Source organism: Mesorhizobium sp. B2-3-15, from assembly GCF_006442875.1.
Lineage (GTDB): Bacteria > Pseudomonadota > Alphaproteobacteria > Rhizobiales > Rhizobiaceae > Mesorhizobium > Mesorhizobium australicum.
Genome location: NZ_VFVO01000001.1, coordinates 57,230 through 113,913 on the forward strand (window position 1 = coordinate 57,230; position 56,684 = coordinate 113,913).

55 protein-coding genes (2 of these 55 running past the window's edge) are annotated in these 56,684 nt (G+C 63.6%); 26 read left to right on the top strand and 29 right to left on the bottom strand.

The window, feature by feature from the left end; translation table 11 throughout:
* Positions 1–631: the 3' portion of a hypothetical protein gene (locus tag FJ954_RS00265; protein WP_140660051.1), read on the top strand. It extends 1,238 nt beyond the left edge of the window; the window shows 631 of its 1,869 coding nt (coding positions 1,239–1,869); its start codon lies beyond the left edge, outside the window; the stop codon is at positions 629–631.
* Here FJ954_RS00265 and FJ954_RS00270 read toward each other — a convergent pair.
* From FJ954_RS00270 to FJ954_RS00285, 4 genes are all read right to left on the bottom strand, one after another.
* Positions 616–1,323, bottom strand: coding sequence for an SDR family NAD(P)-dependent oxidoreductase (locus FJ954_RS00270; protein ID WP_140614983.1), 708 nt, complete (start codon positions 1,321–1,323; stop codon positions 616–618). The two genes, FJ954_RS00265 and FJ954_RS00270, sit on opposite strands and share 16 nt — an antisense overlap.
* A 232-nt stretch (positions 1,324–1,555) precedes the next feature.
* The gene (locus FJ954_RS00275; RefSeq protein WP_140614985.1) at positions 1,556–3,136 is read right to left on the bottom strand and encodes a 5-guanidino-2-oxopentanoate decarboxylase; all 1,581 of its coding nucleotides are present in this window, start codon (positions 3,134–3,136) and stop codon (positions 1,556–1,558) included.
* A gap of 80 nt (positions 3,137–3,216) precedes the next feature.
* Positions 3,217–3,888 carry a TetR family transcriptional regulator C-terminal domain-containing protein gene (locus tag FJ954_RS00280; protein WP_015314263.1) on the bottom strand — a complete coding sequence of 224 codons (672 nt, stop codon included), beginning with the start codon at positions 3,886–3,888 and terminating at the stop codon, positions 3,217–3,219.
* The gene (locus tag FJ954_RS00285; protein WP_140660052.1) at positions 3,858–4,730 is read right to left on the bottom strand and encodes a dimethylarginine dimethylaminohydrolase family protein; all 873 of its coding nucleotides are present in this window, start codon (positions 4,728–4,730) and stop codon (positions 3,858–3,860) included. The genes FJ954_RS00280 and FJ954_RS00285 overlap by 31 nt, the downstream gene beginning before the upstream one ends.
* Before the next feature lie 213 nt (positions 4,731–4,943).
* Between FJ954_RS00285 and FJ954_RS00290 the strand changes: the two genes are divergently transcribed.
* The 5 genes from FJ954_RS00290 to FJ954_RS00310 all read left to right on the top strand — a co-directional run bounded on the left by FJ954_RS00290 (position 4,944) and on the right by FJ954_RS00310 (position 9,400).
* Positions 4,944–5,759 (top strand): ABC transporter ATP-binding protein, encoded by an 816-nt coding sequence (locus FJ954_RS00290; RefSeq protein WP_015314265.1) that lies wholly within the window; start codon positions 4,944–4,946, stop codon positions 5,757–5,759.
* Between the two features lie 55 nt (positions 5,760–5,814).
* On the top strand, positions 5,815–6,612 hold the full coding sequence (locus FJ954_RS00295) for a transporter substrate-binding domain-containing protein (RefSeq protein ID WP_015314266.1): 798 nt from the start codon (positions 5,815–5,817) through the stop codon (positions 6,610–6,612).
* A 204-nt stretch (positions 6,613–6,816) separates the two neighbouring features.
* On the top strand, positions 6,817–7,482 hold the full coding sequence (locus FJ954_RS00300) for an ABC transporter permease (protein ID WP_041163582.1): 666 nt from the start codon (positions 6,817–6,819) through the stop codon (positions 7,480–7,482).
* A complete protein-coding gene (locus tag FJ954_RS00305; RefSeq protein WP_015314268.1) occupies positions 7,482–8,291 on the top strand; it encodes an ABC transporter permease in 810 nt (269 codons plus the stop codon). Before FJ954_RS00300 ends, FJ954_RS00305 begins: the two co-directional genes overlap by 1 nt.
* Before the next feature lie 107 nt (positions 8,292–8,398).
* Complete coding sequence (locus FJ954_RS00310; protein ID WP_015314269.1) at positions 8,399–9,400, top strand: Ldh family oxidoreductase; 1,002 nt, start codon at positions 8,399–8,401, stop codon at positions 9,398–9,400.
* Between the two features lie 25 nt (positions 9,401–9,425).
* Here FJ954_RS00310 and FJ954_RS00315 read toward each other — a convergent pair whose 3' ends face one another.
* Positions 9,426–9,647, bottom strand: a complete 222-nt coding sequence (locus FJ954_RS00315) for a hypothetical protein (protein ID WP_140660053.1) — start codon at positions 9,645–9,647, stop codon at positions 9,426–9,428.
* On the opposite strand from FJ954_RS00315, the gene FJ954_RS00320 reads away from it, so the two are divergent.
* Together FJ954_RS00320 and FJ954_RS00325 are read left to right on the top strand one after the other, a co-directional pair.
* On the top strand, positions 9,646–9,927 hold the full coding sequence (locus tag FJ954_RS00320; protein WP_015314270.1) for a hypothetical protein: 282 nt from the start codon (positions 9,646–9,648) through the stop codon (positions 9,925–9,927). The genes FJ954_RS00315 and FJ954_RS00320 overlap by 2 nt on opposite strands.
* 268 nt (positions 9,928–10,195) lie before the next feature.
* On the top strand, positions 10,196–11,173 hold the full coding sequence (locus tag FJ954_RS00325) for a complex I NDUFA9 subunit family protein (RefSeq protein ID WP_140660054.1): 978 nt from the start codon (positions 10,196–10,198) through the stop codon (positions 11,171–11,173).
* Between the two features lie 13 nt (positions 11,174–11,186).
* On the opposite strand, the gene FJ954_RS00330 is transcribed toward FJ954_RS00325, so the two are convergent.
* Positions 11,187–12,560, bottom strand: a complete 1,374-nt coding sequence (locus FJ954_RS00330; RefSeq protein WP_140660055.1) for a cytochrome P450 — start codon at positions 12,558–12,560, stop codon at positions 11,187–11,189.
* A 211-nt stretch (positions 12,561–12,771) separates the two neighbouring features.
* On the opposite strand from FJ954_RS00330, the gene FJ954_RS00335 reads away from it, so the two are divergent.
* From FJ954_RS00335 to FJ954_RS00345, 3 genes are all read left to right on the top strand, one after another.
* A complete protein-coding gene (locus tag FJ954_RS00335) occupies positions 12,772–13,341 on the top strand; it encodes an NADPH-dependent FMN reductase (protein ID WP_140660056.1) in 570 nt (189 codons plus the stop codon).
* A 496-nt stretch (positions 13,342–13,837) separates the two neighbouring features.
* Complete coding sequence (gene gyrB, locus FJ954_RS00340; protein ID WP_140615003.1) at positions 13,838–16,309, top strand: DNA topoisomerase (ATP-hydrolyzing) subunit B; 2,472 nt, start codon at positions 13,838–13,840, stop codon at positions 16,307–16,309.
* Positions 16,310–16,525: 216 nt separating this feature from the next.
* A complete protein-coding gene (locus tag FJ954_RS00345; protein WP_015314275.1) occupies positions 16,526–17,443 on the top strand; it encodes a membrane protein in 918 nt (305 codons plus the stop codon).
* 74 nt (positions 17,444–17,517) lie between these two features.
* On the opposite strand, the gene FJ954_RS00350 is transcribed toward FJ954_RS00345, so the two are convergent.
* From FJ954_RS00350 to FJ954_RS00395, 10 genes are all read right to left on the bottom strand, one after another.
* Positions 17,518–18,915 carry an NAD(P)(+) transhydrogenase (Re/Si-specific) subunit beta gene (locus FJ954_RS00350; protein WP_015314276.1) on the bottom strand — a complete coding sequence of 466 codons (1,398 nt, stop codon included), beginning with the start codon at positions 18,913–18,915 and terminating at the stop codon, positions 17,518–17,520.
* A 1-nt stretch (position 18,916) separates the two neighbouring features.
* Positions 18,917–19,345, bottom strand: coding sequence for a proton-translocating transhydrogenase family protein (locus FJ954_RS00355; RefSeq protein WP_172220550.1), 429 nt, complete (start codon positions 19,343–19,345; stop codon positions 18,917–18,919).
* Positions 19,342–20,616, bottom strand: coding sequence for a Re/Si-specific NAD(P)(+) transhydrogenase subunit alpha (locus tag FJ954_RS00360; RefSeq protein ID WP_140660058.1), 1,275 nt, complete (start codon positions 20,614–20,616; stop codon positions 19,342–19,344). The genes FJ954_RS00355 and FJ954_RS00360 overlap by 4 nt, the downstream gene beginning before the upstream one ends.
* A gap of 87 nt (positions 20,617–20,703) precedes the next feature.
* Complete coding sequence (locus tag FJ954_RS00365) at positions 20,704–20,928, bottom strand: aa3-type cytochrome c oxidase subunit IV (protein ID WP_015314279.1); 225 nt, start codon at positions 20,926–20,928, stop codon at positions 20,704–20,706.
* 162 nt (positions 20,929–21,090) lie between these two features.
* The gene (locus tag FJ954_RS00370) at positions 21,091–21,240 is read right to left on the bottom strand and encodes a DUF3096 domain-containing protein (protein ID WP_015314280.1); all 150 of its coding nucleotides are present in this window, start codon (positions 21,238–21,240) and stop codon (positions 21,091–21,093) included.
* A 143-nt stretch (positions 21,241–21,383) separates the two neighbouring features.
* On the bottom strand, positions 21,384–22,073 hold the full coding sequence (locus FJ954_RS00375) for an acyl-homoserine-lactone synthase (protein ID WP_246681003.1): 690 nt from the start codon (positions 22,071–22,073) through the stop codon (positions 21,384–21,386).
* 454 nt (positions 22,074–22,527) lie between these two features.
* Positions 22,528–24,843 carry an EAL domain-containing protein gene (locus FJ954_RS00380; protein WP_015314282.1) on the bottom strand — a complete coding sequence of 772 codons (2,316 nt, stop codon included), beginning with the start codon at positions 24,841–24,843 and terminating at the stop codon, positions 22,528–22,530.
* A 138-nt stretch (positions 24,844–24,981) separates the two neighbouring features.
* Complete coding sequence (locus tag FJ954_RS00385; RefSeq protein ID WP_140660060.1) at positions 24,982–28,476, bottom strand: indolepyruvate ferredoxin oxidoreductase family protein; 3,495 nt, start codon at positions 28,474–28,476, stop codon at positions 24,982–24,984.
* A 217-nt stretch (positions 28,477–28,693) separates the two neighbouring features.
* Positions 28,694–29,227, bottom strand: a complete 534-nt coding sequence (locus tag FJ954_RS00390; RefSeq protein WP_224682979.1) for a hypothetical protein — start codon at positions 29,225–29,227, stop codon at positions 28,694–28,696.
* Positions 29,220–29,828, bottom strand: coding sequence for a CGNR zinc finger domain-containing protein (locus FJ954_RS00395; RefSeq protein ID WP_140660061.1), 609 nt, complete (start codon positions 29,826–29,828; stop codon positions 29,220–29,222). The genes FJ954_RS00390 and FJ954_RS00395 overlap by 8 nt, the downstream gene beginning before the upstream one ends.
* Before the next feature lie 142 nt (positions 29,829–29,970).
* Here FJ954_RS00395 and FJ954_RS00400 point away from each other — a divergent pair, with 142 nt between their 5' ends.
* The 4 genes from FJ954_RS00400 (at position 29,971) to FJ954_RS00415 (ending at position 34,471) form a co-directional block, all read left to right on the top strand.
* Positions 29,971–30,876 carry a branched-chain amino acid ABC transporter permease gene (locus FJ954_RS00400; protein ID WP_140660062.1) on the top strand — a complete coding sequence of 302 codons (906 nt, stop codon included), beginning with the start codon at positions 29,971–29,973 and terminating at the stop codon, positions 30,874–30,876.
* Between the two features lie 181 nt (positions 30,877–31,057).
* Positions 31,058–31,642, top strand: coding sequence for a TRAP transporter small permease subunit (locus FJ954_RS00405; RefSeq protein WP_015314287.1), 585 nt, complete (start codon positions 31,058–31,060; stop codon positions 31,640–31,642).
* A complete protein-coding gene (locus FJ954_RS00410) occupies positions 31,642–33,429 on the top strand; it encodes a TRAP transporter large permease subunit (RefSeq protein WP_140660492.1) in 1,788 nt (595 codons plus the stop codon). The genes FJ954_RS00405 and FJ954_RS00410 overlap by 1 nt, the downstream gene beginning before the upstream one ends.
* Positions 33,430–33,442: 13 nt before the next feature.
* Entirely contained in the window at positions 33,443–34,471 is a 1,029-nt protein-coding gene (locus FJ954_RS00415; protein WP_140660063.1) for a zinc-dependent alcohol dehydrogenase family protein, read from the top strand.
* A gap of 104 nt (positions 34,472–34,575) precedes the next feature.
* Here the strand turns inward: FJ954_RS00415 and FJ954_RS00420 are convergent, their stop codons facing one another.
* A complete protein-coding gene (locus FJ954_RS00420) occupies positions 34,576–35,685 on the bottom strand; it encodes a TRAP transporter substrate-binding protein (RefSeq protein WP_027142806.1) in 1,110 nt (369 codons plus the stop codon).
* 262 nt (positions 35,686–35,947) lie between these two features.
* On the opposite strand from FJ954_RS00420, the gene FJ954_RS00425 reads away from it, so the two are divergent.
* Positions 35,948–36,721, top strand: a complete 774-nt coding sequence (locus tag FJ954_RS00425; protein ID WP_041163249.1) for a gamma-glutamyl-gamma-aminobutyrate hydrolase family protein — start codon at positions 35,948–35,950, stop codon at positions 36,719–36,721.
* Here FJ954_RS00425 and FJ954_RS00430 read toward each other — a convergent pair whose 3' ends face one another.
* The 5 genes from FJ954_RS00430 to FJ954_RS00450 all read right to left on the bottom strand — a co-directional run bounded on the left by FJ954_RS00430 (position 36,722) and on the right by FJ954_RS00450 (position 40,761).
* Entirely contained in the window at positions 36,722–37,126 is a 405-nt protein-coding gene (locus FJ954_RS00430) for a hypothetical protein (RefSeq protein ID WP_181177725.1), read from the bottom strand.
* A gap of 79 nt (positions 37,127–37,205) precedes the next feature.
* On the bottom strand, positions 37,206–38,189 hold the full coding sequence (locus tag FJ954_RS00435) for a 2-hydroxyacid dehydrogenase (RefSeq protein ID WP_140660065.1): 984 nt from the start codon (positions 38,187–38,189) through the stop codon (positions 37,206–37,208).
* Entirely contained in the window at positions 38,186–39,208 is a 1,023-nt protein-coding gene (locus FJ954_RS00440) for a LacI family DNA-binding transcriptional regulator (RefSeq protein WP_023772401.1), read from the bottom strand. The genes FJ954_RS00435 and FJ954_RS00440 overlap by 4 nt, the downstream gene beginning before the upstream one ends.
* Positions 39,209–39,274: 66 nt before the next feature.
* Entirely contained in the window at positions 39,275–40,159 is an 885-nt protein-coding gene (locus tag FJ954_RS00445; protein WP_041163585.1) for a DMT family transporter, read from the bottom strand.
* Positions 40,160–40,353: 194 nt separating this feature from the next.
* A complete protein-coding gene (locus FJ954_RS00450) occupies positions 40,354–40,761 on the bottom strand; it encodes a DUF2000 family protein (RefSeq protein ID WP_140660066.1) in 408 nt (135 codons plus the stop codon).
* Positions 40,762–40,815: 54 nt separating this feature from the next.
* Between FJ954_RS00450 and FJ954_RS00455 the strand changes: the two genes are divergently transcribed.
* The gene (locus FJ954_RS00455; RefSeq protein ID WP_140660067.1) at positions 40,816–41,685 is read left to right on the top strand and encodes an AraC family transcriptional regulator; all 870 of its coding nucleotides are present in this window, start codon (positions 40,816–40,818) and stop codon (positions 41,683–41,685) included.
* Positions 41,686–41,697: 12 nt separating this feature from the next.
* Here the strand turns inward: FJ954_RS00455 and FJ954_RS00460 are convergent, their stop codons facing one another.
* Both FJ954_RS00460 and FJ954_RS00465 read right to left on the bottom strand, forming a co-directional pair.
* A complete protein-coding gene (locus FJ954_RS00460; protein WP_015314298.1) occupies positions 41,698–42,168 on the bottom strand; it encodes a MarR family transcriptional regulator in 471 nt (156 codons plus the stop codon).
* 2 nt (positions 42,169–42,170) lie between these two features.
* Positions 42,171–42,455 (bottom strand): hypothetical protein, encoded by a 285-nt coding sequence (locus FJ954_RS00465; RefSeq protein WP_140660068.1) that lies wholly within the window; start codon positions 42,453–42,455, stop codon positions 42,171–42,173.
* A gap of 135 nt (positions 42,456–42,590) precedes the next feature.
* Between FJ954_RS00465 and FJ954_RS00470 the strand changes: the two genes are divergently transcribed.
* The 4 genes from FJ954_RS00470 to FJ954_RS00485 all read left to right on the top strand — a co-directional run bounded on the left by FJ954_RS00470 (position 42,591) and on the right by FJ954_RS00485 (position 45,606).
* On the top strand, positions 42,591–43,649 hold the full coding sequence (locus FJ954_RS00470) for a GTP-binding protein (RefSeq protein ID WP_140660069.1): 1,059 nt from the start codon (positions 42,591–42,593) through the stop codon (positions 43,647–43,649).
* A 78-nt stretch (positions 43,650–43,727) separates the two neighbouring features.
* On the top strand, positions 43,728–44,006 hold the full coding sequence (locus FJ954_RS00475; protein WP_015314300.1) for a DUF1778 domain-containing protein: 279 nt from the start codon (positions 43,728–43,730) through the stop codon (positions 44,004–44,006).
* On the top strand, positions 44,003–44,530 hold the full coding sequence (locus FJ954_RS00480) for a GNAT family N-acetyltransferase (RefSeq protein ID WP_140660070.1): 528 nt from the start codon (positions 44,003–44,005) through the stop codon (positions 44,528–44,530). Before FJ954_RS00475 ends, FJ954_RS00480 begins: the two co-directional genes overlap by 4 nt.
* Positions 44,531–44,631: 101 nt before the next feature.
* Positions 44,632–45,606, top strand: a complete 975-nt coding sequence (locus tag FJ954_RS00485) for a WD40 repeat domain-containing protein (protein ID WP_015314302.1) — start codon at positions 44,632–44,634, stop codon at positions 45,604–45,606.
* 13 nt (positions 45,607–45,619) lie between these two features.
* Here the strand turns inward: FJ954_RS00485 and FJ954_RS00490 are convergent, their stop codons facing one another.
* Positions 45,620–46,072 (bottom strand): hypothetical protein, encoded by a 453-nt coding sequence (locus tag FJ954_RS00490; protein ID WP_140615032.1) that lies wholly within the window; start codon positions 46,070–46,072, stop codon positions 45,620–45,622.
* A gap of 158 nt (positions 46,073–46,230) precedes the next feature.
* Here FJ954_RS00490 and FJ954_RS00495 point away from each other — a divergent pair, with 158 nt between their 5' ends.
* From FJ954_RS00495 to FJ954_RS00510, 4 genes are all read left to right on the top strand, one after another.
* Positions 46,231–47,610: an aspartate aminotransferase family protein gene (locus FJ954_RS00495; protein WP_140660071.1), complete on the top strand. Its 1,380-nt coding sequence runs from the start codon at positions 46,231–46,233 to the stop codon at positions 47,608–47,610.
* A 32-nt stretch (positions 47,611–47,642) separates the two neighbouring features.
* Positions 47,643–49,028 (top strand): glutamine synthetase family protein, encoded by a 1,386-nt coding sequence (locus FJ954_RS00500; protein ID WP_140660072.1) that lies wholly within the window; start codon positions 47,643–47,645, stop codon positions 49,026–49,028.
* Between the two features lie 84 nt (positions 49,029–49,112).
* Positions 49,113–50,348, top strand: a complete 1,236-nt coding sequence (locus FJ954_RS00505) for a putative DNA modification/repair radical SAM protein (RefSeq protein ID WP_140660073.1) — start codon at positions 49,113–49,115, stop codon at positions 50,346–50,348.
* A gap of 2 nt (positions 50,349–50,350) precedes the next feature.
* Positions 50,351–51,820 carry a UdgX family uracil-DNA binding protein gene (locus tag FJ954_RS00510; protein ID WP_140660074.1) on the top strand — a complete coding sequence of 490 codons (1,470 nt, stop codon included), beginning with the start codon at positions 50,351–50,353 and terminating at the stop codon, positions 51,818–51,820.
* 9 nt (positions 51,821–51,829) lie between these two features.
* Here FJ954_RS00510 and FJ954_RS00515 read toward each other — a convergent pair whose 3' ends face one another.
* From FJ954_RS00515 to FJ954_RS00530, 4 genes are all read right to left on the bottom strand, one after another.
* Positions 51,830–53,095 carry a glycerate kinase gene (locus FJ954_RS00515; RefSeq protein WP_140660075.1) on the bottom strand — a complete coding sequence of 422 codons (1,266 nt, stop codon included), beginning with the start codon at positions 53,093–53,095 and terminating at the stop codon, positions 51,830–51,832.
* 175 nt (positions 53,096–53,270) lie between these two features.
* Complete coding sequence (locus FJ954_RS00520) at positions 53,271–53,777, bottom strand: heme-degrading domain-containing protein (RefSeq protein WP_015314309.1); 507 nt, start codon at positions 53,775–53,777, stop codon at positions 53,271–53,273.
* 76 nt (positions 53,778–53,853) lie between these two features.
* Positions 53,854–55,167, bottom strand: a complete 1,314-nt coding sequence (gene guaD, locus FJ954_RS00525) for a guanine deaminase (protein ID WP_140660076.1) — start codon at positions 55,165–55,167, stop codon at positions 53,854–53,856.
* A 2-nt stretch (positions 55,168–55,169) separates the two neighbouring features.
* Entirely contained in the window at positions 55,170–56,387 is a 1,218-nt protein-coding gene (locus FJ954_RS00530) for a urate hydroxylase PuuD (protein ID WP_015314311.1), read from the bottom strand.
* 132 nt (positions 56,388–56,519) lie between these two features.
* On the opposite strand from FJ954_RS00530, the gene FJ954_RS00535 reads away from it, so the two are divergent.
* Positions 56,520–56,684 carry the 5' portion of a LysR family transcriptional regulator gene (locus FJ954_RS00535; RefSeq protein WP_140615052.1) on the top strand. The gene runs 756 nt beyond the window's last position, so only the first 165 of its 921 coding nucleotides appear in the window; it begins with the start codon at positions 56,520–56,522; its stop codon lies off the right edge, out of view.

Consider the following 56,684-nt stretch of genomic DNA (forward strand, 5'->3'; position numbering starts at 1 on the left):
CCTGATCTTCGTGCTGGAGAGCCTGCTGCCGCAAGGTTCGGGGTTGCGGCGCTACTTGAAATCTCCCGTGCCGGCGCCATCGCGCAAATACGCATTGATCCTGCCCGGTCTGGTTTTGTCCGGGGCCATGGCGCTGTACCATCTGGGGGTCAGACCCTCCCAAGCGGCGATACCCGCCGCCGAATTCGCCGACAGTTGCGACCTCGATCATTTCGGAGCGCAACGGGGTTGGCCGTCGGGCGCCATCGTCTTTTCGCCACCGCTCATCGGATCGCATTTCGTCGCGCTGGCCGACGGCCCCAAGGTGGTGACGATCCCAAACCACCCTTCGGCCAAAGGCATCGAACGGAGCTACCGCTTTCTCGACCCCATGACCGCCGACCCGCGTGCGATTCTCGACGCGTCGAAGGCGACACATGTCGCGATCTGTGCCTGGCGAGGCGCGCCGTCGCCAGGTCTCGAAGCCGCCTACCCTTTCGCGGCGGCCCTGATGGAAGGCAAGCCGCCGGCTTGGTTGAGGGAGTGTCCCACGGACGCTTCATCGCCGCTGCGTATCTACAGCTACCGCAACGCCGATGGATCCGACGCCGGCTGCCCGGCTTCGACGCTCTCCGCTCAGGCCCTGCCGTAGAGCGGCACCAGCGTTCCGCTCATTGCCTGATTGGCCGGCGAGGCGAGATAGGCGATTGCCTCGGCCGCTGCTTCGAGGCTGACCCATTTGGTGAAATCGGCATCCGGCATGTCGGCGCGGTTGGCCGGCGTGTCGAGCGTCGATGGGGCCACCGCGTTGACCAGGATGCCCTGGGCCTTCAATTCTTCCGCCATCGCCACCGTCATGGCCGCGACTGCCGCCTTGCTGGCCGTATAGGCGACCATGCCGGCGCCGCGGCGCGGGTCGAGCCCGGCGCGTGCCGTGACATTGACGATGCGACCGGCGGTATCCGACGCCAGCATCGAGCGGATGGCGGCGCGGCTGCACAGGAAGGCGGTGCGGGCGTTGGTGTCCATCATCTCGGCAAACGACGCCGATTCGATCTTCTCCACCGGCGCCATGGCAAAGCCGCCGGCCAGATGGATCGATCCCCACAAGGCAGGAACCTGGCTATAGAACGCCTCGACCTTGGCGGGGTCCGAGAGATCGACATTGTGCGCCAGTTTGACATTATCGTGCGTGGTGAAGGGGAAGTGCTGAGGTGCCGCGGCATGCGCGTTCGGCACGTGGCAGATCGCGCCCTGTTCCAGCAGTCTGCCGACCACCGCCCCACCGAGCGCGCCGGTTCCACCGGTCACAACGATGTGCCTGCCTTCAAGTGTTTCCGTCATCCTGGACCGCTCCTGTCATTTTTATGACTTTTGTCGTTGGTTTGCCGCGCCGACGCGAAGCGTCGCCCCTTTCAGTCGATCACTCAACCGATATCTCGACATGGCAGCCGTCACGTCTTTGCATGCGTCAGGGCATCGCCGAATAACGAAGCCGCCCGGAAGCGGATCAGGTCTTGCAAAAACCAAGCCGGCAAATGGTCCACTTCCTGTCGGCAAGGACGGCCCGGATGTTTCAGACGACCGTGACTTCGATGACGCGCGGCAGCCCCGTTGCCCGGGCGTGCCTGAGCGCCTGTGGCAAGGCGTCGATGTCGGCCAGCCTTTCGGCACCAATGCCATAGGCTTCGGCAAGCTTGCAGAAATCCGGCGGCGCCGGCGACACGCCGACAGGTTCCACGCCGACATCGAGCATCGAGGTCTCGATCTCGCGATAGCCTCTGTTGTTCCAGACCACGAAGATGACGGGCGCTCCAGAATCGAGCGCCACCGCTATCTCCGGCAAGGTGAACTGGAAGCCCCCGTCGCCGGTCAGGCAGACAACCGGCGCATCGGGCACGGCAAGTGCCGCACCGATCGCCGCCGGCGGACCGTAGCCAAGCGCGCCAAAGCCGGTCGCGGCATTGAACCAGCCGCCGGGCCGGTCGTGGTCGTAATAGAGGTTGGCGGCGTAAATCGGCTGGGTCGAGTCGCCAACGATGATGGCACCGGGCAAAGCGTCGCGGATCATTTCCACGGCACGCACCTGCGCCGCATAGGCCGGGCTCAACTCGGCAAAAGCGGCCTTTCGCGCCGCCGCGGCGCGGCCATGGCCATCTTCGCCAGCGCTGTGGGCGGGATCGATCGCCGCAAGCAGCGCCTCGATCGCCTCGGCGCAATCGGCCTGGATGGCGACCGTCACCGGACGCCGCGCAAGCTGGTCGGCGCCGATGTCGATACGGATCAGGTTCGAAGGCAGTACGAAGCCACCGTCGCCATAGCCGTCATAGTCGGTCGGGCCGAATTCGGTACCGGCGGCGATCACCAGATCGGCCCCGGCCATGAGCGCGCGAACCGCCTTGAGGCTTGGGCTTGCCGGCACGCAAAGCGGATGGCCATGCATGAGACCGCGCGCGTTGGTGGTCTCGACAACCGGCGCGCCCAGCCTTTCGGCAAGGCGCCGCAGCGCCGCATCGGCTTTCTTGGCGCCGCCGCCTGCAAGGATGAGCGGGCGGCGTGCGGTGGCGACGAGTTCGGCAGCCCTGGCAATGGCGGCACGCTCTGGCGCCGGCGGCCCGGCATTGCTCAAGGCTGCCGACAATCCGTCCGCCGGCTTGACCATGATATCGGTCGGGATCTCTATATGCACAGGGCCGGGCCGAGACGAGGAAAACAGGGCGAAAGCCCGCGCCAGCGCACCGGGCAATTCGCTGGCCCCGGTCACGTGTAGCGACAACAGCGCTACCTTCTCCATCATGCCGCGCTGATCGGGCAATTCGTGCAGGAAGCCAAGCCCCTTGCCGAGCGTGTCGGTGGCGTTGACGCCGGAGATCACCAGCATCGGCACCGAATCGGCGCGCGCCTGGCCCATGGCGGTGATGGTGTTGGTCAGCCCCGGCCCGGTGATGACGAAGGCGACGCCCGGCCTGCCGCCGGCGCGCGCATAGCCGTCGGCCATGAAGCCGGCGCCCTGTTCGTGGCGCGGCGTGATGTGGCGAATCTTCGAGCGCGCAAGACCGCGATAGAGTTCGACCGTGTGGACGCCGGGAATGCCGAACACGGTGTCGACGCCATGCGCCTCGAGCAGCGAAATGAGCGCTTCGCCCACAGTGGTCATTGGTTTTCTCCCCTATCTCTTTGTTTCTACGCAATTCCCAAGGGGGAAGCGCTGCGCGCTTTTCCCGGGAAAACCGCTTCTCATTTTTCCAGGAATTGCTCCAGCGGCGCGAGGCCGAGTTCGGACTCGACAGCCTTGATGCCAATCGCCGCCAATTCGCCGGGCGAGAACATCTCGCCGGCCAGGCAGCCTTCGATCCAGAGCCCGTCGATGATCGCATTGATCGCGATGGCATGGTGGCGCAACTGGGTTGCGTCCGGCTTGTGCTGTTCGGCGGCGAGCACGTCGGCCACAACTGCTTCCACCTCGTTGCGAAAGCCAAGGTAGCCTTCGCGGTGGGCACGGGCCAGGGCGGGATCCGCACTGGCGCGGCCGATGAAGGTTGCCCAGAGCGAAAACACCCGCGCGTCGATGATCGGCGCATTGAGATTGGCGGTGATGAAAGCCGCAAGACGCTGGCGCGGCGAGGCATCATCCATGACCAATGCCGCCTTCGCCTGCTCGGTCATGCGGTCGACCAGCGCCGTATAGGCTTCCTGCAGCAATTCTTCCTTGCCCGGGAAATAATGCCGGATCAGCCCGGCGGTGACGCCGGCACGCAATGCGATGGTGCGCAGGCTGGCGCCTTGAAGGCCATATTCCGCCACGCTGTCCAGAGTCGCCTCTATCAGATCCTGCCGCCGCCGCTCCTCGCCCTCGCGACGGAACTTACGGCGCCCATTCATTGGCGCAGGATCGGTCGCGTCAGGCATGTCGGCCCGCCTTCGCAGGCGATGCAGAGCGCGTCCGCCTCGAAGATCTCAACCGTGCATCCGGCGGCTTCCATGGCGGCCTTGGTCCTGGGAAAGCCCGCAACGGCAATGACCTTGAGCGGGCTGGTCGGCAGTACGTTGAGACTGAGGCCGTTGGAAGCCGCGAACTCCTCGGCGTCGCCTTCGACCAGCCGGATGCCGCGTGCCTTCAGCGTCTGATAGAAAGGGGCCGGTAAAAGCGGTGAATAGACCAGCGCCAGGTCGTCGGCCAGCGGGCTGATAACCGACATCAGATGCAGGCACGCCTCTTCGCCCTGCCACAGCGGCAGATCGAAGCCGTAGACGGAAATCCCCAGCGGCGACAGCAGGTTGGAAACCTGCTGGATGCCTTCCTGGTTGGAACGGATACCGCGCCCGATCGCCAGCGTGCGGGCATCCACCCATACACAGTCGCCACCTTCGACCTGGCCAGGAGCCTCGACGCGACCAAGGATCGGAATGCCCAGCCTTCTGTAGGTTTCTTCATGCAGCGAAGGCTCCCTGGCGCGCAGCGGCTTGCCCATGGACAGGATCAGCGCACCGCGGTCGGTCATCAGCGAAGGGTCGTGCGTGAACACCGAATCCGAAAGTCCGTCGGCCTTGTCCTCGATCCATTCGATCTCGGCGCCGGAAGCCGCCACCAGTTCAGCCAGGGCTGCGTGCTGCGAGGCAGCTTTCGCCGGGTTGAATCCCGGACCATAGTGCCAGGCAGCCCGGTCGGCGTCGCGCATGGCGTTGGCGGCCGACCGCATCAGCACGCGCCGCAGCGGCGCCGCCATGGACTGAGATCCGAAAGCGCTCATCGATGCCCTTTTTAAGCTGAAAAAAACCGAGAAAATTTCATGAGAGGTTATTTATACACTTGCACAACAAGGCCGCAAGTGCCGTAATGAGCGGGATTGACGGGCTCGCTCTGTTGGGTCCATGCTTGAGGTCTGGAGCGAGGCAGTACAGCGTATGTTGATTAGCCGGATAGACGTTCGACGAACCGCCGGCGGCGATATGGAGGTCATTTGGTGAGCGCTGTGGCAGCTGCCAAAGTCCCATCCGGCGAGGCGCAGGACGGCGCCGCAGAAGCCATCCATGTCGAGAACCTGCACAAGAAATTCGGTCAACTGCATGTGCTGAAGGGCGTATCGCTGTCGGCGCGCGACGGCGAGGTCATCGCCATCATCGGCGGCTCGGGCTCGGGCAAATCGACGCTGCTGCGCTGCATCAACTGCCTGGAAAACCCGACCAGCGGCATCATCCGGGTCAATGGCGAGGAGATCAAGCTCAAGGCGGACAGCCATGGCCATACGATTCCGGCCGACCGCAGGCAGATCGAACGCATCCGCTCCAAGCTCGGCATGGTGTTCCAGAACTTCAACCTGTGGAGCCATATGACTCTGATCGAAAACGTCATCGAGGTTCCCGTTCATGTGCTGGGCGTCAAGCGCGACCAGGCTGTCGCCCAGGCCGAAAAGCTGCTGGTGCGCGTCGGTCTGGCCGAGAAGCGCGACGTCTATCCTGCGTATCTCTCCGGCGGCCAGCAGCAGCGCGCCGCGATCGCTCGCGCCTTGGCCATCAATCCGCGCGTCATGCTGTTCGACGAACCGACCTCGGCGCTCGATCCCGAACTGGTCGGCGAAGTGCTGAAGGTGATTGGCGATCTGGCCCGTGAAGGCCGCACCATGGTGCTGGTCACCCACGAAATGAAATTCGCCCGCGAGGTCGCGACCCACGTCGTCTACCTCTACAACGGGTTGGTCGAGGAGGAAGGCCCGCCGGAGCAGATCTTCGGCGCGCCCAAGTCCGAAAGGCTAAAGCAGTTCATCCGCAACATCGGCTAGGGACAGGCCGGGACGGAAGAAAACCGGGAACCAACAACAAACTGGGAGTTCTGAAATGAAGACTGTTCTGAAGACATTCGCCACGGCGCTGCTGCTCGGCGTCGCCGCCATGGGCGTGGCCAAGGCCGATCCGGTCAAGATCGGCGTCGCCGCCGAACCCTACGCGCCCTTCACCTCGCCAGATGCTTCGGGCAAATGGGTCGGCTGGGAGATCGACTTCATCGACGCCGTCTGCGCCGAAGAGAAGCTCGACTGCGTCATCACCCCTGTCGCCTGGGACGGCATCATCCCGGCACTGACTACCAAGAAGATCGACCTCATTGTCTCGTCGATGTCGATCACCGACGAACGCAAGAAGACCATCGACTTCTCCGACAAGTACTATAACACCCCGACCGCGATCATCGGCCCCAAGGACCAGAAGTTCGGCGCCACGCCCGACGATCTCAAGGGCAAGGTCCTCGGCGTCCAGGTGTCGACGGTGCATGCCGTCTACGCCAAGAAGCATTTCGGCCCCACCGCATCCGAGATCAAGGAATATCAGACGCAGGACGAAGCCAACAACGACCTCGCCGCGGGCCGCCTCGACGCGGTGCAGGCCGATTCCATCGCGCTCAAGGAGTTCCTCAAGACCGACCAAGGCAAGGCCTGCTGCGATCTCAAGGGCATGGTGGCCCCTGACGACGAGGTGCTCGGACCGGGCGTCGGCGCCGGCGTGCGCAAGGAAGACACCGCCCTGAAAGAGAAGATCAACGCCGGCATCAAGGCGATCCGCGCCAACGGCAAATATGACGAGATCTCGAAGAAATATTTCGATTTCGACATTTACGGCGGCGCCACGCAGTCGAACTGAGACCCTCGCATCGGCTGGAGGACAGGGCGCTGACGCCCTCGTCCTCCAGCCGGCCTGTCCACGCATGCTTGCCGCCGGCTGCTGGTGCCGGCGGACAGAGCCAGCAATCCGGGGGCGAAGCTGATCGAATCCTTTCTTCCGGCCTCCGCGGCCGGCATCGTCGAACTGCTCTCGCCGGCTCCCGTCGGCTGGGGCGGGACGCTCTTGCTCGGGCTCCTGCATTCGCTTGAGATCGCCGTCGGCGCCACCATCGTCGGCCTGCTGATTGGAACCTGCGGTGCCTATGGCAAGCTTTACGGCGGACCCGTGGTGCGCGACCTGTTCGCGGTCTACACCACCGTGGTGCGCGCCGTGCCGGAACTGGTGCTGATCCTGCTGCTCTACTATGCCGGCACCGACCTGATAAACCAGGTGCTGACGGCGATGGGTTACCAGCGTGTCGACATCAGCGGGCTGGTGGCCGGCATCGCCGTGCTCGGCTTCGTCCAGGGCGCCTATTCGACGGAAGTCATCCGCGGCGCGATCCTCGCTATCCCGCAGGGCCAGATCGAAGCCGCCCGCGCCTTCGGCATGTCTCCCGGCCTTCTGTTGCGGCGCATCACGCTGCCGGCGATGCTGCCTTTCGCCATTCCGGGCCTCGCCAATCTGTGGTTGATCGCCACCAAGGACACCGCGCTGCTGGCTGTCGTCGGCTTCTTCGAACTGACGCTGGCGACACGACAGGCGGCGGGTGTCACCAAGGCCTATCTGGTTTTCTTCCTCGCCGCCGGCGTGCTCTATCTCTGCGTGACGCTGGTTTCGAACCTCCTGCTCGGCCGCGCGGAGAAATGGGCGCGGCGCGGCATGCCTTCGATCAAGGAGGCACGCTGATGACCAGCGAAACGGTCATCATCGACACGGCGGCGCGCGCATCGCTCTGGCTGCAGCCGCATCGCATCGTGCTGATCCTGATCGCGCTGGGGCTGGTGGCGTCAGCCGCCTTCTTCATGCGCTGGGACTGGCTGCCGCAATATTGGGAAATGGGCCTGATGGGGATCTGGCGTGCCCTGTGGATCCTGGCCGTCACCTGTACGCTCGGCTTCATGATCGCCGTGCCCGTCGGGCTGGCGCAGGCGGCCGGCTCGATCTGGGTCGCGGCACCTGCGAAAGTCTTCTGCACCATCATCCGCGGCACGCCGCTGCTTCTGCAGCTATGGCTGCTCTATTACGGGCTGGGCTCGCTTTTCCCGCAATATCCATGGATCCGCGAATCCTGGATGTGGCCCTATCTCAGGCAGGCCTGGCCGTACGGCGTGCTGGCGCTGACCTTGTCCTTCGCCGGCTACGAGGGCGAAGTGATGCGCGGCGCCTTTGCCGGCGTGCCCAAGGGGCAGCTGGAAGCCGCCCGCGCCTTCGGCATGAGCCGATGGAAGATCTTCCGCCGGATCTGGCTGCCGCAAGCCTTCTACCGGGCGCTGCCGACGCTGACCGGCGAGACCGTGCTGCAGCTGAAATCGACGCCGCTGGTGGCAACCATCAGCGTGATCGACATCTTCGCCGTCTCGTCCAAGGTGCGGCAGGACACCTATCTCACCTACGAGCCCTTGCTGCTCCTGGCGTTGATCTATATGGCGATCACCGGCATTCTGGTCTTCGCCTTCAGCCGGATCGAGGCACGAATCCCGGTCAAGATCGGTTAGGTCCAAGTGGGTGGTGGGTAGGGATTGGTAAGTAGGAAGTGGCTGCCGCGCACTCCACAACTCACCACTCACCAACCCCTACTCACTACTCACTAAGGGCAATCGCCATGCAACTCAGTCTCGACCAGGCAAAAGGGCTGTGCCGGATGGCGGCACTTGGCGCCGGCGCCAACGAGGAAGCAGCGCAATCGCTCACCGCCTCGATCATCGCGGCCGAGGCAGAGGGACTTGCAGCCGTCGGGCTCACACATTTCATCGACTACCTCGAAGCGCTCGAGGCCGGACGCATCGACGGCAATGCCGATCCGGTGATCACCCGGCCGGCGCTGGCCATCTATCTCTCGGACGCACGCGGCGGGCTGGCGCATACCGGCTTCGACCGCACCATCGACGACCTCGCCAAGGCGGCAAGACTGTTCGGCGTCGCCATCTTCTCGCAGAAGAACGCCTACACCTGCGGGGCGCTCGGCTACTTCACCGGCCGGCTGGCCGCGCAGGGGCTGGTGTCCTTCGCCGCAACCAACGGTCCGGCCGTCCTGGCCGGCTCAGGCTCGGTCAAGCCGGTCTTTTGCACCAACCCGATGTCTTTCGCCGCCCCCGCCGCCGACGGCGCGCCGCTGGTCATCGACCAGTCGTCGAGCGCCACCGCCTTCGTCAACATCCGCAAGGCCGCCGAGGACGGCAAGAAGATCCCCGAAGGCTGGGCGCTGGACGCCAGCGGCAACCCGACCACCGATCCGGCGGCGGCCATGAAGGGCGCCATGCTCGCCTTCGGCGGCCAGCGCGGCGCCAACATCGCGCTGATGGTCGAAGTGCTGGCGGCCGGCCTGTCGGGCGCCAACTGGTCACTCGACGCGCCATGGTTCAGCGGCGGCCCGGACAGCCCCGGGACGGGCCTGTTCGTGCTTGCCGTCGAGCCCAAGCTGCTCGACCCGGGCTTCGAGCAGCGCATGAAAGACCAGCTTGACCGGCTGCGGCGGCGCTTCGGCGTTCACGTGCCAGGCCGCGCCCGCGCCGAAGCGGCCGAAAAGGCGCAGGCGCGCGGCATCACCGCGCCCAAGGCAGTGATCCAGCGCATCTCAGAATTCGCCGAACGCTACTCGGCCTGATTTCTTCTCCTTTCTTTGCAGACGATTACTTGGCCGCCCCCGCCTGACGCGCGGTTGTGCGCGTTTTTTTTCGCGCGCGTCCTGAACCTTTTTGAGCGCCCGGGCGACCAACGTTTGTCCAGGGCAAGGTGAGCTTGCCCGATCCAGACCGGGGAACAGCAAAATCAAAATCGAAAGTCTGCTTCGCGTGAAAGGCATCGCCCCCCGCGTCCCGGAAACCCAACCTCAAATCAAAGGAAATCATCATGACCAACACCAAGACCACCATGCTGACCGCCGTCCTCCTGCTCGGTTCCTTCATGGGCGCCACGCAGGCTGCCAATTTGAAGGCCGCACCGGTCAAGCCGGCCAACCCGGGCGTCATTACCGCGCCGGGTGGCGGCGCCACCGAGGACCACTACTGCAAGAACGGCCATGCGAAATTCGCCAACTGCAGCGCCGATTTCGTCGCCGCATGCAAGAAGGTTGGTGGCACCATGTCGGATGTTCAGGGCTGGGGTGGGCGTACTTGCTTCACGCCCTCCTGATACCGTCTCAGGTCAGGCCGCTCGTCGGCCCCTGACACCTCATGGATGTCATCCGGGAAACCCCGCTTCGGCGGGGTTTTCTGCGTTTGTCGCTCGCAGGGCCAAGATATGATTCGTGCGCTTGTCGCAGGAAAACCGCGTCTTACTTTTTCTTTGATTTGCGCGAAAAACAAGGATGACGCGACGACGCGTCGCCCTTTGCCTTTGGCGCAAAACGGACTATGAAACGGCTCAGCCAAGCCATCTGGAACGCGCGCCGGAGCCCGCCATGACCGAAATCCTGCAGACCCCAAAGCTCGTCGTCGTCTTTGGCGGGTCAGGCTTTGTCGGCCGTCATGTCGTGCGGGCGCTGGCCAAGCGCGGTTATCGCATCAGGGTCGCCTGCCGGCGGCCCGACCTTGCCGGCCATTTGCAGCCGCTCGGCAATGTCGGCCAGATCCAGCCGGTGCAGGCCAATGTGCGCGTGCGCTGGTCGGTCGACCGCGCCGTGCAAGGTGCCGACCATGTCGTCAATCTCGTCGCCATCCTGCATGAGAGCGGCCGGCAGAAATTCTCCGCCGTGCACGAATTCGGTGCTCGCGCCATCGCCGAGGCGGCGCGCTCCGTCGGCGCCGGGCTCACCCATATTTCGGCGCTCGGCGCCGATCCGGATTCCGAATCGGATTATGCGCGCACCAAGGCGCTCGGTGAAAAGGCCGTGCTGGACACGATCGCCGATGCCGTGATCTTGCGGCCGTCGATCAATTTCGGGCCGGAGGACAGCTTCTTCAACCGGTTCGCGAATATGGCGCGTTATTCGCCGGTGCTGCCGCTGATCGGCGGCGGCCAGACCAAGTTCCAGCCGGTCTATGTCGGTGACGTGGCGGAGGCTGTCGCGCGTTCGGTCGACGGCAAGATCGATGGCGGCCAGGTTTACGAGCTCGGCGGCCCCAACGTGCTCACCTTCAAGGAGTGCATGCAGGAACTGCTCACGGTTATCGAGCGCAAGCGCCTGCTGGTGCCGGTGCCGTGGTGGATGGCAAACATCCAGGCCTCGATCCTCGGCCTGTTGCCCAATCCGCTGCTGACCAAGGACCAGGTGATGCAGTTGCGCGAGCACAACATCGTTTCGGACGAAGCCGCCAAGGCCAACCGGACACTGGCGGGGCTCGGCATCCAGCCGCAATCGATCGCGACGATCCTGCCGAGCTACCTCTGGCGCTTCCGCGCCGCCGGCCAGTTCCAGCAGCGTAAGCCCGCGGTATAAGAAGCGTCGGCCCTCAGCGAGGGCGAGGCGTGACCCGCATCGGCAGACCGCCTTGCGGCTGCGTGGTCAATTTCTGCACCGGCCAGGGTTTTGTTTCAGCGGTCGCGTCGAAGCGGAAGCGTGACAAGAGGATGGCGAGCGCGATGATCGCCTCCTGCATGGCGAAGCTGGCGCCGATGCAGACGCGCGGGCCGGCGCCGAAGGGCAGATATTGGAAGCGGTCGATCTTTTCACGGTTTCCCGGATGGAAGCGTTCGGGCAGGAAGGCGTCGGGCCGGTCCCACAGCTTCCTGTGGCGATGAACCACCCATGGCATCACCAGCACGGCGGCGTGCTTGGGGATATAAAGATCCTTCCACATTTCCGGTACGATCGGCTCGCGATTGATCGATGGTGCCGGCGGGTAGAGCCGAAGCGCCTCGTCGAAAGCGGCGCGTGTCAGCGGCATGGCGTCGAGCCACTTCGCCGGATCGGGCTCGCGCGCCAGCACCCGGTCGATCTCCTGTTCGACCCGGTCGCGCTCCCAGGGCGATTCGGCCAGGCAATAGAGCGTCCAGCCGAGCGCGCGCGCCGTGGTCTCGTGGCCGGCGCCGATGAAGGTGATGATGTTGTCCTCGACTTCCGGGCGCGTCAGTCCGTCGGGGCCTTCGGCCTTGAGCAGCAGCGTCAGGAAATCCTGCGGCACGGCATCGGGGTCGCGCCTGAACTTCTCTTCGCGCATCTTGACCGTGTCGGTCACGATCTTGCGGAAATAGGCCATGGTCTTGCGGCCGCGGATACGGGTCAGCCGCGGCAGCCAGTCGGGCGCGCGCAGCAGGTCGAGCGGATCCACGCGGCCCATGGTTTCGAACAGGCGGTCGATCTCGTTGGCGAAACTGCCGGGCTCGCCCGCGATCTCGCCGGAAAACAGCGTCTCGGCCAGGATGTCATAGGTGAGCAGCGTCATGTCATGGGCGATATCGGACGTGCCGCCGGCCTCGTAACGGGTGACGAACTCCAGCGTCCGTTTCAGCATCGGCTGGGCGAAGCCGAAAATGTGGCGTGGCGTGAACACCGGCGCCATTGCCTTGCGCGACCGCTTCCACACCTCGCCCTCGGCCGTCAGCAGGCCGTCGCGCAGGATCGGCCTCAGTATCTTCTGGCGCACCGTCGCCATCTTGTAGTTCTTGGCGTTGTCGACCAGCACATGGCGGATCAGGCCCGGATCATTGGCGATGACCAGCGGCCCACCAGCGCCCTTGGCAGAAATCCAGGGTTCGTTGTAGGTCGGCTCGCCCCAGAGTTCGAGCGGGTTGCGATAGACGATGCGGATCATTTCCAGCGTCGAAGGCGGCGACGTGCGCGGCTTCGGGGCGGGAGGAACGAATGGGGCGGGCTGCGTGTCCATGAAGTGCTCCGCTGTTCCCATCAATGTAGTGGCTGCCACCTCGGGCGTCCATGTCACCGAACGGCAACCGGACCCATGACGGCGGGAACGCCAGGGCGGACGGTCTGTTCATCCGATCGTGACCGTTCCTTCAGGGATCCAACCTTGCCTGCTGGAACGCTCTGCCGTAGTGGCAGTCACCAACAGATACTGCCTGACAAAGGAGCCTGCCTTGAAGCACCAGTTGAACATCATCATCGGCAGCACGCGGCCCGGCCGCGCTGGCCCGGTTTTCGCCGAATGGCTGGAGACGTTCGTACGCGAACACGGAAAATTCGAGCCAGTGCTGACCGACATAGCCGCGTTCAACCTGCCGGTCCTGGATGAACCGCATCATCCAAGGCTCGGCAATTATCAGAACGACCACACCAAGGCCTGGTCGAAGGCGATGGATGCCGCTGACGCCTTCGTGTTCGTGGCGCCGGAATACAATTACTTCGCCGCACCCGCGATCATCAACGCGATCGACTATCTCGCCCGCGAATGGAAATACAAGCCCGCTGCGATCTTCAGTTATGGGGGTGTCTCCGGCGGCCTGCGCGCGGCACAGGCGCTGAAGCCGCTGCTGACCTCGGTCGGGATCATGCCTATCCCGGAAGGTGTCGCGCTGCCGCTGTACCAGAAACTGCTCGACGAGAACGGCGCCTTCGATGCCAGCGAGCAAGTGCGGAGCGGGACCAAGACCATGCTGGACGAACTGTTGCGCTGGAGCGAGGCGTTGAAACCGATGCGCGTCGCCTGAGAGAGCCGCCTCAGCGCGGCTTGCTTGCGCCATAAAGAGGTGGAATGGTCGGCAAACGACTGAGCCGGGGGGCGGTTCGACTGCGTTTGCTGTTGCCATGCTGCTGATGCTTGCGACCACCGCTATCGCGGCGGCCGAGCGGCACGTGGCCATTGGTCATGGCCAATGACGACTACCGGCTGGTCCGGCCAATTGCCAACCCCGCCCAAGGCGGCGAAGCGATGGAAGCGGCGCTGAGGAAACTTGGTTTCGCTGGAGCTCGACCAGACGGGCCGGCTGGCGCCCAGGGACAAATCCACGGTCAAATATTTGCGCGGCCTCCTGGCTAAATTCAACGCCCGAAAAAAATAGCCGGCTGCCGGCTCGGCATTCGCGCCGGAAATGCCTGCAAACCTTGGAAAAACCGCCTTTAGCGCCTATATTTACCCCATACCAGAAGCGCGATTCGGGGCCGATTTTTCGCGCTGTAAAAGCGGCATCTAGACAACAGGTTTTCATGAGCGACCAGACCGAGAACACAAACGGCGCTGAAGCCGAATACGGCGCCGATTCCATCAAGGTTTTGAAGGGGTTGGACGCCGTCCGCAAGCGGCCGGGCATGTATATCGGCGATACCGATGACGGCTCGGGCCTGCATCACATGGTCTACGAAGTGGTCGACAACGCCATCGACGAGGCGCTGGCCGGCCATGCCGACCTGGTTTCGGTGACGCTCAATCCCGACGGTTCGGTGACGGTTATCGACAATGGCCGTGGCATTCCAACCGACATTCACCCCAGCGAAGGCATTTCGGCGGCCGAAGTGATCATGACGCAGCTGCATGCCGGCGGAAAGTTCGACCAGAACTCCTACAAGGTGTCTGGCGGTCTGCATGGCGTCGGCGTCTCGGTGGTCAACGCGCTGTCGGCCTGGCTGAAGCTCAAGATCCGCCGCAACGGCCAGGTCTTCGAGATGAGCTTTACCCACGGCAATGCCGATGCGCCGCTGAAGGCGATCGGCAGCTACGAGCAGGACAAGCGCCCAGGCACCAATGAGGGCCGCAGCGGCACCGAGGTCACCTTCTTTCCGTCGTCCGAGACCTTTACCATGGTCGAATTCGATTTCGGCACGCTGGAGCACCGGCTGCGCGAACTCGCCTTCCTGAACTCCGGCGTGCGCATCGTTCTGACAGACGCCCGTCATGCCGACGTCGTGAAGCATGAACTGCACTATGATGGTGGCCTGGAAGAGTTCGTCAAATATCTCGACCGGGTCAAGAAACCGCTGATCGGAAAGCCCATCTCCATCAGGGCCGAGCGTGACGGCATCACCGTGGAAGTGGCGATGTGGTGGAACGACAGTTACCACGAGAATGTGCTGGCCTTCACCAATAACATCCCGCAGCGCGATGGCGGCACCCATCTGGCCGGTTTTCGCGGCGCACTGACCCGCCAGATCACCGGCTATGGCGAATCTTCGGGGCTGACCAAGAAGGAAAAGGTCTCGCTGATCGGCGACGATTGCCGCGAGGGCCTGACGGCGGTGCTGTCGGTTAAGGTTCCCGATCCGAAATTCTCGTCGCAGACCAAGGACAAGCTGGTTTCGTCGGAGGTTCGTCCCGTGGTCGAGGGACTGGTCAACGAAGCGCTCGGCACGTGGCTCGAAGAGCATCCGACTGAGGGCAAGGTGGTCGTCGACAAGGTGATCCAGGCCGCGGCGGCGCGTGAAGCGGCGCGCAAGGCTCGCGACATCACCCGCAAGACCTCGCTGGGCGTCACCTCGCTGCCCGGCAAGCTGGCCGATTGCCAGGAACGCGATCCGGCGAAGTCCGAAATCTTCATCGTCGAGGGTGACTCGGCCGGCGGCTCCGCGAAGGGCGGCCGTTCGCGCCAAAACCAGGCAATCCTTCCCCTGCGCGGCAAGATCCTCAATGTCGAGCGGGCCCGCTTCGACCGCATGCTCTCGTCCGACATGATCGGCACGCTGATCACCGCGCTCGGCACCTCGATCGGCAAGGACGAATTCAACGCCGACAAGCTGCGCTACCACAAGATCATCCTGATGACCGACGCGGACGTCGACGGCGCCCATATCAGGACCTTGCTGCTCACTTTCTTCTTCCGGCAGATGCCGGAGCTGATCGAGCGCGGCCACCTCTACATTGCCCAGCCGCCGCTCTACAAGGTGACGCGCGGCAAGAGCTCGCAATACATCAAGAATGAGAGCGCCTTCGAAGAATTCCTGATCGATTCGGGGTTGGAGGAAGCGTCCCTTACGCTCGGCTCAGGGGAAGTGCGGACCGGGCAGGATCTGCACGGCGCCGTCGCCGATGCGCTTGCCGTGCGCCAGCTCATCAACGGCTTGCACACGCGCTATAACCGCGACGTCGTCGAGCAGGCGGCGATCGCCGGCGGGCTCAATCCCGAAATCTTCGCCGATCTTGGCCGCGCCAACGCGATGGCGGAGCGGATCGCGCAACGCCTTGACATCATTGCCGAGGACACCGAGCGCGGCTGGACCGGCCGCATGTCGACCTCGAACGAGGGCATCGGCGGCTATGTCTTCGAACGCACCGTGCGCAGCGTCAAGGAATACGCCCATCTCGACATGGCGTTGATCAATTCCGCCGACGCACGCCAGCTCGATCGCTACGCGCAGCGCCTCAGCGAAGTCTACGGGGCGCCGCCGGTGCTGCGCCGCAAGGAGGTGTCCGAAACAGTCTCGGGACCGCTGGCGCTGCTCAACGCGGTCTTTGCGACCGGCCGCAAGGGGCTGACCATGCAGCGCTACAAGGGTCTCGGCGAAATGAATGCCGAGCAGCTCTGGGAAACCACGCTTGACCCGAACGTGCGTTCGCTGCTGCAGGTCAAGGTCAACGATGCGACCGATGCCGACAGCCTGTTCTCGCGGCTGATGGGTGACGAGGTGGAGCCTCGGCGCGAGTTCATCCAGGACAACGCACTGTCGGTCGCCAACCTGGATATTTGAGGTTTCGCACAGCCTTTTTGACAGATTGGCATAGCTCGTGCCCGCGCCAATAATGAGGATGCGCCGGAACAGAAGGCCTTCGAAGACATTGTGACAGTGTCCATCACAATTTCTTGCAGGAGGCTTTTCATGGGACGCGGCATTCTACTCTGGTTGCTCGGCATTCCGATTCCGATCATCATCCTCATCATGCTGTTCGTACGGTAGGGGGCGTCGATGCAGTCCACCCTATCGGCTGTCGACGTATCCGCTTCCACGGAATCGTCCTCCACCGCCGTCAGCTGGGGACCGATCATCGCCGGCGCTTTCGCGGCCTCGACGTTGACGTTCATCCTCATGCTGCTCGGCTCAGGCCTTGGGCTCAGCATGGTTTCACCATGGTCGGGCTCTGGCGCGTCAATCACCACCTTCGCGGTTTCCACCGCCGTCTGGCTGGTGATCGTGCAGTGGCTGTCCGCCGGTGTAGGCGGCTACCTTGCGGGCCGGTTGCGGACCAAATGGGTCGGCATCCACACCGACGAAGTCTATTTCCGTGACACTGCGCACGGCTTTCTCGCCTGGGCGCTGGCCACCTTGCTGGTCGCCGGCGTGCTTGGCTCGGCACTTTCCGCCGCGATTGGTTCAGGTGTGCAGGCCGCGTCCACCGTGGCCTCGGGAGCCGCCATGGGTGCGTCGGCCGGCGCCTCGGCGAATGCCAGCGGTGCATCGACCGACAATGCGACCTCCTATCTGGTGGATTCGCTGTTCCGCCCTGCCGATCCGGCCAAGCTCGCCACCGCCAATCCTGCCGACGAAGCCGCCGCGGCCGGGCAGGCCTCGCGGATCCTGATTGCCGGCGCCGTCGCCGGCGAGGTTTCGGCGGAAGACAAGACCTATCTTGCGCAATTGGTCGCCGCGCGCACCGGCCTTTCCGAGGCTGATGCCAAGACGCGTGTCGACACGGTGCTGGCGAAGGCGCAGGACGCAAAGGTCAAGGCGAAGCAGGCGGCCGACACGGCAAGGAAAGCAAGCGCCACTTTCGCGCTTCTCGGCGCCTTGTCGCTGGTCATCGGCGCCTTCATCGCCAGTGCGGCCGCAGCGCTCGGCGGCAGGCAGCGCGATGAAGAGGAAGCGGTGTTCCTGACCAACGGCTGAAGGCAGCATCACGCCAAAATTACAGAGCCCGGCATCGACCGGGCTCTTTCTATTCGACGATCAAGACCGACCGGTCAGTGATCCATCGCCTTGACGATTTCCTCGGTCATCTTCTTGGCGTCGCCGAGCAGCATCATGGTGCCGTCCTTGTAGAACAGCGTGTTGTCGATGCCGGCATAGCCGGACCCGAGCGAGCGCTTGACGAACAGGCAGGTGCGGGCCTTGTCGACGTCGAGGATCGGCATGCCGTAGATGGGCGACGACTTGTCGTCGCGCGCGGACGGGTTGGTGACGTCGTTGGCGCCGATGACGTAGGCGACGTCGGCCTGGGCAAACTCCGAGTTGATGTCCTCGAGCTCGAATACTTCGTCGTACGGCACGTTGGCTTCGGCGAGCAGCACATTCATGTGGCCGGGCATGCGGCCGGCGACGGGGTGGATGGCATATTTGACGTCGACGCCGTTGGCCTTGAGCTTGTCGGCCATTTCACGCAGCGCATGCTGCGCCTGGGCGACCGCCATGCCGTAACCCGGCACGATGATGACCTTCTGCGCGTTCATCATGAGGTAGGCGGCATCGTCGGCCGAACCCTGCTTGACGGTGCGCTCGATGCCGTCATCGGCCGCAGCGGCGGTCTCGCCGCCGAAGCCGCCGAGGATGACCGAGATGAAGCTTCGGTTCATGCCCTTGCACATGATGTAGGACAGGATCGCGCCCGACGAGCCGACCAGCGCGCCGGTGATGATCAGCGCCAGATTGCCGAGCGTGAAGCCAAGGGCGGCGGCCGCCCAGCCGGAATAGGAATTCAGCATCGATACGACCACCGGCATGTCGGCGCCACCGATCGGGATGATCAGGAGCACGCCGAGCACCAGCGAGGCGGCAACGATCAGCCAGAACACCAGTTTCGATTCCGTGGTGACCAGCAGCACGATCAGCACGATCAGGGCCACGCCAAGGGCAGCGTTGATGACGTGACGGCCGCCGATCATGATCGGCTTGCCCGACATGCGGCCGTCGAGCTTCAGGAAGGCAATGACTGACCCGGTGAAGGTGATGGCGCCGATGGCGACGCCAAGGCTCATCTCGACCAGCGCCTGGGCATGGATGTCGCCATCCGTGCCGATGCCGAAGCTTTCCGGCGCATAGATGGCCGCGGCGGCCACCATGACGGCGGCAAGGCCGACGAGCGAGTGGAAGGCGGCGACCAGTTGCGGCATCGAGGTCATGGCGATGCGGCGCGCGGTGACGGCGCCGACGCCACCGCCAATGGCGAGGCCAAGCACGATCAGGCCGAAGCGACCGGCGGACGGGGTTGCCAGCGCCAGCGTGGTGGCAATGGCGATGCCCATGCCGATCATGCCGTAGAGATTGCCCTGCCGGCTGGTGGTCGGATGCGAGAGGCCGCGCAACGCCATGATGAACAGGACGCCGGATACCAGATAGAGGAAGGAGGCGAGATTGACGGTCACGTCACTTGTCCTTCTTCTTGTACATGGCCAGCATGCGCTGGGTGACGAGAAAGCCGCCGAAGATGTTGACCGAGACCAGCATCAGCGCGACGAAACCGAAGCCGGCGGCGACGCCGGAGGCCGCGATGCCGACGGCGAGCAGCGCACCGACGACGATGACGGACGAGATGGCGTTGGTGACGGCCATCAGCGGCGTGTGCAGTGCCGGGGTCACCGACCAGACGACGTAATAGCCGACGAAGATCGCCAGGATGAAGATGGCGAAACGGAAGACGAAGGGATCGATGGCCCCGCCCGAGAGCGCATGCGCGGCATCACCGGCCGCGTCGGCACCGCCTGGGGCATTGGCCAGGTTCTGCACCGCGAGCCGAACGGCAGCGCTTGCCTGGTCGAGCTGATCCAGGGCTTTCTGCAAGGTCTGGTCCATCACGCGGTCCCTTTCGGCTTCGGCGAGGGTGACTTGGATGCGGCGGGCTTCCCGGGCGCGGCCTTCCTGGGCGCGGCCGTGGCATCGGCGACCATGGTCGTGGCCGGGATCGCGGCCGGCTCGACATAAGGCTGCTGGTCGGCCTTGGCGAAGGCCGGATGAACGACCTTGCCGCCGTCGGTCAGCATGGTTGCCTTGACCAGATCGTCGTCGCGATTGATGGCAAGCGTCTTGGTCGTCTTGTCGACGAGCGTCTCGACGAAGGCGAACAGGTTCCTGGCATAAAGCAGCGAGGCGGATGCCGCGATGCGACCTGGCACGTTGAGATGACCGACGATCTTCACATTGTTGACCGTGGTGACGATCTTGCCGGCCTCGGCGCCCTCGACATTGCCGCCACGCTCGACGGCGAGGTCGATGATCACCGAGCCCGGCTTCATCGAGGCGACCATCGCCGCCGACACCAGCTTCGGCGCAGGCCGGCCGGGGATCAGCGCCGTGGTGATGACGATGTCCTGCTTGGCGATGTGTTCGGCGGTCAGCGCCGCCTGCTTGGCCTGGTACTCCTTCGACATTTCCTTGGCGTAGCCGCCGGCCGTCTCGGCGGCCTTGAACTCCTCGTCCTCGACTGCGAGGAACTTCGCGCCGAGCGAGGCGACTTGTTCCTTGGCGGCGGGCCGAACGTCGGTGGCGGTGACGACGGCACCGAGACGGCGCGCGGTGGCGATCGCCTGCAGGCCGGCAACGCCGACGCCCATGATGAAGACCTTGGCCGCCGGCACCGTGCCAGCCGCCGTCATCATCATCGGCAGCGCCCGGTCGTATTCGGCGGCTCCGTCGATCACCGCCTGGTAGCCGGCAAGATTGGCCTGGCTGGACAGGACGTCCATCGATTGCGCGCGGGTGATGCGCGGCATGAACTCCATCGAGAAGGCGGTGACGCCGGCTTTGGCCAAGGCCGCGACAGCCGCATCGTTGCCGTAGGGATCCATGATGGCGATCACCGCGGCGCCGGATTTGTAACTCTTCAGCTCGGCATCCGTTGGCCGGCGAACCTTCAGCACGACATCGGCATTGGCGACATCCGAGGCCTTGCCGATGACAGCACCCGTCTTGGCAAACTCTTCGTCGGGGATACGCGAGCGGGTGCCGGCTCCGGCTTCGACGATCACGTCGAAACCCAGGGCCGTCAGCCGCTTCACCGTATCGGGCGAAGCCGCGACACGCGGCTCGTTCGCGTCGAGCTCACGAGGGATGAAAACCGTCTGTCCCACCGCATGATCCTTTCGGCCGGAACCTGTCTGCGCGAAGTGTCGACCGGGATATCCGGCGACGTCAACCGCAAGAGCGTTTTGGAAGGTCTATCGCAGAATGAAGGCGCCGACTGCCAGAATAAGCACGAACAGGATCAGCGCAGAGAAGAAGCCGCCCGCGAAGAAGCCGAAAGCCATCGCCAGGAGAAGCGCGCCGCAGAAGAGCGAGCCATATTTGGCCAGCGCCAGGAAGCCCGCATAGGTGCGGTCATGCTCGGCATAGTCCATCTTCGCGCCCAGTTCTACAGGACCGCTCGGCGTGTGCTCAGCCATAGGAATACCCCTTCGAAGACATCTTTCAGGCACATACCGAAAAGCTGGGCGCAGGGCAATGGCGCTATTGCCGCATCGCAGCCGACAACTCCCTCAAGGGAAAATTGAAACTGGCGGCCGATGCCCGCGGGGATGGCTTTTGCGCGAGCCCTGCCCAGCGTCTCAGCCAGCAAGGTGAGGAAAAAGCCCGAGCAGCCCAACGACAATCAGATAGAGCGCGACGATGTAGTTCAGGAGCCGCGGCATGATCAGGATCAGCACGCCGGCGATCAGCGAGATAAGCGGTGTGAGCGCGAGCGAGTGGATGGTCATGACCGTATTCCTTCCCACGAACAATGCGACAGGAGCCCGGGGCGAAATGCCCGTTGGGCAGGATCGCGGCGACACTCGATGGCGATGCCGCTACCTATAACGGCGAAGCCGCGGGAAGGTTCAGATGCAAGGACGACGCCCGTTCAGGCAGCATCGCGGTAGTATTTCGCCGTCGGCACTATGGACAGCGGCGTCAGCCGGTTGATGGCCGGATTGGCGAACATCATCCGCTGTTCCACGGCTGTCGACTTAAAGAACGGAAACCGTTCGAGTGTCTGGCGCAAGTTTTCGCCGCACGGGATTTCGAACAGAGCGATCGGCGCAAGGACTCCCGGGAACACCTTGCCCTCTGTCCTCTGAACGGCATGAAAGATACGAGCATAGTAAGCGGAGTGCTCGATCTTGACCGGCGTTAGCACTGCGGTAAGCCCAAAGTAAGAAGCGGCCACCATGCCAAGCCTGAGCGTGAGAAAAGGCAGAACTCCGGGCGCGGGCGCACTGTCGGCATCGGTTGCGAAACGAGTCCCGTCGATGAACGTCTCTCCGCGGGCAAGCCGCTCGGCCAATATTTCCGGATAGGCATCGACGGACGGCGAATGAGGGTGCTCTCTGGAAATGTAGTGAAGCCGTAACGTGCTGACCAGGTGTCCATCGAAATAGACGCCGAACCGATAGGAATTCGGCAGATTGTCCCAGCGATCCTCGAACATCCCGCTGGCGATCGGGCCGCACATGCCCGATTGCAGGTAGGATTGATAGCGAAGGCGGTAGATCGCCTCCAGATCCTCGCCTCCAGTGATGAGACGGTAGTCGACATGCTCCAGCAATTGCATGATCGACTGGTTCAGCGCCGACCCAGCATTGGAGCTGGCGCCAGCCCGCGCATCGTTTCTCGCAGCATCCATTCTCAAGTCCTCGTATCCGCCGTGAACAGGCTATTCGAGTTAAAATGAGACACAAGCCGAAAATTGGATCCCGTTGGTTTACCACTTGTTAACCTTAACAGCCGGAGGTCCTTGGCTGCGGAGTGGTTGCTGAAGGGGCAGCTTGGATGTTCTAGTCCAAGGCTTCATTCTCACGAAGGGCGCGCTGCAGACTCGGGCGCGAAAAGCACTGGAGCGTTCCGCTTCGACAGATGCGTCGATCCGGTCAAATCTTTCGCTTCTTCAAATTCGGCCAAAACTACTGCACGCTTTGCTTAGGTTTTTTCGCGATCAACCGAATATTGTGGTTCGTAGCTGCCGCACGATCCAAGCAACGCGTAATATCAACTCGGCGAGGACGAAGTTAGCCGACTGTGCGCTTTGCGGCGAGACGCAGATCCGCGGCAAACGGCCAGGTGACGTTCGACATCGTCTCGATGCCCGACGCGCTGAGCGCCGCTCCGAACAGAAAGCCCTGGACAAGATCCGGCTTCACCGAATGCATGAGGACCTTAAGCTGCTCGAATGTTTCCACGCCTTCGATGGTGACGGTGAGCCCCAGGACACGGGTCAGGTCGACGACACCCTTCAACAGCTCGAGCGAGCGTGGATTGTGGGTAACATCCATAACGAACGACCGGTCGATCTTGATCTTGTCGAGCGGAAGCTTGTGCAGATAGCTCAGGCTTGAATAGCCGGTGCCGAAATCGTCGAGGGCGATGCGGACGCCAAGCTGCTTCAGTTCCTCGATATACTGGCGGGTCAGGGATTTGTCGTCGAGCAGCGCGGTTTCCGTGACTTCGATCTCCAGGCGGCTAGCATCGAGGCCGGAGTTAGCCAACGCATCGCGCACCTTTTGGATGACGTCGCGGCTGCGGAAATCTCTCGCCGAGAGATTGACCGAGACGCTGGTCTGGTCAGGCCATTTGGCGCATTCGGTGCAAGCTGCATGCAGCACAAAGGTGCTGATCTCGGAAATGATGCCCATCTCCTCAGCCAGGGGAATGAAGATGCCGGGCGAAATCGGTCCGAGATCGGGATGGTCCCAGCGGCAGAGCGCCTCGCAGCTGGCGATGCGCATGGTGTTCATCGCCACGATGGGCTGGTAGACGACCCGCAGTTCCCTGCCTTCCACGGCGCTGCGCAGATCCGCCTTCATCAGCTGGCGATTGCGGAATGCGGCATCCATTGCCGCCTCGAACAGCCGCCACCCGTTCTTGCCGAGTTCCTTGGCCTTGTAGAGCGCCAGGTCCGCCTTGACGATCATGGCGTCGACATCGGTTCCGCCGACCTTGGACAGCACCGCGCCGGCGCTGGCCTGGATCCGCAACCCGTGGCCCGCCACGTCGACCTCTCCCTGCAGCTCGGCGAAAATCTGGTCGAGCAGGCTCTCCAGATGGCTCTCGTCATCGATGCGGTCGAAGAACAGCATGAACTCGTCGCCACCGAAGCGGCTGACGGTAAGGCCTTGCCCGGCGATGGCCGCCAGCCGGTCGGCCACGGCGTAGATCAGCCCGTCGCCGACGGGATGGCCGAGCGTGTCGTTGACGCTCTTGAAATCGTCGAGGTCGATCACGGCGAGGCCGCACAGGCGATCCCGGTCGCCGGAGGCCATCAGCTCGCCGACCAGTTCGTGGAAATAGGCGCGGTTGGGAAGGCCGGTGAGATTGTCGTAGCGCGCCATGAAGCGGATCTTTTCCTCCGCTTCGACGCGCGCCGTGACATCCTCGAAGGTGATCACGCCGAGTTCCTGGCTGCCTTCGCGCGCGGAGAATTCGTAATGCTGGCCGTTGGCGAGCGAAACAAGCACCTTGCGGTCCCTGCCCTCGCGCAGCGCGCGCGTCAGCTGCGCCTCGACGTAGCGGCAGTCCTTCGGCGCCAGCATGCCGCCGGCGACGCCGCGCATCAGAAGCCCGTGGATGGAGCGCCCGAGCAGCGCGTCGGCCGATTTCAGCGACATCAGGTGGGCGGCCTCGGCATTGGCGACCGCGACGCGCCCATCAGGGCCGAGCATGACCAGGCCGTGCGACATGGTGTTGAGCGCGCGGTCGAACTTGCGCGTTATGCTTTTCGCCTGCTTGTGGCCGATGACCGCCGAAAACAGCACATTGCGAACATGGTCGGCGCTGTTGATGGTAATGAACGTCATCGGGAAGATCATCAGACCAAGGACGACGGACGGGGCATCCAGACGCAGCAGGAGCGCAAGCGCCGCCGGACCAATGAAGGTTACAGAAAAAATCCGCACCATGCGCGGAGACCCGTAATTACGGGCGACAACCGTGACCAGGGTCGCCAGGGTCAGCGACATTGCCGCCAGTTCGGCGAATGGGTCGGGATACACATAGATCGACACGAAGCACAGCGCACCCAATCCGAGGCCCTGCAAGCAGCCCTTGAGGATGTAACTGCGCTCCAATCGGTGTGCGTGTTCGACGTCGGCAATCACGCCGCCCGTCTTCAGGAAGCTGCGAATACCGAAATAACGCAGAAGGCTGATCGGCAGTAGAATAAAAGAAAAGGCCAGAAACAACGGATTTTGCGTGCGCAGATAAATCATGAATCCGAGGATCCAGTAGCACGCGCCACCGATCACCAACATGTGCGCGTTGTCGAACAACGACCGCACAAATTGGATATAGACATCCGCGGGGATGCTTTCGGTCTTTGTTTTGCCCATATGATCGGCCCAACGCTAAGCCTTGTCATGCCACAACCGCCTTAAGAAAGGCTTAGACAGAGGGCTTAAGCTACAGCTTCGGCCGACCCGCCTCGGCAAGAGGAACCTTGCAGCAGGCTTCAGGCATGGGTGGAGAAATCACTCAGCGGCACTGAGAACCGGTACCGGCATGGTTTGGGTCAGTCGCTGGAGCAGTCTGGAGCGCTCGCCCGCCGCCTTTTCGGCGCTTGCCTGCCGGACATGGCCATAGCCGCGGATCAGCGCCGGGACCGAGACCAGGGCTACCGCGGCCTCGATCTTGCCCGGCGTCAGCGAACTGGCCACGAGCTGTAGATCGGCCTCGTACTGCGCCAGCAATTGCCGCTCCATGCGCCGCTCGGCGGTGTAGCCGAACAGGTCGAAGGCCGTGCCGCGCAGGCCCTTCATCGCGGCCAGCAGGCGAAAGCCTTTCATCATCCACGGGCCGAAGCTCGATTTCCTGGGTTTGCCGTCATTGCCGCGACGTCCCATGATCGGCGGGGCGAGATGGAATTCAAGTTTCTCGTAGCTCTGGAACTGCATGCCAAGCGCGGCGGCGAAGGAGCCGTCGGTATAGAGCCGCGCAACCTCGTATTCGTCCTTGATCGCCATCAGCTTGAACAGGCTTTTGGCGGCGGCTTCGGTCACGTCGGTCGAACCCGGCACGGCCTTCGTTTCTGACCCTCGCAGCGTCGATATCCTGTCGGCGTAGCGCTTGCCGTAAGCAGCGTTCTGATAGGCCGTGAGGAAGGCAACACGGCGGGCGATGATATCGTCCAGTGTCTCGGCGACCGGACCGGCCTGTCCGGCCTTGTCGCCGAGGGTTGCGGACGGCTGGGCGATGAGGCCGCGCACGAAATCCGGCTGATGCGCGGCGCGGCGGCCCCAGCGGAAAGCAGCGATGTTCATCGCCACCGCTTCGCCATTCAATTCGATGGCCTTTTCGACGGCTTCGGCCGAGAGCGGCAGACCGCCGTACTGGAAGGCAAAGCCGAGCATGAACATGTTGGCGCCGAGCGAATTGCCGAACAGGGCTGTGGCGGTGCGGGTGGCGTCGAAGAAATGCGCCTTGTCGTCACCGGCCGCTGAGCGGATCGCCTTCTTCAGGCGCTCGATCGGCAGCGAGAAATCGGCCGATCGAGCAAATTCGCCCGGCATGATCTCGGCGGTGTTAGCGAGGAAGATCGTATGCCCCTCGCGCACCGCCGTCAGCACTTTCTTGGCGCCTGACACGACCAGATCGCAGCCGAGCACGAGGTCGGCCTTCCCCGCCGAAACGCGGATGGCATTGATGTCTTCCGGTGGGCGGGCGATGCGGACATGGGTGAACACCGAGCCACCCTTCTGGGCGAGGCCGGCCATGTCGATCATGCCGCAACCCTTGTCCTCCAGATGCGCCGCCATGCCGAGCACGGCACCGACGGTGACGACGCCGGTGCCGCCGACGCCGTCGATGATCGCCGCCCAGCCCTCGACGCCGAGCGGGAATTCGGCTGGCATGGGCACGCCTTCAAGCGGGTCGGTCCCGCCGGCCAGGCCCTCGGCCTTGCGGATCTTGGCACCGTGCACGGTGACGAAGGACGGGCAGAAACCGTTGACGCAGGAGAAATCCTTGTTGCAGCTCGACTGGTCGATCTTGCGCTTGCGGCCGAATTCGGTTTCGACCGGCTGGATCGAGACGCAGTTCGATTGCACGCCGCAATCGCCGCAGCCTTCGCAGACCAGTTCGTTGATGAAGACGCGCTTGTCGGGATCGGGAAAGGTGCCGCGCTTGCGACGACGGCGCTTTTCGGCGGCGCAGGTCTGGTCGTATAGCAGGATCGATACGCCCTTGACGTCGCGCAGCTCGCGCTGGACGAGGTCGAGGTCCTCGCGGTGGTGGATAGTGGCGCCGGCCGGGAATTCGGCCTTCCCGGCATATTTGTCGGGTTCGTCGGTGACGATGGCAATGCGGTCGACGCCCTCTGCCCGCACCTGCCTGGCGATCATGTCCACCGTCAGCCCGCCCTCATGCGGCTGGCCCCCAGTCATGGCGACGGCGTCGTTGTAGAGGATTTTGTAGGTGATGTTGGCCTCGCTCGAGAGGGCGAAGCGGATCGCCAGCGTGCCGGAATGGTTGTAGGTGCCGTCGCCGAGGTTCTGGAAGATGTGGTCGCGCCTGGAGAACGGCGCCTGGCCGACCCATTGCGCCCCCTCGCCGCCCATGGCGGTAAAGCCAACTGTGTTGCGATCCATCCACAGCGCCATGAAGTGACAGCCGATGCCAGCAGCGGCGATCGAGCCGTCAGGCACCTTGGTCGAGGAATTGTGCGGACAGCCCGAACAGAAGAAGGGTGTGCGCGAGCCGATGTCGGTGGCATCGGCCAGCATCGCCTGGAACTGGCGTAGCTTGGCTACCCTGGCCGAAATCTCTTCGGATGGGCCGATGGTCTTGAGGATTCTCTCGCCGAGCGCAATGGCGATCTCGTTGGGGTCGAGCGCCCCCTTGGCCGGAAACAGCCAGTCGCCGCGCTCGTCCTTCTTGCCGACGATGGCCGGCTGCGAGGCCGTGCCGTAAAGGCTTTCGCGCAGTTGCACCTCGATGAGGGAGCGTTTCTCCTCGACGACGACGATGGTGTCGAGACCGCGCGCGAAGTCGGCGATGTGCTGCAGGTCGAGCGGCCAGGGGCAGCCGACCTTGAACAGCCGCACGCCGATGCGGTTGGCGGCCGCCTCGTCGATGCCGATATCCTCCAGCGCCTGGCGGACATCGAGATAGCTCTTGCCCAGCGTGATGATGCCGAGTTTCGGATTGCTGCCGCCCGAATAGACGAGCCTGTTCAGCCCATTGGCATGGATGAAGGCGGAGGCCGCGGCACGCTTGTGTTCATGCAGCCGTTCTTCCTGGCCGAGCATGTCGATCTCGTGGCGGATGTTGAGGCCGCCCGGCGGCATGTCGAAATCCGGGACGACGATGTTCAACCGTTGGAGCGAGGCGTCGACCGAAGCCGTCGATTCGATGTTGTCCTTGACGCATTTGATCGCCGCCCAGGTGCCGGCGAAGCGCGACATGGCAAAGCCGTACAGGCCATAGTCGATGATCTCCTGGACACCGGCCGGGTTGAGGATCGGCACCATGGTGTCGACGAAGAGGAATTCCGTGGCGTGCGCATTGGTCGAGGATTCGGCCATGTGGTCGTCGCCCATGAGCGCAAGGACGCCGCCATGTCTGGACGAGCCGGCGAGATTGGCGTGGCGGAACACGTCGCCCGAACGATCGACGCCCGGCCCCTTGCCGTACCAGACCGAAAAAACGCCATCATGGGTGCCCTCGCCCAGCAGTTCCGTCTGCTGCGAGCCCCAGCAGGCGGTGGCGGCCAGCTCTTCGTTGAGGCCGGGCTGGAAAACGATGTCGGCCCCGGCGAGCTGCTTTTTCGCCTTCCACAGCTGCATGTCGAGGCCACCGAGCGGCGAGCCGCGATAGCCGGAGACGAAGCCAGCCGTGTTCAGGCCGGCGCGGCGGTCGCGCTCGCGCTGCATCAGGAGCATGCGGATGACCGCCTGCGCGCCGGACAGGAAGATGCGCTCCTTTCCAAGATCAAACTTGTCGTCGAGCGCGACATCGTGCAGCGTCATCAGGCATTTCCTCTGCGAAGGCCGCGCGGGGCAGCAGCCAACGTCGGGATCGGATGACGCATCCTTTCTCCCCTTGCAAGGCAGGTCAAACAAAATCGAAAGGACCGGCCAACGCGCGACAAGCAGTTCGGCGGGCGCTGGATCACGTATGAAACGGTGCGCCGACAGCGCGATGGCATACGAAAATTCCAGCCGAAATCGATGCCGTCGGAAGGTGTCAGCCGGCTTTCGAGCAGTCCGGCTTCGGCTCGCCCGGCAGCTTGCCGTCGGGATGACCGACGAGGTCGGGATTGGCCGTGTAGAGCTGGTCGATGACCAGCGGCCGATCGGGCAGGATGGACTGGTCTTCCGTCGACATCAGCGTGGTGTCGATCTCCTGCAGGACCGCGCCATCGGCGCCCTTGATGCTGATGGCGATGGCATAGGGCTTGTTCCTGACAACGCAGGTCAGCGCCGGGCTTTCCAGGCTCACCTTGTCGAGCTTCGGCCAGATCTTCTGCTCGACCACGAAGGGATCGCCACCGGCGGGGTTCTGGAAACTGGCAACCGCCACCTGACCCTCGCCCATCGGCCGCAAGGGTCTCAGCGTCACGACATAGGTCGCCCTGGCGAGGCGGTAGTTGAAGACGAATATCTTGCCGGAAACTTCAAACAGCTTGCCTTCACCGCCGGTATCCCGGCAAGCGCCAAGCGTCATCGCCGCGATCAGCGCCGCGCCAGCAACCGTCGAGCGGGAAAGAATTCTAGGCATTCCTGACCTCATTGGCCGCCATGCGGCGGCGATAGTGACGGCTTGCCTTCTGCCTGTTGCCGCACACCGCCATGTCGCACCAAAGGCGGCTGGAATTGCGGCTTCTGTCGACGAACAGCCAGGTGCAATTGGGACAGATCCTGAGCCTCGCGACGGTGTCGTCACGCAGCAGGGAAAGCGCCGAAACCGCCAGTGCCGCCTCGAAGGCGATCGGCGTCGCCGGATCGCCGAACGGCCGTCCCTGCGCCCCGATCTCGGTCCCGCCGGCGGCCAGGCCGTCGGCGCAGGACCGCAGGAATTCGGGCAGATCGGCGGTGGCGACCGCGCCTTTCAACACAGCGCCTCGAAACAGCCTATCGGTCGTCTCGCGGATCGACAGCACGACGGGCGCGATTGCCGCCGGCGAGGACACCGCCAGCCGCCTGTCGCCAAGCTCGGCGGCGCGAAAGCCGCTAGCCGCGTCGGCGAAGCGGGCGATTTCGGCCGGATCGTCGAAGCGGTCGAATGTGCGCTCCGGATCGCCGCGCAGCACGACGGTGTTCGCCGTGTCGAGCGCGAGCAGGCCGCCGGTGAAGCGGTGAGGAGTCCAGGCAACTGTCATTTCCGGAAATCTAACCGATAAATCGCGTTTGACAAGTTAGATTCGGCGATGCAAACCTCGGATGCGCAGGGTATCGTCGCCTTTGTCCGCTCCGCGCTTGTCCTATTCCCTCTTGGGCGGGATGCTTCTGGTGTTGTCGAGCATGCTTTACTTCTTCCAGCAGGTGCTGAACGGGCTGCATTCGGGTGCGCTCTATGCGTTGCTCGCCTTCGGCTATGTGCTGACCAACGGCATTCTGCACCGCACCAACCTCGCCTATGGGGCGCTGTTTGCCTTTTGCGGCCAGGCAATGATCCTGAGCGTCGCCTTCGGCTACCAAGTGCTGTGGCTGACGCTGCTGGCTTCGGTGCTGTTCGGCGTCCTCGCGGCGTTCCTCTATGCGGCGCTCATCAGCCATGTCCTGTCGCGCAGCGTCTTCGAGCCGTTGGCCGACCGCTCGCCCAACGCCATCGTGGTGACGACGCTCGGCATCCTGCTCGTCCTGTCGGAAGCAAGCCGCATCGCCGCCGACACACATGATCTGTGGCTGCCGCCGATGCTGGCCGAGCCCGTCGTTTTCGCCGAAGCCTCCGGATTCAAGGCGACGCTGACGCTGATCCAGGTGCTCGACTGCGCCGTGGTCGTGGCGGCGGTCGCCCTCGCCACCTGGGCATTTGCCCGCTCAAACTTCGGCCGGTGCTGGCGCGCCGTCTCCGACGACCCCAGGGCCGCCGCCCTATGCGGCGTCGACGTGCGCGGCGTGTTCCGGCGTGCCGTGCTGTTCGGCGGCTTCTGCGCCGCGCTGGCCGGGGTCATGGCCAGCCTCTACTACGGCAATGTCAGCTTCGGTTCCGGCCTTGTCTACGGCCTGAAGATCCTGTTCGTGACGGCGGTCGGCGGTTATCTCTCACCGCCAAGGGCAGCGCTGGGCGCGGCCGCTTTCGGCATGGCCGAATCACTGTGGGCCGGCTATTTCCCGGCCGAATGGCGCGATGCCTGGATGTATCTGTTCCTGGTTGCCATGCTGATCCTGATCGGCGCCGGCCGCGACACCGGCAAGGTCGTCTGATCCCGTCAGACTTTGGTTGCATGACGTCTCTTCAGGCCGCGGTTTTCCACCGTGCCGCGAGCGCCGATTGGCCTGCATCCTTCGTCCCCGTGTTGACCAACCGGACCACGCACTGCATACGGTTGGGCCAGGCGGCGCGACGAAAAGGGCGATCGCGCGTCACCGCATCAGGGAGGAATGCATGGCAGGGCTTCTCGCTCTATCCAGAACGATCGATCGTATGAACGAGTTCATCGGCAAATCGGTATCCTGGCTGATCCTGCTGGCGATCCTGGTGAGTGCGGCCAACGCGGTCATCCGCAAGGTGTTCGACACCTCGTCCAACGCCTGGCTGGAGCTGCAATGGTACCTGTTCGGAGCCGCCTTCATGCTGGCCGCCGCCTACACGCTGAAACAGAACGAGCATATCCGCATCGATATCGTCTACGGCCTGTTTTCACGCCGCGTGCAGCACTGGATCGACCTCTTCGGCCACGTCTTTTTCCTGATGCCGTTCGTGACGCTGATGGTGTTCTATTTCGTGCCCTACGTGTCGCTGTCGTTTCACAGCGGCGAGATGTCGACCAACGCCGGCGGCCTGATCGTGTGGCCGGCCAAGGCGATCCTGCTGGTCGGCTTTTTCCTGCTCGCGCTGCAGGGCATTTCCGAGATCATCAAGAAGATCGCCATCATGCGCGGCGTCATTGAGGATCCCAACCCATTCATTTCCGTGCACGAACAGGCTGAACTCGAAGCCAAGGCGCTCGCCGAAGAGGTGCGTTCGTGATGGAGTTCATCGCCCAGAACATGGCGCCGATCATGTTCGCCTCGCTGATCCTGTTCATGCTGATCGGCTATCCCGTCGCCTTTTCGCTCGCCGCCAACGGCTTGATGTTCTTCTTCATCGGCGTGCTTCTGACGCCCTATTCGGGCGGCGCGATCAATCTCGCATGGCCGCTGCTCTATGCGCTGCCGGACAATTTCTACGGCAGCCGGGTGATGTCGAACGACACGCTGCTGGCGATCCCGTTCTTCACCTTCATGGGCATCGTGCTCGAACGATCGGGCATGGCCGAAGACCTGCTCGACACGATCGGCCAGTTGTTCGGGCCCGTCCGAGGCGGCCTCGCCTACGCGGTGATCTTCGTTGGCGCACTGCTGGCGGCGACCACAGGCGTGGTGGCGGCGTCCGTCATCGCCATGGGACTGATCTCGCTGCCGATCATGCTGCGCTATGGTTATGACCGCCGGGTGGCATCCGGCGTCATCGCGGCGTCGGGCACGCTCGCCCAGATCATTCCGCCATCGCTGGTGCTGATCGTTCTCGCCGACCAGCTCGGCCGCTCTGTCGGCGACATGTATGCCGGCGCCCTGATCCCCGGCCTGGTGCTGACCGGCCTATACACGCTCTACATCGTGATCATGTCGATCGTCCGACCAAAGTCGATGCCGGCCCTGCCGCTCGAGGCGCGGACGCTCGGCCATGGCGTGGTGTCGTTGCTGATCGCGTTGATAGCGGCCATTGCGGTCGCCTATGCCGCCTACCGTTACCTGGTGCCCGCTCATGGCGACAATGCCGATATTCTCGGCGCGACGGTCGGCGTCGTCTTCATCTACATCGTCGCGATCCTCGACCGCAGCCTGAACATCAACATGATGTCGCGGCTGGCGCAGCAGGTCGTGATCGTGCTGATCCCGCCGCTGGCGCTGATCTTCCTGGTGCTGGGCACCATCTTCCTCGGCATCGCCACCCCAACCGAGGGCGGCGCGATGGGCGCGGTCGGTGCGCTGGCGATGGCGGCAATGAAGGGCCGGCTGTCGATGGACGTGATCAAGCAGGCGCTGGCCTCGACGACGCGGCTGTCGTCCTTCGTGCTGTTCATCCTGATCGGCGCGCGGGTGTTCTCGCTGACCTTCTACGGCGTCAACGGCCAGATCTGGGTCGAGCATCTCTTGACCTCGCTGCCGGGCGGCGAAGTCGGCTTCCTGATCGGCGTCAACATGCTCGTCTTCTTCCTCGCCTTCTTCCTCGATTTCTTCGAACTGGCCTTCATCATCGTGCCGCTGCTGGCGCCGGCGGCCGACAAGCTCGGCATCGACCTGATCTGGTTCGGCGTGCTCCTGGGCGTCAACATGCAGACCAGCTTCATGCATCCACCATTCGGCTTCGCGCTGTTCTACCTGCGCTCGGTCGCTGCCCGCGTGCCCTATCTCGATCGCCTGACCGGCAAGCAGATCGCGCCGGTGACAACGGGCCAGATCTATTGGGGCGCGGTGCCATTCGTCTGCATCCAGGTGATCATGATCGGCCTGACCATCGCCTTCCCGCAAATGGTGATGCGCTACAAGGGCACGGCCGTCGATTCCGGCACGATCGACTACACGGTGCCCGGGGTGCCCAGCCTGTCGCCGCTCGGCGCGCCGGACGGTGGCGGCGCGCCTGCCAATGGCGGCGCCGCACCGACGGCGCCCAGCACGCCCGATCTGTCGCAGCCCCCGAATTTCGGCGATGCGCCGCCGGCCAAGCCGGCTGCACCCGCGCCGGACCTGTCGCAACCGCCGAGCTTCAATTGATGGAAACGATGCCATGAAAGCCGTGCGGTTGGAGGCAGTGGGCAGCATCTCGTTGCGCGAGATCGCCAAACCGGTCCCGGGCCCGGACGACCTCCTGGTGCGGATCGAAGCCTGCGGTGTCTGCGGCACCGACCGGCATCTTTTCCACGGCGAGTTCCCCTGCAGGCCGCCAGTGACACCCGGGCACGAATTCTCCGGCATCGTCGAGGCAATCGGCACCGCCGTCTCCGGCTTTGCCGTCGGCGACCGCGTCACCGGCGACCCCAACATCGCCTGCGGGCGCTGCGGCCATTGCCATGCCGGCCGCGTCAATTTGTGCGGCAATCTCACCGCCATCGGCATCCACCGCGACGGCGGCTTTGCCGACTATGTGGTGATTCCGCAGAAACAGGCCTTTGTCCTTCCCGCCAATCTGAAGCCAACTCATGGTGCTTTCTGCGAGCCGCTCGGCTGCTGCCTGCACGGCGTCGACCTTGCCGAGATCAAGCCAGGCAGCTCGGTGGTCGTGCTCGGCGGCGGCGTCATCGGCCTGCTTACCGTGCAACTGGCGCGGCTGGCCGGGGCCACCACCATCATCCTGTCGACACGGCAAGCCTCGCGGCGCGCTCTTGCCAGCGAATTCGGTGCGACGGCGACGGTCGATCCCGCCGCCACCGATGTGATCGAGGCCATCGCCGGTCCGGCCGGACTGATGCCCGGTGGCGCCGACGTGGTGTTCGAATGCGCCGGTGTGCGCGAGACCGTCGAGCAGTCGATGAGGCTGGCAAGGGCGGGCGGCACCGTCGTTATCGTCGGCGTGACGCCGCAAGGCATGAAGGTGGAATTCGAGCCCTTCGACCTGTTGTTCCGCGAACTCAAGGTAGTGGGCTCATTCCTCAATCCCTACACGCATAGCCGCGCCGCCGAGCTTATCGCGTCGGGCGTGATCGAGATCGATCGGTTGATCTCCAGGCAAGTCACGCTCGAAGAGGCGCCAGGGGTGATCGCCAACCCGCCGGCTCCTGGTGAAGTGAAGGTGCTGGTGGTGCCAGGTATGGGCTGAGGTTCAGGCTTCGCGGCATTTGGCAATTGCCGTCGCCGTCGAGCAAAGAAAAGCCCCGGGGAACAAAAATGCCCCGAGGCTTTCGAAAAGCAAAGTACGATCGCCTACAGCTTGCCGTTGCGCTGCTGGACCATCATGAAGGTGTCGTAATTGTATTCGGCCACCTGCGCCCAGAGATAGTGCTCCTTGCGGAAGCCCTTGATCGATTCCCAGATCTTCTTGAACGGCGCGTTCGAGGCTTCCATTTCGGCGTAGACCTCGTTGGCCTTCTCGAAGCAGGCGGCCATGATCTCCTGGCTGAATGGGCGCAGTTTGGCGCCGCCGGCCACCAGCCGCTTCACCGCCGGAGGGTTCACATAGTCGTATTTCTGCAGCATGTTGGCGTCCGCGGCCTGGGCGCACGTCCGCAGCAGCGACTTGTAGGTCGGCGAAAGCTCGTCGTATTTCGCCTTGTTGAACATCAGGTGGACGGTCGGGCCGCCTTCCCACCAGCCGGGATAGTAATAATAGGGCGCGACCTTGTAGAAGCCGAGCTTCTCGTCGTCATAGGGGCCGACCCATTCGGCGGCGTCGATGGTGCCTTTTTCCAGCGCCGGGTAGATGTCGCCGCCGGCGATCTGCTGCGGCACCACGCCGAGCTTCTGCACCACTTTGCCGGCAAAGCCGCCAATGCGCATCTTGAGGCCGGAGAGGTCGGCGACGGTGTTGATCTCCTTGCGGAACCAGCCGCCCATCTGCACGCCGGTGTTGCCGCCCGGCAGGCCGAACAGACCTTGCGTGGCGAGAAACTCATTGAACAGATCGATGCCGCCGCCATGGTAGTGCCATGCATTCATGCCGCGCGCGTTGAGCGAAAAGGGCACCGCCGCACCCAGCGCCCATGTCGGGTCCTTGCCCCAGTAATAATATGCCACCGTGTGGCAGGCCTCGACCGTGCCGGCCGTGGTGGCGTCGGCGGCCTGCAGGCCGGGAACAAGCTCGCCCGCGGCAAAGACCTGGATCTGGAAATTGCCGTCGGTGGCTTCCGACAGCATCTTGGAGAACACTTCGGCCCCGCCATAGATGGTGTCGAGCGACTTCGGGAAGGACGACGCCAATCGCCATGTCACCTTGGGGTTGGACTGGGCGATTGCCGGTGCGGCGAGCGTGGCCGCCGCTGCGGCTGCGCCGACGCCGGTGACGCCGGCCTTGCGGATAAATGAACGACGATCCATGCAGTTCCTCCCTTTTGGACCAACAAACCGACGTTCGGGAAATCCTCGGCTCCCGCATCGGTTCGCTCGAAACAATACACGGGCAAGGAGTCGAGTCCAGCACGCCGGCCGGATTTGATGCGAAGCCATGCGACCCTGCAACTATAGTCTAACAGGCGGTTTCGTGGCCCATGCGACACGCTGAGACTTGGCTGGAAAAATGGCCGGGGATCGCTTATTTTAAAGGCAGGATATCCCTTGCCAGATGGAAGACAGACCCAAAATGCAGCAGCCGCTCGTCGCCATATCGACCGACGTCCGTCAGTTCGACAACTACACCTGGCATGCCGCCCCCCAACAATATCTGGAAGCAGCAATCGTAGGTGCCGGCGTTTTCCCACTGCTCGTGCCATCGTTCGGCGACCGGCTGGACTTCGACGAACTTCTGTCGTCGGTCGACGGCGTCATGCTGACGGGCTCGAAATCCAACGTCGACCCCTCGCTCTATGGCGGCGATGCCAGCGAAGCGAACGGCCCTTATGACACCGCGCGCGACGCTACGACGCTGCCGCTGATCCGCAAGGCGATCGAGCGCGGCGTGCCGCTGCTTGCCATCTGCCGCGGCATCCAGGAATTGAACGTGGCGCTCGGCGGCACACTGGGGACCGAGATCCAGGAGCGCGAGGGGTCGCTGGACCACCGTGCGGCGGTGAGCGACAAACAGGATGAGCGCTTCGCCATTCACCAGACCATTTCGATCAAGCCAGGCAGTTGCCTGGCAGGCGTGTTCGGCGCCGGCGACATCAAGGTCAATTCCTTGCATCGCCAGGCGATTGACCGACTGGGATCGAAGCTCGAGATCGAGGCTGTCGCCACCGACGGCACGGTCGAAGCGGTTTCAGTCAAGGGTGCCCGCGCCTTCGCCGTCGGCGTCCAGTGGCATCCCGAATACTGGGTCAAGTCGGACAGCAATTCCGCCAAGATTTTTCGCGCTTTCGGCGATGCGGTGCGCCTGCATGCCGCCGCGAAAGCCGGCGCGCGGGCGGCGGCGGAGTAGTCAGTTTCCAGGTTTCAGCCCACCGTCTGATGCCAGCGACAGCAACGGCTGGGCCGGCGCGTAGGATTCGTAGCCATCGCCATCAGCCACGGCAAAGGTGACGATCGGATCGATGCCGTTGGCGCTGAAGGCAACGGTTCCGTCGTTTTGCTCGCGCCAGAATTTAGCCCGCTCGAGGCCCGGCAGGAGCCGTCGGCAATTCGGCGCCACCGTCAGCAGCGACAGGCCATCCGAGACCGAGGCGCCGCGCGTGACCGCGCATGCGCCTTCGTCGCCGTTGGCAATCAGTCTGTAGGCATTGGAAGGCGTGGCCTCATTGGCAATGCTTTCCCCGCTGCCGTCATGAAACAGCTGAACGCCGCCAAACAGCGCGGCGGCGGCGATCAATGCAAAAAGCGTTTTCATCATTCCTCATCCAGCACACAGGATGAAGAATGATTTCAAAGGGTTAAGCCGACGTTAATAAATATGGCAGTGCCACCGCTCAAGGGCGAGCCTTCACATGCGCCGTCTCGGGCACTGGTGTCAGCGGCCTGCGGTCGCTGAACCACGACACCAGATTGTCGACGCATAGATCGGCCATGGCGCGGCGTGTGTGCTCCGAGGCCGAGCCGACATGCGGCAACAGAGAGGCGTTTGGTAAGCCGAGCAACGCCTTGGGGACATTCGGCTCGTCGGCGAAGACATCGAGCCCGGCGGCGGCGATGGTGCCGTCGGCGAGAGCGGCCGCAAGCGCCGCCTCGTCGACGGTGCTGCCGCGGCCGATGTTGACGAAGACGCCGTTCGCGCCGAGCGCCGACAGGATCTCGGCATTGACCGCTTTCTGTGTCGAAGCACCGCCGGGCGCCACCGAAATCAGCGTGTCGACTGCCTCGGCCAAGCCCTTCAGCGTGTCGTGGTATTGATAGGACAGGCCTTCGACCCGGCGTCGGTTGTGATAGGCGATCGGCAGGCCGAAGGCCTCCAGCCGCCGTGCAATGGCTTGTCCGATGCGGCCCATGCCGAAAATACCGACGCGGCGCGCGCGCAAGGTCAGCCGGCTCAGCGGATAGTTGCCCTTCTTCGCCCAGCTGCCGTCACGCAGCCAGGTTTCGGCACGCGGCAGGTCGCGCACCGTGTTGATCAGCAGCCCGATCGCGGTGTCGGCGACCTCTTCGGTCAGCACGTCGGGCGTGTTGGTGACCATGATGTTTTTCGCCGCCGCATGGCCGACATCGACCGAATCATAGCCGACGCCGAACGAGGCGATGAGTTCGAGCTTCGGCAACGCGTCCATCATCGCCGCACTGATGCCGGCAAAGGATGCGATGCCGCGCACCGCGCGGCGCATCTCGTCGGTGACCAGCGCGGGATCGGCGCGCTCGATGCCGATGCGATTGAACGTCCGGTCGATACGCGCGACGGCGTGGTCGCTGAAATCGGCCGGCACCAGAATGGCAACGGCTCCCAATTGTTCGGCCTTGGTCATGCACGCTCCACCGGCTTGCCGGTCGACTGGCGCACATGCAGTTCCGGCTTGATCAATTCCTGCGAGGGCCGCACCGTCTGTCCGTTGAGCTTGTCGAGCAGCGCGCTGGCGGCGCGGCGGCCAACCTCGCGCTGGCCGTTCCAGACGGTGGTCAGCGCCGGCGTGGCTATCGCCGCCTCTTCGAGGTCGTCATAGCCGGTGACGGAGATGTCGACGCCCGGCACAAGGCCGGCACGCGCAATGCCGTTCATCAGGCCGATGGCGACGAGGTCGTTCCAGCAGCAGGCCGCAGTCGGCCTGTCCTTAAGCGCCAGGAACTGCCCAGCGGCCTCGAAACCGGCCTGCTTGGTGCGCGGGCCTGATATGCGCCAGGACGGCCTGACTTCGAGCCCGGCCGCCTCCATGGCGTTGACATAGCCCTGGTAGCGATCGCGGCCGGTCGAGGTCTGGTCGGTGCCGCCGATCATGGCGATGCGCTTGTGGCCGAGCGAGATCAGATGGTTGGTGGCGAGGCCCGTGCCATAGGCATCGTCGCCGCGAAACACCGGTACGTCGGCACCCTCGACGGTGCGCGCGATCAGCACCGCCGGCAGCCCATTCTCCTCGGCCATGACGATATCGGACGCCGGCGTGCCGATAGCCGGCGACATGATGACGCCATCGGCGCCGAGCTGCAGCAATGTATCGATGAAGGTGCGCTGTTTTTCGAGCTGATCGTAGTGATTGGACAGGATGAAGGTCTGCCGGCTGCGGTCGAGCTCACTCTCGATCGAGCGCAGAATCTCGGCGAAGAACGGGTTCATGATGTCGTGGACGACGACACCGACAATGCCCGAGCGCGAGGTGCGCAGGCTGGCGGCGCGGCGGTTGTAGATATAGCCGATGGCGCGCGCATGTTCCTTGATGCGGTCGCGCGTCGAGCCGGCAACCAGCGGGCTGTCGCGCAGTGCCAAGGATACGGTGGCCGTGGACACGCCGAGCGCATCCGCGATCGTCGACAGCTTGATCTTCTGTGCCAGCCTTTCGCTCCCCGTCGTTTTTTTAAACTGTTTAAGGGCGGCCTTATGCCATCGATCCGGGCCAAATCAAAGTTTTTTTGCCAGCGCCTCGGCCTCGACATCCGAGGCCGCACGGCTGCGCAGCCTGAGCCGATGTTCGCGATGGACGATGTAGAGGCCGCTGGCGACGATGATGGCGGCGCCGACCAGCGTCCAGCGGTCGGGGAACTGCTTGAAGACAAGCCAGCCCGAAATGATCATCCACACCATTTGCGAATAGGGATATGGCGCGAGCGCTGTGGTCGTCGCCAGCCGATAGGCCTGGACCAGCAACCAGTGGCCGACACCGCCGAACACGCCAAGCATGAGCAGCACGGACCAGTGCCAGCCATCATGCGGCAGGGAAAATGAAAACGGCAGCAAGGGCAGCAGCAGGACCGTCGGCGCCAACGCCGAGAACAAGATCAGGCTCTCCGGAGTCTCGGTCGCCGACATGCGGCGCGTCATGATGACATAGAAGCAGTTCGACAGCATCGAGCCGAGCGCGAAGAGATGTCCGATGCCGAAAACGCCGACACCGGGCCGCGTGATGATCAGGACCCCGGCGAAAGCGGCCAGGATAGCCAGCCAGCGCCGCCATCCGGCCCATTCGCCGAGCAGCGGCCCGGCAAGGGCGGTGATCACCATCGGCCCGAAGAAATAGATCGACGTCGTCTCGGCCAGTTGCAGGGAGCGCAGCGCCAGGACATTGAACATGGTCGAGCCGAACAGGAACGCGCCGCGCATCACATGCGCCGGCAGGTTGACCGGCCGAAATCGCCTCGGTTCGCGCCAGCCACGCAGCAGCGCTCCAACCAGCACGACATGCACGGCAAAGCGCACCCAGGCGACGATCAGGACGGAGACGCCGGCCAGGACGAGATATTTGCTGCTGGTGTCGAGGAAGGTGAAGAAGACATAGGTGGTCAGCATGCACAGGATCGCCACCGGCGGCGTCGCGCTTTCGACATGTCTTTGGGAAGGATTCACGTGCAGGCCGGGGAAAAGCTGGACTGGAACCCCACCTTTGCGGGAATTGCGGCTTGCCGGCAAGCCAATTGTCGCCCGCAGCCGCGCCTAAGCTCGCTGGTACAACAACAGTCGGCGTCAGGCTTAGCCTTCGGGCGCTACGCGTGCATGCGGGCGCCCTTGGTTATCTTGTCGACCACCTTCTTCTCGGCACGCAGCGCTATGCCGACCACCTTGGCATCTTCGGGCGCGAATTCGGCAAAGACGGCGCGGTTGGCGGCATCGAAGCCGGTCGAGAACATTTCCTCGACATAGAGCGAGGTGGTGACGCCGCGTTCCAGCGCACGCCGATGGATCGCACTCATCGTTGCCTGGTCGGCCGAGAGCACGATGACCGGCTGGATCGACATGGGATTGTAGAGATTGCCGGCGCGGTCGCGATAGGGCCCGCCGATGATGTCGGGGAATTGCGCGACAATGCCGCTGGTCAGGAAGGCGGTGACGTTGAGTTTCTGCCAGACGGCCAGGTCTTGCCGCAGCACGATTGCAAATTTCGTATCGAACATGGGAAAGTGAGCCATTTCAAGGTTAGGCCCCGTGTAGCGAGGCTGAAGGAGACGATGTCGTTCGATCTAGACCGTCAGGCCTTCGAGGGTCTTGGACGTTTGTGCGCCGATGCCGCTGAAAACTGCATCTTCTCCGCTCGCGACCCCGCGGGGATGGAGCGCATCGAGGCGCGGTTTCACGGCAGCGCCTTCGATCCGCATCGCCACGACACCTACGCGATCGGGGTGACGCTGCGCGGCGTGCAGACCTTCCGCTATCGCGGCGCGGCACGGCTGAGCCTGCCCGGCCAGGTCATCGTGCTGCATCCGGACGAGTTGCACGATGGCGGCGCCGGCACGGAAGAAGGCCTGCGCTACAGGATGCTCTATCTTGAGCCGTCACTGATGCTCGACTGTCTCGGCGGCACGGCGCTGCCCTTCGTCAGGGACGGCGTGGTGACGGACGAGGCCTTCTGCGCGACCCTGCTGTCGGCGCTCGGGCCGTTGGAGCAGGAACTCGACGAGCTGTTCGTCGACGACTTCCTGGCGCGACTGATGCAAAGTCTGAACCGGCATGCCGGCAAGCCGGCAAAGCCAATAGCCGGGACGGCGTGGCGGGCGGCGACACTGGCGGGTGAGTATCTCACGGAAAACCTCGACCGGCCCGTGCGTTCGGGTGAGTTGGAAGCCGTCACGGGTCTCGACCGCTATGCCCTGTCGAGACATTTCCGCGCGGCCTTCTCGACCAGCCCGCATCGTTTCCTGGTAATGCGCCGGCTTCAGCGCGCGCGCAGGATGATCGCCGCCGGCGTGCCCTTGGTACAGATCGCGATCGAGGCCGGCTTCAGCGACCAGAGCCACTTCAACAGGCAATTCAAGAAAGCGTTCGGCATGACGCCGGGCCGTTGGTCGTCCTTGATCCACGGAAATACCGCGGCCGCCTGACGGCCGGAGAGATCAGTCATCCGACTCGGCGTCGTCGTCGATCAGCACCAGTTCCTCGTTGGAGAGGTTGGCCTCGATGCGGGCGAGCAGCTTGAACAGCGCCTTCTGGTCCTTCTTGTCGAGGCCCTTAAGCGCCTGCTTTTCGGTCTTCTTCACCGACTTCTCAATGGCGCGGATGGTTTCACGGCCGGTATCGGTGAGGAAGATATGGGCTTGGCGGGCATCGGAGTCGGACGCGCGTTTCTCCAGAAAACCCTGTGCCTGCAGCCGGTTGATGGTCTTGGTGATGGTCGGCGGACGCACGCCAAGACGCCCGGCGAGATTGCCCGGCGTCTGGCCGTCCTCACGGTCCAGCGCCAGCATGATCTGGTCCTGGCCGGCGTAAAAGCCATGCGCCAGGAGCCGTGCCGCCAGCGCGGTCCTTGCCAGCCTTGCCGCTGAATGCAGCCGGCTCATCGTTGCAGTCTTGTCCGCCTTGGCCATGGTCATCCCTCTTCGGCCGTACCGGTGCGCACAGCATAGACGCAGCCGGCCGGTTGGCAATCGACGATCGAAAAAGATTCCGGCATCCGAAACAGCTTTGCCGGCAAGCATTTGCGGTGTCCGCCGTGGTGATGCCAGATGTTTATTTCAGTTAGATGACAAACGAGTTTCGGGTGAAGGGAATTCGGAGCGACCGCTGCGTGAATGCGATCCGACGACCGGACAGCCCTGGCAAGAGGCCCGTTGATCATTCCGCCGCCGGGGAGGGCGGCCGCTTCCGCGGCCATGATGGCGGGACAATCCCGGTCGGCAGCTTTGGCCCATGGTTTGCCCCGTGCAAAAGCCCGGCGCACATCCTATATGGAACCGACAATCCCTTTTCGCGGCCTGAATTTCAGGGCCTAGTCATTTCGAGGCAAGCCATGAGCGAAGCGCAGACACAGATCCCCGTAACCGTCCTCACCGGCTATCTCGGCGCCGGCAAGACGACGCTGCTCAACCGCATCCTGTCGGAAAACCACGGCAAGCGCTACGCCGTCATCGTCAACGAATTCGGCGAGATCGGCATCGACAACGACCTGATCGTGGAATCAGACGAGGAGATCTACGAGATGAACAATGGCTGCGTCTGCTGCACGGTGCGCGGCGACCTGATCCGTGTCGTCGAGGGCCTGATGCGGCGGCCCGGCCGCTTCGACGCCATCGTCGTCGAGACCACCGGTCTCGCCGATCCTGTGCCGGTGGCGCAGACCTTCTTCATGGACGACGACGTGCGCTCCAAGACCAAGCTCGATGCCGTGGTGGCCCTGGTCGACGCCAAGCACCTGCCGCTCAGGCTCAAGGATTCCAAGGAAGCCGAGGACCAGATCGCCTTCGCCGACGTCGTCGTGCTCAACAAGACCGACCTCGTCACCCCGGAAGAACTCGCCAAGGTCGAGGCGACGATCCGCGCGATCAACCCGGCCGCCAAAATTCACCGCACGACGCGCGCCGGCGTCGCCCTGTCGGAAGTGCTCGACCGTGGCGCCTTCGACCTGTCCAGGGCGCTGGAGAACGATCCGCATTTCCTCGAAGCGCATGATGAACATGATCACCATGACCACGATCATGATCATCACGACCATGATCATCATCACCACGATGGGCACGACCACCACCATCACGCTCATCCGTCCGACATCCATGATGTGACGGTGCAGTCGGTGTCGCTGCGCGGCGGCGAGATGGACCCGAAGAAATTCTTCCCGTGGATCGAGAAGGTCACCCAGATGGAAGGCCCCAACATCCTGCGGCTGAAAGGCATCATCGCGCTCAAGGGCGATGACGAGCGCTATGTCATCCAAGGCGTGCACATGATCATCGAGGGCGACCGCCAGCGCGCCTGGAAGGACGGCGAAAAGCACGAAAGCCGGCTGGTGTTCATCGGACGCGAACTCGACGCTGAACGGCTGAAGAAGAGCTTTGACGCCTGCCAGGCCTAGGTTCAGCCACACGATTCAAAGCTTGAATTGTGCGATACGTACACATATCATGTGTACGTATCGCGATGAGGAATGACCATGCCTAGACCTGCGGACAACAAGACCGAGCGCTACCAAATCCGCATTCCCCCTTCGGAGAAGGCGATGATCGCGCGCGCCGCTGCGCTCTCGCACAAAGACATGGCAGACTTCATCCTCGATAAGATCGTGCCTGCGGCGCAGGCGGTGATTGATGCGGCTGAAGTGACGAAGGTGTCCGACCGCGACTTTAAGCGCATCCTGGACCTGCTGGAACACCCGCCAAAACCCAACGCCAGGCTCAAGGCGGCGATTGCGGCCTTGCCGGACACTTTGTGACTCTTCCGTCCTGGCACGAGGAGCCAATAGCAAAACGCCACGATCGAGCGTCCTTCGATTGTGGCGACCTGCAGATGAACGAATTTCTGCAGCGGTTCGCGCGACAGAGTCATGATCAGAATGCGGCCAAGACCTTCTGCGCGATCGGCGATACAGCTTCGGAACGTGTACTCGGTTTTTATACGATCGCGCCGTCCGCCGTCGCTCATGAAGCCGTTCCCGCAGCCCTGACGAGAGGCTTGGCACGACACGAAGTTTCCGGCTTCAAGCTTGGCCGTCTTGCCACCGATCGCACCGTCGCCAGGCAAGGCCTCGGAGGTCAGTTGCTTGCCGCGGCGGCATTGCGCTGCCTGCGGCTTGCGGGAGAAGGGGGCGGCATTCTGCTCATCATCGACGCCAAGAGCGAGCGGGCGGCAAAGTGGTATGCAAGCTACGGCGCCGAGCGTCTCATAGGATCGGATTTGACTCTGGTGATGCCGTTGGCAGCATTCGCTGCGGATCTACGAGCCAAGGGGCTGCTTTGACGCCTGCCCCTTCATCACTTGCCAATCCCGATGGTTGTCGGAACCGCAAACGTCGAGTAAGCCGCCTCTACAATTCTAATCCAGTCGAACAAAGATAACCCATGCCCACAGTTGCCCCGCTTGATCTCGAAGGCCATTGCGTCGCCGCCGTCTTCCTCGGCGACGTGCCGCATTTCGCGCTGGCCGATGGTGCTGTCCATCGGCTCGACAATGGCCACAAGACGGTGCAGGCCAATGACGGGCTGCTTGCCGCCTTCCATGACGCGGCCAACGACCGGCTGATCACCGGCGGCGAGGACGGCAAGGTTTTTGCCGTGAAAGCCGGCGGCGAGACCCAGGAGGTGGCGAACGCGGGAAAAAAATGGATCACCAGCGTTGCCGCCGGGCCGCAAGGAGCCATCGCCTATGCCACGGGCAAGACCGCCTTCGTGCGCTTCGCCGATGGCAAGACCCGGGAATTTGCCCATCCGCGCTCGGTCGAGGGGCTGGCCTTCTCGCCCAAGGGCATGCGCTTCGGCGTCGCCCGCTACAATGGCGCGACGCTGCATTTCCCCGCCGCCGAGGGCAAGCCGGTGGAACTGGAATGGGCGGGCGCGCACACCGGCATCACCTTCTCGCCGGACGGCGCCTTTCTGGTCACCACCATGCAGGAAAACGCCCTGCATGGCTGGAAGCTGGCCGACGGCAAGCACATGCGCATGAGCGGCTATCCCGGCAAGGTCAAGAGCCTGTCATGGAGCGTGAAAGGCAAGTGGCTGGCCAGTTCCGGCGCGCCGGCGGCGATCGTCTGGCCGTTTTCGGGCAAGGACGGCCCGATGGGCAAGGCGCCGCTGGAACTCGGCACGCGCGGCAATGCCATGGTGACGGCGGTCGCCTGCCATCCGAGCCAGGACGTCGTCGCAGTCGGTTACGACGACGGCATGGTGATGGCCGTGCGCTTTTCCGACGCCAAGGAAGTGCTTTTGCGGCGACCGGGCAAGGGCGCCATCACCACGATGATGTGGGACAGGGAAGAACGCCGCGTCGCCTTCGGCAGCGCCGCCGGCGACTGTGGCGTCATCGACATCACGGCCTAGCCGGGATGGCCGATCACTCGGCCCCGCAGGAGATCTTGCCGGTCAGATCGACGGGCTTGCCGTCGCTTTCCTTGTCGGCGGTGCTGTCATAGACAGCGAGCTTGTAATGCCCGTCATAGACGCCCTCGTCGCTGGCCCTGGTCAGGATCGTCAATTCGACCGAACTGTAGATCTTGGCGACCTGCTGCTCGTGGTAGATGTTTAGCCGCAGTTCCTTGTCGTCGAGCCAATACTGGGTGAGGTTCGCATCCTCTAACACCGTCTTGCGCAATGGATCACCCGTGGGCCTTGCCTTGATTTCGAGGTCGCCGCGGAAATTGAAAGTCGGGCCGCCCATGCCCGTGGTGACGCCGGCATCAACCTGGAATTTGACCTGTGAATCATCGACGGTGCACCAGATACCGCCGGTCGCGAACGCCGTACCGGCCGACAGGAAGAGCATGGTCACGCAGATGATCGTCCGCATTCTTTCCCCCGCTTGTCGTTGCCGACAGCATTGGCGCCGACTTCGCAAGCGGGGTCAAGCGCCCGCCGCAGGCGACTGAGCCAATGCAGAACGGACGCACGGCCAATTGCCGTTGCGGAGGTGGATTGGGTAAGTAGGAATGAGCCAGAGGGATTTTCATGCACGGCAGCGATAGTTCAAAGACCATCGGCGGGATCAGCCGCGACCGCATCGCGCAATTGCGCGAGACGGAAGGGGCAGCCTTTCGCGAGGCGCGGCCGAGATCACAAACCAAGGTCGGCAACGGCCTGCCCGGCTTCTTCGGCGGCGTGCCGATGCACTGGATGAACGATTGGCCGACACCGTTTCCGATCCTGGTCGACAGCGCCCGAGGCGCCACGATCACCGACATGGACGGCAACAAGCTCGACGATTTCTGCCTCGGCGACACCGGTTCGATGTTTGGCCACTCGCCTCCCCCGGTGGCGCGCGCCATTCGCCGCCAGGCCGGGCGCGGCCTGACCTATATGCTGCCTTCCGAGGATGCGCTGGCCATCGGGCTGCTGCTGCAGCAGCGCTTCGGCCTGCCGTTCTGGCAGATCGCGACCACGGCGACCGACGCCAATCGCTTCGCGCTGCGCGTCGCCCGTGCGGTTACCGGGCGGGAAAAGATCCTGGTCTTCAACGGCTGCTATCACGGCTCGGTGGACGAGACGATGGTGCGGCTGATCGACGGCAAGCCCGTCAACCGGCCGGGACTGGCGGGCGAATTCCGCGACCTGACCCGCACGGCCAACGTCATCGAGTTCAACGACGTTGCCGCACTGGAAGCCGCGCTCAAGGACAGGGACGTTGCCTGCGTCATCGCCGAGCCGGTGCTGACCAATTCCTGCATGGTACTTGCCGACCCTGGCTACCATGATGCGCTGCGAAAATTGACGCGTGAAGCCGGCACCCTGCTCTTGATCGACGAGACGCATACGATCTCGACCGGTCCTGGTGGTTACACCAGTAAATATGGGCTGGAGCCCGACTTGTTCGTGCTGGGCAAGCCGATTGCCGGCGGCGTTCCGGCGAGCGTCTGGGGCATGAGCGAGGAGGTCGCCTCGCGCTATGCCGACTATAACAGGACGAAAGAGCCGGGATATTCCGGCATGGGCACGACGCTGTCGGCCAACCCGCTGCAGTTCGCCGCCATGCGCGCCACGCTCGAGGAGGTGATGACGCAGGAGAATTATGACCGCATGGATCATCTGGCGCGGCGGCTCGATGCCGGGCTGACCGGCGTGATCGATCGTTACAATCTGCCCTGGCATGTCTCCCGCGTCGGGGCGCGCGTCGAGTTCATCTGCGCGCCCGGCCCGCTGCGCAATGGTGCCGAGGCGGAAGTTGCGCATGCGCCGGAACTGGAGGCTGCCATCCATGTCGCATTGGTCAATCGCGGCGCGCTGATCGCACCGTTCCACAACATGATGCTGATCTCGCCGGCAACGTCAGGCACCCAGGTCAACCGGCTGATCGCCGCGTTCGGCGCGGTTGCGGCAAAGCTTGCGGCGTGAGACAAGCGCCCAAGCCAAATTTGAGTGCGATCATGACCTCACCTTCGGGCTCGACGCCCACCGAGGCGCAAGCCTTCCTCGACGCCCATCCCGAGATCGAGGCCTTCGATATCGTGCTGACCGACGCCAATGGTGTGGGGCGCGGCAAGATCGTGCGCCGGCATGAGCTGAAAAGCATTTTCGAGGGCGGCCGGCACATGCCGATCTCCATTCTCGGCCTCGACATCACCGGCGAGGATGTGCACGAAACCGGGCTGATCTGGGACAGCGGCGACGGCGATCTGAGGGCCTGGCCGATTCCGGGCACGCTGGTGCCGCTTTACGGCACGAAGCCGCCGCGCGGCCAACTGCTGATGGCGATGTATTATCTCGACGGCCAGCCAATGTCGTCGGATCCGCGGCTGGCGCTTGCCCGGCAGGTCGGCATATTGGCGGCCAAGGGACTCTATCCCGCCGGTGCCTTCGAGCTCGAGTTTTTTCTGCTGGCCAATGAGCGCGACGCCGACGGCAAGGTGCAGCCGGCGCGCGCGGTGCTCGATGGCCGCGTCTCGGGCAAGACCGAAGTTTATTCAGTCGACCATCTGCACGGCATGGAGCCGTTGTTCTCCGACATCTACGCCGCCGCCAAGGCGCAAGGCATTCCGGCCGAGACGGTGATTTCCGAATATGCGCCCGGCCAGTACGAACTGACGCTGAATTACCGCAAGGACGTGATGCGGGCGGCCGACGATCTGGTCATGCTGAAGCGGCTGGTGCGGGCGCAGGCGCGCCGCCATGGTGTCACCGCCTGCTTCATGGCCAAGCCGATCGAGAAATATGCCGGCTCCGGTATGCATTTCCATGTCTCGCTGCAGGACAAGGACGGCCGAAACGTCTTTGCGGAAGCCGCCGGCGAGAGCTGGTCGCTGCCGCTGCTGCGTGGCCTCGGCGGGCTGATCCAGACCATGGCGGAATCAATGCTGGTGTTTGCGCCGCATGCCAATTCCTGGCGGCGCTTCGTCTCGCAATCCTATGCGCCGGTGGCGCCGAGCTGGGGCGTCAACAACCGCTCGGTGGCGTTGCGCGTGCCGGCCGGCGATGCAAAGAACCGGCGCATCGAGCATCGTCCATCAGGCGTCGACGCCAATCCGTATCTGATTGCCGCGACGGTGCTTGCCGGCATCGTCAAGGGCCTCGACGAAGGGCTCGATCCCGGCCCCGAAACGACCGGCAATGGCTATGAAGCGGCCGTCACCCGCACGACGATGCCGGCCGATTGGCGGGCCGCCATCGAAGCGGCCAAGGCGTCCAGCTTCCTGAAGGGCGCGCTCGGCGAGGACCTGCACCGCACCTTTGTGGCGATCAAGCAGTCCGAGTACCTGCGCGTGGCGCGCACGGTGAGCGAGCTGGACTATCATCTCTATCTGCACGAAGTCTGATGCGGGGGACCGGCGGCGATCACTTTTTCGCCGTCACCATCAAATGAGCTGGCGCATTGGCCTTCCGGAACATATCATGAACAAATGAGCGCACTCCCTGTTCGTGAGAAACTGGCAATCCTATCCGACGCCGCCAAATACGACGCCTCCTGCGCCTCATCGGGCGCGGCGAAGAAGGATTCTTTGAAATCCGGCGGCATCGGCTCCACCGAAGGCATAGGCATCTGCCATTCCTACGCGCCGGACGGCCGCTGCATCTCGCTGCTGAAAATCCTGCTGACCAATTTCTGCATCTACGACTGCAGCTATTGCATCAACCGCTCGTCCTCGAATGTGCGGCGCGCCCGCTTCGGCATCGACGAGGTGGTGAAGCTGACCATGGATTTCTACCGGCGCAATTATGTCGAAGGGCTTTTCCTGTCCTCGGGCGTCATCCGTTCGCCTGACGAGACCATGGGCGAGATGGTCGAGGTGGCGCGGCGGCTGCGGCTGGAGGAAAAATTCTCCGGCTATATCCATCTCAAAACCATCCCCGAGAGTTCGGCGGACCTGATCGAGAAGGCCGGGCTCTATGCCGACCGCCTGTCGATCAATGTCGAATTGCCCACCGACGAGGGCGTGAAGAAGCTGGCGCCGGAAAAGAGGCCGGAGACAATCCGGCTTTCCATGGCCAATTTGCGCCGGAAGATGGAGGAAAAAGCCGAGCCGACGTTGCGGACCAAAAAACGCGAACGCTTCGCCCCGGGTGGCCAGTCGACGCAGATGATCATTGGCGCGGACAACACCTCCGACGACGGCATCCTGCACGCCAGCGCCCGGCTGTATGGCAGCTACCATTTGCGGCGCGTCTATTACTCGGCCTTCAGTCCGATCCCCGATTCCTCGTCATCGCTCCCGCTCCGGAAGCCGCCGCTGATGCGCGAACACCGGCTCTACCAGGCCGACTGGCTGATGCGCTTCTACGGATTTTCGCAGCCTGAAATCCTGGCCGGCAGCAGCGATGGCATGCTCGATCTCGCCATCGATCCGAAACTTGCCTGGGCGCTGCGCAACCGGGGACGTTTCCCCATCGACGTCAACCGCGCCGACCGCGAAGCGCTGTTGCGCGTGCCTGGCCTGGGAACCAAGGTTGTCGCCAAAATCCTCGAAACCCGCCGCTACCGGCGACTGCGGCTCGAGGATGTCGGCCGGCTCTGCCATTCGATCGCCAAGCTCAGGCCCTTCATCATCGCCGAAGGCTGGTCGCCAGGCGCGCTCACAGACAAGGCCGGACTCCGCGGCAAGATCGTGCAATCCTGCGAACAACTGGCGCTGTTTTGACGATGCCGCCAGCCGAGCTCGACCTCACCCGCCACACCGTTTGGCTTGAAAGCCAGACCGATTTCGCCGGCTGGCGCGACGCGGCTCGGCGGCTGGCGTTGAATGAGGTCAGCCCCGGGGACATCAGCTGGCATGTCGTAGCCGGTCTCGACCGGCCGCCAAGCGAATTGCCTGACGTGCCGCAGGGCGCTGAGCTCATTGTGCCACGCGATTTCATCGGCCAAGCCGAGACCGCCTTCTGCCATTCCGATCCCGGACGTTTCGCCTTTCTCTACAGGCTGCTGCGGCGGCTGCGCACCGAGCCCAAATTGCTGGCGATCGCATCGGATCCCTACACCAAACGGCTTGAAGCCATGGAAAAGTCGGTGCGGCGCGACAGCCACAAGATGCACGCCTTCGTCCGCTTCCGGAAGATCGGCGACGGCGAGGATGAACGCTATGTCGCCTGGTTGGAACCCGACCATTTCATCGTCGAGCGCAATGCGGATTTCTTCGTCAGGCGTTTTACCGGCATGCGCTGGACGATCCTGACGCCTTACGCGTCCGCCGATTGGGATGGCGAGAGGCTGGCGATCGGGCCGGGCGCGGCCAAGGGCGATGCGCCAGACAAGGACGATACCGAGACGCTGTGGAGGACTTATTTCGAGAACATCTTCAATCCGGCACGCCTCAAGGTGAAGGCCATGCAAAAGGAGATGCCGAAGAAATATTGGCGGAACCTTCCCGAGGCTTCGCTCATTCCTGACTTGATCGCAGGAGCGGACGAGGCCGCCAGGGATATGATTGCGAAGATGCCGACAATGCCCGCGCCGCACCACGCCAAGGTGCAGGCGAGGCACTGGCCTAAGCATGAGCCTACCGAAGCGCCTGAGGACGATGCCGCGCACACGGTTTCCGAATTGCGCGAGGCCGCCAAGGGATGCCGCCGCTGTCCGCTTTGGCGCGATGCGACGCAGACCGTATTCGGCGAAGGGCCTGACAACGCCAAGGTGATTTTCGTCGGCGAACAGCCGGGCGACCAGGAAGACCTCGCCGGCCAGCCGTTCGTCGGCCCGGCGGGCAAGGTTTTCGATGCCATATTGGACGATGCCGGGGTCGACCGGCTGAAGGTCTACGTCACCAACGCGGTCAAGCACTTCAAATTCGAACCGCGCGGAAAACGCCGCATCCACTCCAAGCCGAATGTCGGCGAGGTTCAAGCCTGCCGCTGGTGGCTAGACCACGAGTTTGACCTGATCAAGCCGAATCTCGCCGTGGCGCTCGGCGCCACGGCGGCGCTATCCCTGCTTGGCAAGGCGGTCCCGGTGACCAAGATGCGGGGCCAGGTGATCGAACGCGAGGATGGCTTGCGTGTCTTCCTCACCATCCATCCCTCCTTCATCCTGCGCATTCGGGATCACGCCGGCAAAGAAGCCGAACGCGAGCGGTTTTTGCAGGATATGAAGCAGGTGAAGAAGCTGATAGCGGCTTGATCTGCCGGTTTAGCGGATGAGAATTGCTCGGAGATCGTTCACGTTCGTGCCGGTCGGGCCGGGCACGAAGAGATCGCCAACGGCATTGAAGGCCGTCCAGGCATTGTTTCCGGCCAGCATCGCCTTGGCATCCACACCCGCCGCGCGCATGCGCGAAACGGTCGAGCCGTCGGCGAAGGCGCCGGCATTGTCTTCCGAGCCGTCGATGCCGTCAGTGTCGGCCGCCAGGGCGTGAATGCCTTCGATGCCATTGATGCCAATGGCGAAGGCAAGCAGGAATTCCGAATTGCGGCCACCCTTGCCTTTGGCCCGCAGCGTGACGGTGGTCTCCCCGCCCGAGAGGATCAGAACCGGCTTTTGGAAGGGCCGGTTGCGCGTCGCCACTTCGCGGGCGATGGCCGCGTGGACGCCGCCGACCTCGCGTGCTTCGCCTTCGATGGCATCGGAGAGGATGACGGCTTCGATGCCTTGCCGCCTCGCTTCCACCGCTGCCGCTTCCAGCGACACGCCGGCCGATGCGATCAGATGCACCTCGTTGCGCGCAAAGCGCTGATCGCCGGGATCTGGGGCGTCGGCCGCCGGCGACTGGATATGCGCCATGACCGCATCCGGCAGTTTCATGCCATAGGCTGATATCGAAGCCAGGGCATTCTCACGGCTGCCGACATCGGGAACGGTTGGGCCGGAGGCGACAAGGGCCGGATTGTCGCCGGGGATGTCGGAGACCACCAGCGATACCACCTTGGCCGGCCAGGCCGCGGCAGCCAGCCGGCCGCCTTTGATGGTGGAGAGGTGTTTGCGGATGGTATTCATCGCCGCGATCGGCGCGCCGGAGGCAAGCAGCGCCTCGTTGACGGCGATCTCGTCGGCCAGCGTCAGGCCGGCGGCCGGAGACGGCAGCAGCGCCGAACCGCCGCCGGAAATCAGCGCCACGACCAGATCGTCCGCTGTCAGCCCTTGCACCTTCTCCAGCAGGCGCCGCGAGGCCTCGAGCCCGGCGGCGTCCGGCACCGGGTGTGCGGCCTCGATAATCTCGATGCGCTCGCATTTGGCGCCATAGCCGTAGCGGGTAACGACCAGGCCTTCGATCGTCTCATCCCAGACCTTCTCGAAGGCCGCCGCCATCTGCGCCGAGCCCTTGCCGGCACCGATGACGATGGTGCGGCCCTTCGGCTTTGCCGGCAAATGATCGCGAATGGTCTTTTCCGGATCGGCGGCCGCGACGGCGGCGTCGAAGATGGAGATGAGGAAGGATTTGGGATCGAGCACGGTCATCCTTGGCTGCCATTGGCGATTTGCGAATAGCCGCAAGGCTGGCCCCGCCCCTCATCCGCCTCCCCGCACCTTCTCCCCGTATAGTGACGGGGAGAAGGGAAGCGCTCCAGCGTTGGTGCCCCCTTCTCCCCGTCTCTATACGGGGAGAGGGTGAGGGGGAGGGTCAGCGCTGACGTCACGATTTTTCTTCCGGCGGCAGAGCAAGCTGGCCTGCATCGATGGCCAGGTAATCGCACAGCGCATCGACCACCACGCCATGATCCTGGCGCTCAGGCAGGCCAGAGACCGCGATCACGCCGATGACACCGACGCCCTTGACCGCAACCGGAAAGCCGCCGCCGGCCAACACATAGTCAGCAATATCGAGCCCCTCGCCGATCTTGAAGGTGCGGTCGGGGCGCTGCTGCTCCAGCACCAGCCGGTAAGTGCTTCTGAGATAGCGCTTCACGACATTGATTTTGCGCCGCGCCCAGTCGGGATTGGAAGCGTTCGAGCCCGGCATCGCGGCATAGAACAGCGGCCGGTCGAAGGTCCTGATGTCGACGATGATGGGCAAGTCTTCCCGGAGCGCCCGGTCGCGGATGGCCGAACCGATCTCGAAGGCGACAGCCTCGTCGAAGGCCGTGAAGACAAGCGTCTCTTCCTGTCTCTTGATCAGAGCGATGTCGTCAGCAACGGCCATGTCGTTCCCCTGTCAACTTCGCCGCACGCTTTGACCGATGGCTGCCGCCGGGTCAAGCAGGGAACACGCCGCAGTGCTAAATTGCTATGTCGCTCTTGGCAGGCCGCCCCGCGACATAGACCTCGCGCACCGCGCGGTCGTCTCCCAGCGTCTGCAGCAGGAACAGTTCCTGCGCCAGCGTCTCGACCGTTTCCATCCTGAGCCGCATCGCCGGCGTCGCCCTGGCATCGAGCACGACGATATCGGCGTCGGTGCCATCCTCCAGCGTGCCGATCCTGTCCGCCACCGACAGCGCCTCGGCGTTGCCACGCGTGATCTGCCAGAATGACTGGAACGGGTTGAGCTTCTCACCATTGAGCGCGATTACCTTGTAGCCCTCTTCCATGGTACGCAGCATCGAATAGTTGGTGCCGCCGCCGACATCGGTGGCGGCCGCGATGCGCAATGGTTTGTCGCGGCGGCGAAAGCGCTGATAGTCGAACAGGCCGGAGCCGAGGAACAGGTTGGAGGTCGGGCAGAATACCGCCACCGAACCGCTGTCCGAAAGCGCGTCCGCCTCACGCTCCGACAAATGAATGCAATGGCCGAACAGGCTCTTTTTGCCAAGCAGCCCGTAATGTTCGTAAACATCGGTGTAGTCGCGCGACCAGGGGTAGAGCTGTTGCGTGAAGGCGATCTCGGCGTGGTTTTCCGACAGATGCGTCTGCATGTGCAGGTCGGGATGTTCGCGGCACAGCGCGCCGGCCATCTCCATCTGCTCCGGTGAGGAGGTGATGGCAAAGCGTGGCGTGATGGCATAAAGCTGGCGGCCCTTGCCGTGCCACTCGGCGATCAGCGCCTTGGTGTCGTCATAGCCGGATTGCGGCGTGTCGAGCACGCCTTCGGGCGCGTTGCGGTCCATCATCACCTTGCCGGCGATGTTGAGCATGTCGCGCGCGTGCGACTCGGCGAAGAACGCTTCCGTCGACGCCTTGTGCACCGAACAGTACGCGGCGACCGTCGTCGTGCCATGGCGCACCGTCTCATCAAGGAACAGGCGCGCGATGGGGCGGCCATGCTGCGCGTTGGCGAATTTTGCTTCTTCGGGAAAGGTGTAGGTGTTCAGCCAGTCTAGCAGTTCGGCGCCATAGGAAGCGATGATCTGCATCTGCGGGAAATGCACATGGGCATCGATGAAGCCCGGCAGCAACAGATGCGGCCGGTGATCGATCTTTTTCGTCCCCTCGCCAGCCTGTTTCTCGACATCGGCGTAGGCGCCCGACGCAACGATCCTGCCGTCGCTTATCAGCAGGCCGCCATCTTCCTCGTAGCGCCAGGCGGAGTGGTCGTCGATGGCTTGCGGCCAGCGCACGAAGGACAGCGTGCGGCCGCGCAGAAGTGTCGAGGTCATGCTTATTTCCCCGCGCCTTCGAACCAGGCGACCAGCAGCGCCCGCTCCTTGTCGGTGATCTCTGTGACATTGGCGGGCGGCATGGCGTGGCTGCGGCCTGCCTGCAGGTAAATCTCGCGGGCATGATCGGCAATGCCCGCGTCCGTATCCAGCATCACCCCCTTGGGCGCGTGGTAGATGCCCTCGTAGACCGGCTCCGCGGCATGGCACATCGAGCAGCGGCCAAGCACGGTGTCGCGCACCGCCGGGAAATGCGCCGAAGCGATATAGACTTGCGCCGAGGCGGAAACCTTGGGTTCACCGGTCAGCACCTTCGGCACGGTCGACAGCCAGATGATGATGAGGAACAGGACAAGGGCGCCCAGCCAGGTCCAGTGCGGGTTGCCGGCACGTTTGTGCACGCTGTTGAAATAGTGGCGGATCAAGACACCGATGATGAACACCAGCGAGGCGATGACCCAGTTGAACTGTGTCCCGAACGCCAGCGGATAGTGGTTCGACAGCATCAGGAACAGCACGGGCAGCGTCAGATAGTTGTTGTGGAGCGAACGCTGCTTGGCGATCTTGCCGTACTTCGGATCCGGCTTGCGTCCTGCGATGAGGTCGGCGACGACGATCTTCTGGTTCGGAATGATGACCATGAAGACATTGGCCGACATGATCGTCGCGGTGATGGCGCCAAGATGCAGGAAGGCGGCGCGGCCGGTGAACAGATGCGTCAGTCCCCAGGCGATGAACACCAGCACGCAATAGAGAACCAGCATCAGGCCGGTGTCGCTTTTGCCGAGCGGCGAGCGGCACAGGAGATCATAGACCACCCAGCCGACGCCGATCGTCGCCATCGACAGCAGGATGCCTATTGGCACCGACATCGGCAGCACATTGGGATCGATCAGGAACAGGTCCGCTCCGGCGTAATAAACCACGCACAGCATGGCGAAACCGGACAGCCAGGTGGCGTAGGATTCCCACTTGAACCAGGTCAGATGCTCGGGCATCTCGGCCGGCGCCACCAGATATTTCTGGATGTGGTAGAAGCCACCGCCATGCACCTGCCATTCCTCGCCGAAGGCGCCGACGGGCATGCCTGGTCGCTGGCGCAGGCCCAGATCGAGCGCGACGAAATAGAAGGACGAGCCGATCCAGGCGATGCCGGTGACGACGTGCAGCCAGCGCACGGCGAAGCTCAGCCAGTCCCAGAAAATCGCGAAATCCATCATTGAAGTCGTCCCTGCCGATGACGCGACTTTAAGGTGTGGCGCGTAAACGGAAAGAGGCGAGGTGTGCGATGACTTTCAAAAAAAATTGGAAAATACTAGGTTGATCCCTGCAAACCGGCGAAGGTGCTCCGCATGGCCTATCTCGACAACATCGCCGTCTTCGTCCGCGTCGTCGAGCTCGGCAATCTGTCGGCGGCCGGGCGCGACATGCGCATTTCGCCGGCGGTCGCCTCGAACCGTATCAAGGAACTGGAGAAGCATCTCGGCGTCCGGCTGTTCAACCGCACGACACGGCAG

Coding starts and splice junctions, on each gene's coding strand:
- FJ954_RS00510 (WP_140660074.1), top strand. CDS start 50,351: ATGCCGCCAGCCGAGCTCGACCTCACCCGCCACACCGTTTGGCTTGAA.
- FJ954_RS00390 (WP_224682979.1), bottom strand. CDS start 29,227: ATGCCTAGAATTCTTTCCCGCTCGACGGTTGCTGGCGCGGCGCTGATC.
- FJ954_RS00430 (WP_181177725.1), bottom strand. CDS start 37,126: ATGAAAACGCTTTTTGCATTGATCGCCGCCGCCGCGCTGTTTGGCGGC.
- FJ954_RS00375 (WP_246681003.1), bottom strand. CDS start 22,073: ATGCAATTGCTGGAGCATGTCGACTACCGTCTCATCACTGGAGGCGAG.
- FJ954_RS00325 (WP_140660054.1), top strand. CDS start 10,196: ATGACCGAAATCCTGCAGACCCCAAAGCTCGTCGTCGTCTTTGGCGGG.
- FJ954_RS00395 (WP_140660061.1), bottom strand. CDS start 29,828: ATGACAGTTGCCTGGACTCCTCACCGCTTCACCGGCGGCCTGCTCGCG.
- FJ954_RS00485 (WP_015314302.1), top strand. CDS start 44,632: ATGCCCACAGTTGCCCCGCTTGATCTCGAAGGCCATTGCGTCGCCGCC.
- FJ954_RS00305 (WP_015314268.1), top strand. CDS start 7,482: ATGACCAGCGAAACGGTCATCATCGACACGGCGGCGCGCGCATCGCTC.
- FJ954_RS00345 (WP_015314275.1), top strand. CDS start 16,526: ATGCAGTCCACCCTATCGGCTGTCGACGTATCCGCTTCCACGGAATCG.
- FJ954_RS00460 (WP_015314298.1), bottom strand. CDS start 42,168: ATGGCCAAGGCGGACAAGACTGCAACGATGAGCCGGCTGCATTCAGCG.
- FJ954_RS00370 (WP_015314280.1), bottom strand. CDS start 21,240: ATGACCATCCACTCGCTCGCGCTCACACCGCTTATCTCGCTGATCGCC.
- FJ954_RS00495 (WP_140660071.1), top strand. CDS start 46,231: ATGCACGGCAGCGATAGTTCAAAGACCATCGGCGGGATCAGCCGCGAC.
- FJ954_RS00285 (WP_140660052.1), bottom strand. CDS start 4,730: ATGAGCGCTTTCGGATCTCAGTCCATGGCGGCGCCGCTGCGGCGCGTG.
- FJ954_RS00435 (WP_140660065.1), bottom strand. CDS start 38,189: ATGACCAAGGCCGAACAATTGGGAGCCGTTGCCATTCTGGTGCCGGCC.
- FJ954_RS00515 (WP_140660075.1), bottom strand. CDS start 53,095: ATGACCGTGCTCGATCCCAAATCCTTCCTCATCTCCATCTTCGACGCC.
- FJ954_RS00445 (WP_041163585.1), bottom strand. CDS start 40,159: ATGCTGACCACCTATGTCTTCTTCACCTTCCTCGACACCAGCAGCAAA.
- FJ954_RS00320 (WP_015314270.1), top strand. CDS start 9,646: ATGACCAACACCAAGACCACCATGCTGACCGCCGTCCTCCTGCTCGGT.
- FJ954_RS00365 (WP_015314279.1), bottom strand. CDS start 20,928: ATGGCTGAGCACACGCCGAGCGGTCCTGTAGAACTGGGCGCGAAGATG.
- FJ954_RS00270 (WP_140614983.1), bottom strand. CDS start 1,323: ATGACGGAAACACTTGAAGGCAGGCACATCGTTGTGACCGGTGGAACC.
- FJ954_RS00415 (WP_140660063.1), top strand. CDS start 33,443: ATGAAAGCCGTGCGGTTGGAGGCAGTGGGCAGCATCTCGTTGCGCGAG.
- FJ954_RS00475 (WP_015314300.1), top strand. CDS start 43,728: ATGCCTAGACCTGCGGACAACAAGACCGAGCGCTACCAAATCCGCATT.
- gyrB (WP_140615003.1), top strand. CDS start 13,838: ATGAGCGACCAGACCGAGAACACAAACGGCGCTGAAGCCGAATACGGC.
- FJ954_RS00500 (WP_140660072.1), top strand. CDS start 47,643: ATGACCTCACCTTCGGGCTCGACGCCCACCGAGGCGCAAGCCTTCCTC.
- FJ954_RS00420 (WP_027142806.1), bottom strand. CDS start 35,685: ATGGATCGTCGTTCATTTATCCGCAAGGCCGGCGTCACCGGCGTCGGC.
- FJ954_RS00455 (WP_140660067.1), top strand. CDS start 40,816: ATGTCGTTCGATCTAGACCGTCAGGCCTTCGAGGGTCTTGGACGTTTG.
- FJ954_RS00310 (WP_015314269.1), top strand. CDS start 8,399: ATGCAACTCAGTCTCGACCAGGCAAAAGGGCTGTGCCGGATGGCGGCA.
- guaD (WP_140660076.1), bottom strand. CDS start 55,167: ATGACCTCGACACTTCTGCGCGGCCGCACGCTGTCCTTCGTGCGCTGG.
- FJ954_RS00410 (WP_140660492.1), top strand. CDS start 31,642: ATGGAGTTCATCGCCCAGAACATGGCGCCGATCATGTTCGCCTCGCTG.
- FJ954_RS00450 (WP_140660066.1), bottom strand. CDS start 40,761: ATGTTCGATACGAAATTTGCAATCGTGCTGCGGCAAGACCTGGCCGTC.
- FJ954_RS00520 (WP_015314309.1), bottom strand. CDS start 53,777: ATGGCCGTTGCTGACGACATCGCTCTGATCAAGAGACAGGAAGAGACG.
- FJ954_RS00530 (WP_015314311.1), bottom strand. CDS start 56,387: ATGATGGATTTCGCGATTTTCTGGGACTGGCTGAGCTTCGCCGTGCGC.
- FJ954_RS00315 (WP_140660053.1), bottom strand. CDS start 9,647: ATGATGATTTCCTTTGATTTGAGGTTGGGTTTCCGGGACGCGGGGGGC.
- FJ954_RS00490 (WP_140615032.1), bottom strand. CDS start 46,072: ATGCGGACGATCATCTGCGTGACCATGCTCTTCCTGTCGGCCGGTACG.
- FJ954_RS00295 (WP_015314266.1), top strand. CDS start 5,815: ATGAAGACTGTTCTGAAGACATTCGCCACGGCGCTGCTGCTCGGCGTC.
- FJ954_RS00380 (WP_015314282.1), bottom strand. CDS start 24,843: ATGGGCAAAACAAAGACCGAAAGCATCCCCGCGGATGTCTATATCCAA.
- FJ954_RS00280 (WP_015314263.1), bottom strand. CDS start 3,888: ATGCCTGACGCGACCGATCCTGCGCCAATGAATGGGCGCCGTAAGTTC.
- FJ954_RS00425 (WP_041163249.1), top strand. CDS start 35,948: ATGCAGCAGCCGCTCGTCGCCATATCGACCGACGTCCGTCAGTTCGAC.
- FJ954_RS00385 (WP_140660060.1), bottom strand. CDS start 28,476: ATGACGCTGCACGATGTCGCGCTCGACGACAAGTTTGATCTTGGAAAG.
- FJ954_RS00465 (WP_140660068.1), bottom strand. CDS start 42,455: ATGGCCGCGGAAGCGGCCGCCCTCCCCGGCGGCGGAATGATCAACGGG.
- FJ954_RS00470 (WP_140660069.1), top strand. CDS start 42,591: ATGAGCGAAGCGCAGACACAGATCCCCGTAACCGTCCTCACCGGCTAT.
- FJ954_RS00330 (WP_140660055.1), bottom strand. CDS start 12,560: ATGGACACGCAGCCCGCCCCATTCGTTCCTCCCGCCCCGAAGCCGCGC.
- FJ954_RS00405 (WP_015314287.1), top strand. CDS start 31,058: ATGGCAGGGCTTCTCGCTCTATCCAGAACGATCGATCGTATGAACGAG.
- FJ954_RS00275 (WP_140614985.1), bottom strand. CDS start 3,136: ATGACCACTGTGGGCGAAGCGCTCATTTCGCTGCTCGAGGCGCATGGC.
- FJ954_RS00400 (WP_140660062.1), top strand. CDS start 29,971: ATGCTTTACTTCTTCCAGCAGGTGCTGAACGGGCTGCATTCGGGTGCG.
- FJ954_RS00505 (WP_140660073.1), top strand. CDS start 49,113: ATGAGCGCACTCCCTGTTCGTGAGAAACTGGCAATCCTATCCGACGCC.